This is a genomic window from Streptomyces sp. MA5143a, from assembly GCF_900290235.1.
In the GTDB taxonomy this organism is placed as follows: domain Bacteria; phylum Actinomycetota; class Actinomycetes; order Streptomycetales; family Streptomycetaceae; genus Streptomyces.
This window is the reverse complement of record NZ_OLMK01000119.1, coordinates 1-56,830: the sequence shown is the minus strand read 5'-3', so window position 1 is coordinate 56,830 and position 56,830 is coordinate 1. Positions and strand designations below refer to the sequence as shown.

52 protein-coding genes and 1 pseudogene (1 of these 53 cut by a window edge) are annotated in these 56,830 nt (G+C 70.1%); 20 read left to right on the top strand and 33 right to left on the bottom strand.

The window, feature by feature from the left end:
• Positions 1–824: the 3' portion of an ion transporter gene (locus SMA5143A_RS38270; RefSeq protein WP_107467405.1), read on the top strand. It extends 94 nt beyond the left edge of the window; the window shows 824 of its 918 coding nt (coding positions 95–918); its start codon lies beyond the left edge, outside the window; its stop codon occupies positions 822–824.
• 60 nt (positions 825–884) lie between these two features.
• Positions 885–1,040: a hypothetical protein gene (locus SMA5143A_RS43310; RefSeq protein ID WP_181362221.1), complete on the top strand. Its 156-nt coding sequence runs from the start codon at positions 885–887 to the stop codon at positions 1,038–1,040.
• A 95-nt stretch (positions 1,041–1,135) separates the two neighbouring features.
• On the opposite strand, the gene SMA5143A_RS38265 is transcribed toward SMA5143A_RS43310, so the two are convergent.
• The gene (locus SMA5143A_RS38265; RefSeq protein WP_107467404.1) at positions 1,136–1,309 is read right to left on the bottom strand and encodes a CsbD family protein; all 174 of its coding nucleotides are present in this window, start codon (positions 1,307–1,309) and stop codon (positions 1,136–1,138) included.
• 15 nt (positions 1,310–1,324) lie between these two features.
• Here SMA5143A_RS38265 and SMA5143A_RS44380 point away from each other — a divergent pair.
• Positions 1,325–1,670, top strand: a pseudogene (locus SMA5143A_RS44380) (hypothetical protein); the annotation flags it as partial.
• 699 nt (positions 1,671–2,369) lie between these two features.
• Here the strand turns inward: SMA5143A_RS44380 and SMA5143A_RS38245 are convergent.
• The 6 genes from SMA5143A_RS38245 to SMA5143A_RS38220 all read right to left on the bottom strand — a co-directional run bounded on the left by SMA5143A_RS38245 (position 2,370) and on the right by SMA5143A_RS38220 (position 7,745).
• Positions 2,370–3,056, bottom strand: coding sequence for a Clp protease N-terminal domain-containing protein (locus SMA5143A_RS38245; protein ID WP_258193983.1), 687 nt, complete (start codon positions 3,054–3,056; stop codon positions 2,370–2,372).
• Positions 3,057–3,200: 144 nt separating this feature from the next.
• On the bottom strand, positions 3,201–3,551 hold the full coding sequence (locus SMA5143A_RS38240) for a hypothetical protein (RefSeq protein ID WP_107467403.1): 351 nt from the start codon (positions 3,549–3,551) through the stop codon (positions 3,201–3,203).
• 46 nt (positions 3,552–3,597) lie between these two features.
• Positions 3,598–4,479 (bottom strand): alpha/beta fold hydrolase, encoded by an 882-nt coding sequence (locus tag SMA5143A_RS38235; protein WP_107467402.1) that lies wholly within the window; start codon positions 4,477–4,479, stop codon positions 3,598–3,600.
• Positions 4,480–5,167: 688 nt separating this feature from the next.
• Complete coding sequence (locus SMA5143A_RS38230) at positions 5,168–6,325, bottom strand: NAD(P)/FAD-dependent oxidoreductase (RefSeq protein ID WP_107467401.1); 1,158 nt, start codon at positions 6,323–6,325, stop codon at positions 5,168–5,170.
• Positions 6,322–6,519: a ferredoxin gene (locus tag SMA5143A_RS38225; RefSeq protein WP_107467400.1), complete on the bottom strand. Its 198-nt coding sequence runs from the start codon at positions 6,517–6,519 to the stop codon at positions 6,322–6,324. Before SMA5143A_RS38225 ends, SMA5143A_RS38230 begins: the two co-directional genes overlap by 4 nt.
• Before the next feature lie 41 nt (positions 6,520–6,560).
• Complete coding sequence (locus SMA5143A_RS38220; protein WP_107467399.1) at positions 6,561–7,745, bottom strand: cytochrome P450; 1,185 nt, start codon at positions 7,743–7,745, stop codon at positions 6,561–6,563.
• A gap of 68 nt (positions 7,746–7,813) precedes the next feature.
• Between SMA5143A_RS38220 and SMA5143A_RS42745 the strand changes: the two genes are divergently transcribed.
• Positions 7,814–8,029 (top strand): hypothetical protein, encoded by a 216-nt coding sequence (locus SMA5143A_RS42745; protein WP_146194021.1) that lies wholly within the window; start codon positions 7,814–7,816, stop codon positions 8,027–8,029.
• A 116-nt stretch (positions 8,030–8,145) separates the two neighbouring features.
• Here SMA5143A_RS42745 and SMA5143A_RS38215 read toward each other — a convergent pair whose 3' ends face one another.
• The 5 genes from SMA5143A_RS38215 to SMA5143A_RS38195 are packed head-to-tail and all read right to left on the bottom strand — an operon-like array spanning position 8,146 to position 14,175.
• Positions 8,146–8,499, bottom strand: coding sequence for a DoxX family protein (locus tag SMA5143A_RS38215; protein ID WP_107467398.1), 354 nt, complete (start codon positions 8,497–8,499; stop codon positions 8,146–8,148).
• Entirely contained in the window at positions 8,496–10,463 is a 1,968-nt protein-coding gene (locus SMA5143A_RS38210) for an acetoacetate--CoA ligase (RefSeq protein WP_181362216.1), read from the bottom strand. Before SMA5143A_RS38210 ends, SMA5143A_RS38215 begins: the two co-directional genes overlap by 4 nt.
• On the bottom strand, positions 10,460–12,043 hold the full coding sequence (gene mhpA / locus SMA5143A_RS38205) for a bifunctional 3-(3-hydroxy-phenyl)propionate/3-hydroxycinnamic acid hydroxylase MhpA (protein WP_107467397.1): 1,584 nt from the start codon (positions 12,041–12,043) through the stop codon (positions 10,460–10,462). Before mhpA ends, SMA5143A_RS38210 begins: the two co-directional genes overlap by 4 nt.
• A gap of 19 nt (positions 12,044–12,062) precedes the next feature.
• The gene (locus tag SMA5143A_RS38200; RefSeq protein WP_107467396.1) at positions 12,063–13,001 is read right to left on the bottom strand and encodes a fumarylacetoacetate hydrolase family protein; all 939 of its coding nucleotides are present in this window, start codon (positions 12,999–13,001) and stop codon (positions 12,063–12,065) included.
• A gap of 28 nt (positions 13,002–13,029) precedes the next feature.
• On the bottom strand, positions 13,030–14,175 hold the full coding sequence (locus SMA5143A_RS38195) for a VOC family protein (RefSeq protein WP_107467395.1): 1,146 nt from the start codon (positions 14,173–14,175) through the stop codon (positions 13,030–13,032).
• Positions 14,176–14,309: 134 nt separating this feature from the next.
• On the opposite strand from SMA5143A_RS38195, the gene SMA5143A_RS38190 reads away from it, so the two are divergent.
• A complete protein-coding gene (locus SMA5143A_RS38190; RefSeq protein ID WP_107467394.1) occupies positions 14,310–14,966 on the top strand; it encodes a TetR/AcrR family transcriptional regulator in 657 nt (218 codons plus the stop codon).
• A 365-nt stretch (positions 14,967–15,331) separates the two neighbouring features.
• Here SMA5143A_RS38190 and SMA5143A_RS38185 read toward each other — a convergent pair whose 3' ends face one another.
• The 9 genes from SMA5143A_RS38185 to SMA5143A_RS38145 are packed head-to-tail and all read right to left on the bottom strand — an operon-like array spanning position 15,332 to position 23,439.
• Positions 15,332–15,730, bottom strand: a complete 399-nt coding sequence (locus SMA5143A_RS38185) for an SRPBCC family protein (protein WP_107467393.1) — start codon at positions 15,728–15,730, stop codon at positions 15,332–15,334.
• 55 nt (positions 15,731–15,785) lie between these two features.
• On the bottom strand, positions 15,786–17,246 hold the full coding sequence (locus tag SMA5143A_RS38180; protein WP_107467392.1) for an aldehyde dehydrogenase family protein: 1,461 nt from the start codon (positions 17,244–17,246) through the stop codon (positions 15,786–15,788).
• A gap of 45 nt (positions 17,247–17,291) precedes the next feature.
• Positions 17,292–18,080, bottom strand: coding sequence for an SDR family NAD(P)-dependent oxidoreductase (locus SMA5143A_RS38175; RefSeq protein ID WP_107467391.1), 789 nt, complete (start codon positions 18,078–18,080; stop codon positions 17,292–17,294).
• Positions 18,081–18,091: 11 nt separating this feature from the next.
• Complete coding sequence (locus SMA5143A_RS38170; RefSeq protein WP_107467390.1) at positions 18,092–18,940, bottom strand: fumarylacetoacetate hydrolase family protein; 849 nt, start codon at positions 18,938–18,940, stop codon at positions 18,092–18,094.
• A complete protein-coding gene (locus tag SMA5143A_RS38165; protein WP_107467389.1) occupies positions 18,937–19,809 on the bottom strand; it encodes a fumarylacetoacetate hydrolase family protein in 873 nt (290 codons plus the stop codon). Before SMA5143A_RS38165 ends, SMA5143A_RS38170 begins: the two co-directional genes overlap by 4 nt.
• Positions 19,806–20,414: a carboxymuconolactone decarboxylase family protein gene (locus SMA5143A_RS38160; protein WP_107467388.1), complete on the bottom strand. Its 609-nt coding sequence runs from the start codon at positions 20,412–20,414 to the stop codon at positions 19,806–19,808. Before SMA5143A_RS38160 ends, SMA5143A_RS38165 begins: the two co-directional genes overlap by 4 nt.
• Before the next feature lie 40 nt (positions 20,415–20,454).
• Complete coding sequence (locus SMA5143A_RS38155; protein ID WP_258193982.1) at positions 20,455–21,210, bottom strand: SDR family NAD(P)-dependent oxidoreductase; 756 nt, start codon at positions 21,208–21,210, stop codon at positions 20,455–20,457.
• Positions 21,211–21,239: 29 nt separating this feature from the next.
• Positions 21,240–21,896: an MBL fold metallo-hydrolase gene (locus tag SMA5143A_RS38150; RefSeq protein ID WP_107467386.1), complete on the bottom strand. Its 657-nt coding sequence runs from the start codon at positions 21,894–21,896 to the stop codon at positions 21,240–21,242.
• A 7-nt stretch (positions 21,897–21,903) separates the two neighbouring features.
• Positions 21,904–23,439, bottom strand: a complete 1,536-nt coding sequence (locus tag SMA5143A_RS38145; protein WP_258193981.1) for a carotenoid oxygenase family protein — start codon at positions 23,437–23,439, stop codon at positions 21,904–21,906.
• Positions 23,440–23,614: 175 nt separating this feature from the next.
• On the opposite strand from SMA5143A_RS38145, the gene SMA5143A_RS38140 reads away from it, so the two are divergent.
• The 3 genes from SMA5143A_RS38140 to SMA5143A_RS38130 all read left to right on the top strand — a co-directional run bounded on the left by SMA5143A_RS38140 (position 23,615) and on the right by SMA5143A_RS38130 (position 27,062).
• A complete protein-coding gene (locus tag SMA5143A_RS38140; protein ID WP_107467384.1) occupies positions 23,615–24,568 on the top strand; it encodes a LysR family transcriptional regulator in 954 nt (317 codons plus the stop codon).
• 406 nt (positions 24,569–24,974) lie between these two features.
• Complete coding sequence (locus SMA5143A_RS38135; RefSeq protein ID WP_107467383.1) at positions 24,975–26,252, top strand: MFS transporter; 1,278 nt, start codon at positions 24,975–24,977, stop codon at positions 26,250–26,252.
• A 72-nt stretch (positions 26,253–26,324) separates the two neighbouring features.
• Positions 26,325–27,062 carry an EthD domain-containing protein gene (locus SMA5143A_RS38130; protein ID WP_107467382.1) on the top strand — a complete coding sequence of 246 codons (738 nt, stop codon included), beginning with the start codon at positions 26,325–26,327 and terminating at the stop codon, positions 27,060–27,062.
• A 22-nt stretch (positions 27,063–27,084) separates the two neighbouring features.
• Here SMA5143A_RS38130 and SMA5143A_RS38125 read toward each other — a convergent pair whose 3' ends face one another.
• From SMA5143A_RS38125 to SMA5143A_RS38110, 4 genes are all read right to left on the bottom strand, one after another.
• Positions 27,085–28,185 carry an NAD(P)/FAD-dependent oxidoreductase gene (locus SMA5143A_RS38125; RefSeq protein ID WP_107467381.1) on the bottom strand — a complete coding sequence of 367 codons (1,101 nt, stop codon included), beginning with the start codon at positions 28,183–28,185 and terminating at the stop codon, positions 27,085–27,087.
• Complete coding sequence (locus SMA5143A_RS38120; protein ID WP_258193980.1) at positions 28,182–28,367, bottom strand: ferredoxin; 186 nt, start codon at positions 28,365–28,367, stop codon at positions 28,182–28,184. The genes SMA5143A_RS38125 and SMA5143A_RS38120 overlap by 4 nt, the downstream gene beginning before the upstream one ends.
• Before the next feature lie 2 nt (positions 28,368–28,369).
• Complete coding sequence (locus tag SMA5143A_RS38115) at positions 28,370–29,560, bottom strand: cytochrome P450 (RefSeq protein WP_107467379.1); 1,191 nt, start codon at positions 29,558–29,560, stop codon at positions 28,370–28,372.
• 76 nt (positions 29,561–29,636) lie between these two features.
• Positions 29,637–31,118: an aldehyde dehydrogenase family protein gene (locus SMA5143A_RS38110; protein WP_107467378.1), complete on the bottom strand. Its 1,482-nt coding sequence runs from the start codon at positions 31,116–31,118 to the stop codon at positions 29,637–29,639.
• Between the two features lie 771 nt (positions 31,119–31,889).
• Here SMA5143A_RS38110 and SMA5143A_RS38105 point away from each other — a divergent pair.
• The 5 genes from SMA5143A_RS38105 to SMA5143A_RS38085 all read left to right on the top strand — a co-directional run bounded on the left by SMA5143A_RS38105 (position 31,890) and on the right by SMA5143A_RS38085 (position 38,067).
• Positions 31,890–32,966 (top strand): cytochrome P450, encoded by a 1,077-nt coding sequence (locus SMA5143A_RS38105; protein WP_258193979.1) that lies wholly within the window; start codon positions 31,890–31,892, stop codon positions 32,964–32,966.
• Positions 32,967–33,153: 187 nt separating this feature from the next.
• Positions 33,154–34,692 carry an MFS transporter gene (locus SMA5143A_RS38100; RefSeq protein WP_107467376.1) on the top strand — a complete coding sequence of 513 codons (1,539 nt, stop codon included), beginning with the start codon at positions 33,154–33,156 and terminating at the stop codon, positions 34,690–34,692.
• Between the two features lie 76 nt (positions 34,693–34,768).
• The gene (locus SMA5143A_RS38095) at positions 34,769–35,782 is read left to right on the top strand and encodes an LLM class flavin-dependent oxidoreductase (protein ID WP_181362215.1); all 1,014 of its coding nucleotides are present in this window, start codon (positions 34,769–34,771) and stop codon (positions 35,780–35,782) included.
• Between the two features lie 168 nt (positions 35,783–35,950).
• A complete protein-coding gene (locus SMA5143A_RS38090; RefSeq protein WP_107467374.1) occupies positions 35,951–36,424 on the top strand; it encodes a MarR family winged helix-turn-helix transcriptional regulator in 474 nt (157 codons plus the stop codon).
• A gap of 65 nt (positions 36,425–36,489) precedes the next feature.
• Complete coding sequence (locus tag SMA5143A_RS38085; RefSeq protein WP_107467373.1) at positions 36,490–38,067, top strand: MFS transporter; 1,578 nt, start codon at positions 36,490–36,492, stop codon at positions 38,065–38,067.
• Between the two features lie 210 nt (positions 38,068–38,277).
• Here the strand turns inward: SMA5143A_RS38085 and SMA5143A_RS43305 are convergent, their stop codons facing one another.
• Complete coding sequence (locus SMA5143A_RS43305; protein WP_181362214.1) at positions 38,278–38,427, bottom strand: hypothetical protein; 150 nt, start codon at positions 38,425–38,427, stop codon at positions 38,278–38,280.
• A 104-nt stretch (positions 38,428–38,531) separates the two neighbouring features.
• Here SMA5143A_RS43305 and SMA5143A_RS38080 point away from each other — a divergent pair, with 104 nt between their 5' ends.
• The 4 genes from SMA5143A_RS38080 to SMA5143A_RS38065 are packed head-to-tail and all read left to right on the top strand — an operon-like array spanning position 38,532 to position 43,200.
• On the top strand, positions 38,532–39,365 hold the full coding sequence (locus SMA5143A_RS38080) for an alpha/beta fold hydrolase (RefSeq protein ID WP_107467372.1): 834 nt from the start codon (positions 38,532–38,534) through the stop codon (positions 39,363–39,365).
• Positions 39,366–39,383: 18 nt separating this feature from the next.
• Positions 39,384–40,289: an alpha/beta fold hydrolase gene (locus tag SMA5143A_RS38075; RefSeq protein WP_107467371.1), complete on the top strand. Its 906-nt coding sequence runs from the start codon at positions 39,384–39,386 to the stop codon at positions 40,287–40,289.
• Positions 40,286–41,815, top strand: coding sequence for an FAD-dependent oxidoreductase (locus SMA5143A_RS38070; protein ID WP_107467370.1), 1,530 nt, complete (start codon positions 40,286–40,288; stop codon positions 41,813–41,815). Before SMA5143A_RS38075 ends, SMA5143A_RS38070 begins: the two co-directional genes overlap by 4 nt.
• Positions 41,816–41,874: 59 nt before the next feature.
• Positions 41,875–43,200 (top strand): amidohydrolase family protein, encoded by a 1,326-nt coding sequence (locus SMA5143A_RS38065; RefSeq protein ID WP_107467369.1) that lies wholly within the window; start codon positions 41,875–41,877, stop codon positions 43,198–43,200.
• Between the two features lie 118 nt (positions 43,201–43,318).
• Here SMA5143A_RS38065 and SMA5143A_RS38060 read toward each other — a convergent pair whose 3' ends face one another.
• The 6 genes from SMA5143A_RS38060 to SMA5143A_RS38035 all read right to left on the bottom strand — a co-directional run bounded on the left by SMA5143A_RS38060 (position 43,319) and on the right by SMA5143A_RS38035 (position 49,414).
• Positions 43,319–43,936 (bottom strand): TetR/AcrR family transcriptional regulator, encoded by a 618-nt coding sequence (locus SMA5143A_RS38060; protein ID WP_107467368.1) that lies wholly within the window; start codon positions 43,934–43,936, stop codon positions 43,319–43,321.
• A 212-nt stretch (positions 43,937–44,148) separates the two neighbouring features.
• A complete protein-coding gene (locus tag SMA5143A_RS38055) occupies positions 44,149–45,081 on the bottom strand; it encodes a helix-turn-helix domain-containing protein (RefSeq protein WP_107467408.1) in 933 nt (310 codons plus the stop codon).
• Between the two features lie 355 nt (positions 45,082–45,436).
• Entirely contained in the window at positions 45,437–46,603 is a 1,167-nt protein-coding gene (locus SMA5143A_RS38050) for a 2,3-butanediol dehydrogenase (protein ID WP_258193978.1), read from the bottom strand.
• Entirely contained in the window at positions 46,600–47,940 is a 1,341-nt protein-coding gene (locus tag SMA5143A_RS38045) for an MFS transporter (protein ID WP_107467367.1), read from the bottom strand. The genes SMA5143A_RS38050 and SMA5143A_RS38045 overlap by 4 nt, the downstream gene beginning before the upstream one ends.
• A gap of 31 nt (positions 47,941–47,971) precedes the next feature.
• Positions 47,972–48,505, bottom strand: a complete 534-nt coding sequence (locus tag SMA5143A_RS38040; protein ID WP_107467366.1) for a 2,4'-dihydroxyacetophenone dioxygenase family protein — start codon at positions 48,503–48,505, stop codon at positions 47,972–47,974.
• A 303-nt stretch (positions 48,506–48,808) separates the two neighbouring features.
• On the bottom strand, positions 48,809–49,414 hold the full coding sequence (locus tag SMA5143A_RS38035; protein WP_181362218.1) for a TetR/AcrR family transcriptional regulator: 606 nt from the start codon (positions 49,412–49,414) through the stop codon (positions 48,809–48,811).
• A gap of 250 nt (positions 49,415–49,664) precedes the next feature.
• Here SMA5143A_RS38035 and SMA5143A_RS38030 point away from each other — a divergent pair, with 250 nt between their 5' ends.
• Positions 49,665–50,882 carry an oxygenase MpaB family protein gene (locus tag SMA5143A_RS38030; RefSeq protein ID WP_107467364.1) on the top strand — a complete coding sequence of 406 codons (1,218 nt, stop codon included), beginning with the start codon at positions 49,665–49,667 and terminating at the stop codon, positions 50,880–50,882.
• A gap of 114 nt (positions 50,883–50,996) precedes the next feature.
• Positions 50,997–52,505 (top strand): MFS transporter, encoded by a 1,509-nt coding sequence (locus tag SMA5143A_RS38025; protein ID WP_107467363.1) that lies wholly within the window; start codon positions 50,997–50,999, stop codon positions 52,503–52,505.
• Between the two features lie 205 nt (positions 52,506–52,710).
• Here SMA5143A_RS38025 and SMA5143A_RS38020 read toward each other — a convergent pair whose 3' ends face one another.
• Entirely contained in the window at positions 52,711–54,453 is a 1,743-nt protein-coding gene (locus SMA5143A_RS38020; RefSeq protein WP_107467362.1) for a glycoside hydrolase family 6 protein, read from the bottom strand.
• An 815-nt stretch (positions 54,454–55,268) separates the two neighbouring features.
• On the opposite strand from SMA5143A_RS38020, the gene SMA5143A_RS38015 reads away from it, so the two are divergent.
• Positions 55,269–56,830, top strand: a 1,562-nt coding sequence (locus SMA5143A_RS38015) for a glycoside hydrolase family 48 protein (protein ID WP_181362212.1), incomplete at its 3' end; no start/stop codon positions are given.

Here is a 56,830-nt window from a genome sequence, read left to right as displayed (position 1 = left end):
TCACCGTCTTCTGCCTGATCCTCGCCAACGCCGCCCTGCTGGGCGCAGAAACCTACACCGGGGTGGTCACCGACTGGCACGGCTGGTTAAGCCTGGCCGAGCACGCGTGCGTGGCCGCCTTCACCGTGGAGATCCTGCTGCGCCTGGGCGCCCACGCCGACCGCCCCCATGGCTTCTTCCGCGACCCGTGGAACCTCTTCGACCTCGCCGTCGTACTGAGCACCTTCCTGCCCGTAGTCCGGGAGAACACCACCGTCCTGCGGCTGCTGCGGCTGGCCCGCGTCCTGCGCACCGCCCGGTTCCTGCCGCAACTGCGTGTCTTCCTCGTCGCCGTCGCCCGCAGCCTGCCCGGCACCCTCAGCTTCCTCCTTGTCGGCGCCCTGCTGCTGTACGTCTACGCGATGGTCGGCTGGGTCTTCTTCGCCCGCCACGACCCGCAGCACTACGGCTCCGTCGGCCGAGCCGTCCTCACCCTCTTCCTGCTCATGACCCTCGACGGCATCGGTGACGCCGTCCACGCAGGCCTCGAAATCTCCCGCTTCAGCCTCCTCTACTACGCCTCCTTCGTCCTGCTCGCTTCCTTCGTTCTCGTCAACGTCCTCATCGGTGTCGTCCTGACCTCCCTCGACGAAGCCCGCAACATGGAGCACGCGGCACCAGCCCCCCGCCCGGTATCCGACCCGGCCGCGCAGCAGACACTGCTCGACCGCATCGCCACAGCCCGCCGCGCCCTGGACGACCTCGAACGCGAGCTCACCCATGCCTCAGCGCCGCCACCCGTCGAAGCGGAACGGACTGTCCCCACCCCCAGCAGGCACATGTAACCGCAGACGAGACCTGATAAGGGGCGGACACGGAGATCTCCGGCGTCATCAGCGCGATCGTTGTCGGGCATCGGCGTCGCCGGCACCAAGGGCGTCGACTGGATCGAATGGCTCATCCAGATCGCGCTCGCCGCCTTCGGCGTCGCCGCCCTCGACCGCGCCAGAACCGCCGCTGAACACCGGCTGACCACAGGAAGTAGCTGTGCAGGTGGGTGACACCGGCAGCCGAGTGGAGCCCCGCGCCCTCGATCGGCGGGTCACGACAAAGGGTGGGCCCCCGCGCACGGGAGCCCACCGAGCTTATCCGGCTGTCACCGCCGGAAGGCGTCCTTGATCTTCTCCTTCGCCTGACGCACGTCGCCCTTCGACTTCTTGGTCTGGCCCTCGGCCGCAAGACCTTCGTCGTCCGTCGCACGGCCAACGGCTCCCTTGGCCTTGCCCGTGGCCTGCTCCATTTTGGCCTTTGCCTTCTGCTCTCGAGCCACCGCTGATCACTCCCACTCGCATCCGACGTTGGGGCTACTACGTCGAGTGACCTCCTGCGCAGGGAGCAAACAGCGAGGCGTCCTGACAGAAGAGTTGTCGCCTCCGGTGATCTCCCCCGGGCTCTCGCCCTGCGTCCGCGCTGGCTGATCTGCGACGAGATGACCGCAAGGCTGGATGCCTCCACCACTGCAGCGCTGGTGGCAGCCGTCGAGGACGACCGCCCCGCCCCCGGCGCCGGACTGCTCGCCGTCGGCCACGACCAGGTGCAACCACTGGTGCGACCGCATCGTCCACTGGCAGAAACCGACCACCGCGGGACTCGGGGAGCAAGCGGATGAGGCGGCGTGTGCGAATGAGTAGCCGCGAGGGGCTGCACCGCGTAGCGCCACCCGGTCATCGGCTCACACGCATAGGCGGCCGTCCCCTATACCTGTGATGCGGCGAGCGATTGCAGGGCACGCTTCTTCAATTGGGGACCGGCTTCTGAGGCGTTACCGGAGGCGAAGGGGGTTGGGGGTCGTATTCGACGGCGAGCTGGATCGCCTTGGCCGTGTCGTCCGCGACGACGGACGCGAGGTAAAGGGCCATGTCCACTCCCGCCGATACCCCGGCCGCGGCGCTCCATCTGCCGCCGCGTCCTCGCAGCCGATGCCGCCCACGACCATCAGCGTGTCCAGGCGCCCCACGACCGCCTCCAGGCTCCGCACGGCTGCCAGCGCAATCCCGGCCGAACTCCGGAGAGCCCGGCGGCCGAGGGTGCCCAGTTCGATCGCGTAGGGCGGCTGTGCGCAGTACCTGTTGGCGATGTCCAAGGCGCTGCTGGGACAGGCGATGTCGAGGATCTGCGCGTCGTCGTAAGCGACGATGAGCACGCGCCGCTGGTGCCTGTGCTCGTTCCTACCATGCTTCAAGCGCACACCCCCGCATCATCATGTCGCGTTGACCTGCGGTGCCCAAACCTGAGTGAGACGGGATTCGTCGGTGTGTCTCACTCAGGCCTGGGCGGAGAGCCGCGTTCTCGCAGTCCGGCGGGTTGTGCTCGCCGGAGCTGCGGTGGGCTCAGGCTTCGAGAGCGGCCGGGTCGAAGCCGGCCGTGGTCAGGACGTCGGAGGCGACTCCGCGGCCGACCTGGGCGAGGCCGATCAGCAGGTCGTCGCAGTCGATGTGGTCGGAGCCGTTCTGTTCAGAGCGTGCCTCGGCGATGGCGATGGCCTTGCGGGAATAGGGCGTCCAGGCGATGCGCTCGGCCGCCTGGGAGGCTCCCATGCTCAGCCTGGTGCCGACGGATCGGTGGACCGCTTCCGGCGAGAGCCCGGCGGCTCGCAGGAGACGGGTGGCGCTGTTGTCCTCCGTGGTCAGTCCCCAGAGCAGGTGCTCGGTGCCGATGTAGTTGTTGCGGTGGTGCACCGCTGCTTGCTTGACGTGGACCATCGCCTGTCGGAGGTCGTCGGTCAATGTGTCGGGGCTGTAGCGCTTGTGCGGCGCATGGAAACGCTGCTGGACCGCCTGCCGGGTCACACCCAGGGCGGTGCCGATGTCGGTCCATGAGGAGCCGTGCATCCGGCAGTGCTCGACGTAGTCCTCGACCAGGTCGTCTGTCAGCGCCTGCATCTGGCCTGCGAGTTGCGCGGCGACGGTGAGCAGAGCGAGCCAGTCGGGCTGTTCTTGTCCGCCGGGGCTGCGGTGTGCGGTGTCGCAGCGCCGGTCAACTTCCGCGATGAGATCGTCCAGGTCCGGGAGAGTCATGAGGCAAGGACGCCTTGACAATTTAGAATTGTCAAGGCGTCCTTGCCTCTCGGTGGTGGGGGACGGGATAATTGGTGACGCGCCGAAGGCGGGAAGGCAGCCCACCATTGCCCCAGCGCCTTCGGCATGCGGTGAGGTCGGCGGTCAGCGGCAGGAGTCGGCATGGCGGTTCTCCTCGGCGAGGTCGGTGAAGGGGATGGGGCAGCACGTGCTGGAAGCCTCCTTGACGGCGATGGCGGCGATGCCGGCAATGGCGGCGATGACGAGGGCGGCGATCGGGTCGGCCCAGGATCGGAGCGAGCATGGCCTTGCCACCGTCGTCGATCGGGCGAGGGCCGTTCCGGCCTGCCCGTCACAGGCCTGGCGGCCGACACCGATCCGTGCGCTGACTCCTTCGCCCTGGACGAGGTCGGGGGCGTTCCGCCGGCCACGCCGAGGCGTCGAGGGAGGCGTCGAGGGTGAGGACATGGTCGACCGCTTGATGACGGTGCGCACCGAACGCCTGATCCAGTGCGCACCGGACGCGCCGGAAGCTACTTGGTCAGCGGTTGGCCTGCGCGGCGGCGTCAAGGATCTGGCGCAGTCGATGCGCGAACTCGTCCGGCTTCCCCGCGTATCCGAACTCTCCGTCCAGGAACCCGCCGTGATGGCTCGGGAACACGCTCACCCGCTGTCCGAGCAGTTCAGCGGTAGCGACGGAGGTGCGTCCGGTCAGCACGTCCTTGGATTCCTCGCCCACAGCGATCACGACACGGGTCGGCGCAGCGGCGATCGCGTCGGCATCCGGCCGATAGCTGCTGACCGCCCACGACCGGTCGGACAGCAGTGGATCATCCCGTGAGCCGTCATCCTCCGTGGGGATTCCGAACGCGGCGGGATCGGCCTGTGTCTGTGCGAAGTACGCGTCGGTGAACTCTCCCTTCCACGAGGTCATGGCCACGAACGCGGCCATCCCGGCCCCTCCTCCCCGCTTCTCGTATGCCTCCGTGACCGCGGCCCGTGCCCGCACGGCCGCCGGGCCGTCCGGTGTGAGGGTGATGAGCGGCGGCTCGTGCGCAACCAGAGTGGTGATGTCTGCGGGATACCTCGCCACGACCGCGAGAGCGGTGACGGCTCCCCCGCTGCTGGCGAACATCTCAACCGGCCCGGCCCCGAGAGCCTCGATGACGGCGTGCACGTCGTCGGCCTGGGTCTGCGGCGTGTGGTCGACCCGCCCGTCCTTACGCGTGCTGCGACCGAGGCCGCGCGGGTCATAGGTGACCACGGTCCGCTCAGGGAAACGCGCGGCCAGCGCCCCGAAGCCAGAAGCGTCCATGGGCTGCCCGATCATGAACAGCGGCGGGCGTCCATCGGTGGTCGGCAGCGGCCCGCGAACGTCATGGACGAGGTCCGCGTCGGCTGTCTCGAGTGTGTGAGTCTCCATACCTGTGCAGACCGGCCCCGTCCCCGAAACTCATCGGCGCTGCGGGCATCGCTCCGCCATGGGGCCTCGCTCTCACCTCGCGGCGCGGCTCCGCCCGACGGACGGGAGGGCCACCGGGAGATCGGGGGCCGCGGCGCCAACGAACCAGGCACGTTCATCCGTACCCGGCTGAGTAGTTTCGCGCGACCGTCGACACCGCGCCCCTGTGTGCAGCTGGTGCTCAGCGCGGGGTGCGCGGGACGCCGTCGGCGCGGGGTGGTCGGCGCGCGGCCGGTGTGCATCGGTGCAGTGCGGTTAGCGGTGCTCACCGGGACTGTGGCCGGGGCCGGCCTGATGCGGTCGGTGCGCGCGCTGGTCGTCCTGGCGGTGCGCGTGGCCAGCAGCCTGGGCATCCGGTGCCCTCGCCGCCACCGACGACGCCAGCCGAGCGGCTGCTCCTGGGTGAGGAGGAGCAGCCGCTCGGCTGGCGTCGTCGGTAGTGCGCGGCCGGGCCGTGCAGGGGGCGGCCGGTGCGGCGTACGGGGGCGTAGCCGGGCTGTGAGCACGGCGCGCCGAGGCAGGCGTGGTGCTCGATCAGGTCGGGCCTGTCCACAGGGATCGGGGTGATCAGCCGGGTGCGCCACGGAAGAGCACCCCGGCGATGCCGGCGCCGCGTGGCTTCTTACGTTGCGAGGATCATTCGCCGCCGTCACGGGGACGGCGGCGAAGACGTGGCGGCCAAGGCCCGTAGTGCGGTGACCGGTTTGCGTAGTCCGTAGGCGACCGCCGTCGACGTTCCGTCGCCATGGCTCCAGGTCAGCAGTGCGCGTCCGTCGGCCACGCTGCCCTGCACCGTGGTCGGTTCGCCGAGGAGCGGCAGACGGCCGACGATCTTGACCGTGAGACCGGCGACCTCGGTCCAGAAGTAGTCGTCCTGCGCTGACTCCGGCGGAGGTAGACCAAGCGCCGAGGCCGCCGCGGTCTTGGCCTGGGCGACGGCGTTGGACCAGAAGGGCGCACGCCGGTCGGGCTGTGTGCCGTGGCCGCGAAGGTAGGTGACGTCACCGGCGGCGAACACGCCGGGCACGGTGGTGGCGCAGGCATCGTCGATGCCGACGCCGAGGCGGCCGGCGAGGCCCGTCCCCGTCAGCCAGCCGACGCACGGTACTTCTCCGGCGCAGGTGACCACCAGGTCCGCGGTGAGCTCGGTGCCGTCCGGGAGCGCCACGCCGCCCACGGGGTCGCCGGTCAGGGTGGCGAAGCCGGTGGCCTGTACGAAGCGGATGCCGTGTGCTGCGGCACGTGCGGTGATCTCGGCGGACAGGTGGTCGCCGAGGATGCGTTGCAGCGGCCGGTCGGCGTCCACGACGGTCACCGGGATGCCTCGGGCGGCGCAGGCGCCGGCCACCTCCATACCGAGGAAGCCGGCGCCGACCACGATCGCCGAACCGGCGTCCGCCAGGCGGGCCCGGAGCAGGCGGGCGTCGTCCAGGGTGCGCAGGACGAGTTCGCCCCGTTGCCCGGGGGCGGCGAGTCGGCGGGCGTCCGCGCCGGTGGCGACGATCAGCGCGTCATAGCCGATCTGGCGGCCGTCGGCGGTCGTGACGGTGCGCCGGCGGGTGTCGGCTGCGACGGCGGGCGAGCGGATGACGTCGGCGTCGAGGCCGTCGAGGGCCAGGCCCAGGGTCTGGTCCGCGGCCGGGTCCTTCAGGACCGTCTTGGACAGGGGCGGGCGGGAGTAGGGGCCGTGCTCCTCGGCACCGACAAGTGCGACCGGTCCGGCGTAGCCGAGGGTGCGCAGGTGGCGGGCGGCAGTGGTGCCGGCGAGGGATTCGCCGACGATGAGCACCGAGCGCGGTGCGGTCACGGCAGGACTCGCAGGGCGGCGACCGGGCAGGCGTTGACGGCCGCGCGGGCGGCGGGCCGGTGCTCGTCGGGGATGTCGGTGCCCTCGAAGCGGTAGGTGAGTTCGGCGTCGTCGTCCAGGCTGAAGATGTCAGGGGCCTGGTCGGCGCACAGGCCGTGGCCTTCGCAGCGGGGGTGGTCGACGGAGATCTTCATGGTGCTGTCCTCAGCTGTCCTCGATCGGTCGAGCGGCGGGTTCAGGCGGGGATGAGTTCGAGCGGCAGGCGCTCGAGGCGGTGGATGACGTTGTTCAGGGCCCACTGGGGTGGGCCGGTCACCTCGATGCGGTCGACGCGTTCGACCAGGGCGCGCAGGATCGCGGAGGTCTCCATGCGGGCCAGGCCCTGGCCGGCGCAGCCGTGGGTGCCCTGCCCGAAGCCGAGTTGGCGGGCTGCGTCGCGGCGGATGTCGAAGGTGTCCGGGTCGTCCCACTCCAGCGGGTCGCGGTTGGCGGAGCCGTAGAGGACCAGTACCCGGGAGCCCTTGGGGAGAGGTATGTCGGCGAGTTCCGTGTCGTGGGCGGCGGTCCGGGAGAAGGCCCGGATCGGGGATTCGTAACGGACGACCTCGTTGACCGCTTTCGGGACGAGGTCCGGGTTTGCCTTCAACAGGCGCCACTGTTCGGGGTGAACGGCGAACAGGTACAGGGCACTTGAGATGGCGCTGATGGTGGTGTCCAGGGAGGGCGCCAGGTAGTCGATCATCATGGTGACGCACTCCGCGGGCATGATCTGGCCCTCGTCGGCGGCGCGCAGCAGGTCATGGCCCATGCTGCCGTCCAACACGGACCGGTCGCGCACGACACCGCGCGCGTAGCGCAGCATGCCGAGGGACGCGGGAAGCGTGCGCGCCGCCTGGCGGTTGAGCGGGCCCAGTGCGTCGAAGGTGGCGCCGGCCCAGCGCAGCAGGTGCTCACGGCCCTGGCGGGGCCAGCCGACCAGGTCGGGGACGACGGACATCGGCAGCGCCGTGGCGACCTCGACGGCATCGACCGTCCGGCGGGTCACGGCGTCCTCGACAACGGCGGCGGCCTGCTGGTCGACGGTGTCCTTCATCGTGCGCAGCGCCCGGGGAGTAAGGCGGTGCGCGAGGAGGGAGCGGCGGCGAGCGTGGTCCTCGCCGTCGCTGAACAGCGTGGTGCCCTGACCCACACGGTTGGCAACTGGGTTGAGGGCGACGCCACCGGAGGAGACGAAGGTGTCGTCGTCCAGCAGTACTTGCTTGCACTCGGCGTAGCGCGGCAGTGCGTAGACCTTGTGCTTGCTCAGGTGGACCACGGGGCCGAGTTCGCGCAGCGCGGCGTAGTGCGGATAGGTGTCACGGATGGCCGAGGCCGCATACAGATCGGGGTGGTATACGGGGATCTGCGTACGCATGGGCATGAGGAGCCCTCCTGAAGGAGCTGCGAGGGAGCGGAGGCAGGGCGGTGCGTGCGGGGGGGGGCAGGTCGATGGACGGCTGGCGGGAGCGCAGCGGGGTGGTGCTCGCTCCTCGTCCGTTGCGCACGAACGGGCGGCGTCAGCGCGACGGCGCCGTAATGATGAAATACTCAAGCTTGATGGAATCAAGCGTCAAGGGTTACGTCAGAATCAGAGCGATGAAATCATCAGAACTGCCGATGTTTTCACTCCTTGCCGCCTGGCCGTCGGCGGCCGATGGCGCCTGAGCGACGCGGTGCAGTACGAGTGGCCGGCGCCGGAACGCCTTGCTCGCCGAACGGGAGACTCGTGAGCCCTCGGGCATCACCAGCCCCCGCTCGATACCGTCGCGCACTCCGGGCGGTCAGCCGGCGGCGAGGGCCGCCCCGGCGTATGCCATCGCCGTCAGGGCCAGTACGGCCGCGGGCAGGGCTCGCGCGGGCGGGTCACCGTGACGCAGGTGGACCACGGCGGCAGCCATCATGAGCAGAGTCAGCCCGGCAGCGGCAGCCACGCCGAGCGGAGCCGAGGCCAGGCCGAGCAGCAGACCGGCGGCTCCGGCGATCTCCAGTGCACCGATCACGCGGTAGAGGGTCAGTGACATGCCGAGGTGCGCGGCTGCCTGACGCATGAACGCGACGGCGGCGATCTTCGCCGTTCCGAAGGAGAGGAAGATCAGTGAGAGTGCGACGGCGAGGGTGATGTGTGCGGTGGTCATGCCGATCTGTCCTGGTGCTCGGCGCCCAGTCGGGCGTAGTAGTCGATGAGGTGGGGGGCGTCCACGGCGGCCAGGTTGACGACCTGCTCGACCGGGGCGCCTTGAAGGATGCGCTTGACGGGGACCTCGAGCTTCTTGCCGGTGCGGGTGTGCGGGATCCCGGGCACTTCGAGGATCTCGTCGGGGACGTGACGGGGTGAGGCGCCACTGCGGATGGCTGCACGGATGCGGTCGCGGAGCGTGTCGTTCAGTTCGGCTCCGGCGGCCAGCACCACGAACAGCGGCATCCAGTAGCCGCCGTCGGGTTCCTCGGCGCCGATGACGAGGGCCTCGGCGATCTCCGGAAGGCGTTCGTCGACGTCGTGGATGTCGGCGCTGCCGAGCCGGACGCCGTTGCGGTTGAGCGTGCTGTCGGAGCGGCCGTGGACGATCACCGAGCCGTGACCGGTGACCGTGATCCAGTCGCCGTGCCGCCACACGCCGGGATAGAAGGAGAAGTAGGCGTCGCGGTAGCGGGTGCCGTCGGCGTCGTTCCAGAAGTACAGCGGCATCGACGGCATCGGGCGGGTGACGACCAGTTCGCCGACCTGGCCCACCACCGGAATGCCCTCGCCGTCGTACGCGGCCAGCGCCACTCCCAGGTGCGGTGCGGACAACTCCCCGGCCCACGAGGGGGTGTTGGGCGCGCTGCCCGCGAAGGCGGAGACGACGTCCGTGCCACCGCTGATCGAGGCCAGCAGCACGTGGGCGCCGACGTGCTCACGGACCCAGGGGTAGGCGGAAGCCGGCAGGGCGGAGCCTGTGCAGCCGACCACGCGGATCGACGACAGGTCGTGCACCGAGGGGTCGATGCCGAACTTGGCCATGCCCAGCAGGTACTGGGGGCTGGTGCCGAAGACGGTCACCCGGTGGCGGGCGGCCAGCTTCCACAGGATGTCGGGCTGGGCCAGGGGCGCCGGGCTGCCGTCGTAGGTGCAGGTCGTGGCGCCGGTCAGCAGCGTGGAGGCGACCAGGTTCCACATCATCCAATGGGTGGTGGTGTACCACAGGAGCCGTTCGCCAGGACCGAGATCGGAGTGCAGGCCGAGGGTTTTGAGGTGCTCCAGCAGAACACCGCCGTGGCCGTGGACGATGCCCTTGGGCAGGCCGGTGGTGCCGGAGGAGAACACCACCCACAGCGGGTGGTCGAACGGCACCGGTGCGCAGGTGAGTTCCTCGGAGCGGGTCGAGGCGTCCTCCCAGGGGACGACCAGCGACGGGTACGTTCTCGACGGCCACGGCAGGCCCACGTGGTCGACCAGCAGGGTCGCTTTCAACGTCGGCAGCTGTCCGGCGAGTTCGAGGGTGGCGTCGCGGCGGTCGTGGGTGGTGCCGTTGAACAGGTAGCCGTCGGCGGCGATCAACACGGTGGGTTCGAGCTGTGCGAACCGGTCGGCGGCGGCCTTGGGGGCGTAGTCCTGTCCGCACACCGACCACACGGCACCCAGGCTCGCGGTGGCGAGGAACGCGACGATCGCGTGCGGGGTGTTGGGCAGGTACCCCACCACGCGGTCCCCCTCGCCGACACCCAGGTCGCGCAGGGTCGCGGCGACCGACGCGACCTGGGCACGCAGGCGGCTCGCGGTCACCTCGTAGCAGGAGCCGGTCTCGTCGAGGGCGATGATCGCCACGTCGTCGTCGGCGAGATTACGCAGGGCGTGGTGGGCGTAGTTGAGCGTGGCGCCGGGAAACCAGCGGGCGCCGGGCATCCGCTCCTCCGCCAGGACCCGCTCGTAGGCAGTGTCGGCGTCGATGTCGAAGTACTCCCACACCGCCCCCCAGAAGCCCTCCAGGTCGGTGACCGACCACCGGTGCAGGGCGGCGTAGTCGGAGCCCGCCATGCCGGCGTGGCGGGCGAAGTCCATGATGTTGCTGTCCGCGACGGCCTGCGGATCAGGCGTCGTGAAAGGGCTGGGCACGGTCATCGTGTGGCGCTCCTCAGCAGGCTTGTGCCGGCGGTCCGTCGGAGAGGGTGGGGGCTGCGGGTGGTGGACAGGAGGGGCGCCCAGGCGGCGGTGCCGGTGAAGTCGAAGCCCCCGGCGGGAACGACGTCCAGGACGACACGGTCGGGGCGCAGCAGTACGGCGTCCGCCCGGCCGGCGCGCAGCCAGGCGGCGAGGGTGCCGTCATCGTCGACATCGGCCACGGTGATCGCCCGCACGCCGAGGGCGTGGGTGAGCGCGCTCAGCGAGGGCCAGGGGTCCGCTGCGGTCAGAACGGCGAAGGAATCACCGAGCAGCTCGTCGAAACGGACGCGTCTTCCTGCGACACTCACCCACGGTTGCGGGCAGTGGGTGCCCACGAGGCCCCGGCGGGTACGGCGCCGCACCAGCGGCCCGGCGGTCAGGGGCGGACTGAGATCGCGGCCCGCCGCCGTGGTGAGCCCGGGGATGCGGCAGGCCGCGGCCAGGAGCCTGCGGCGCACCGCCGCGGCACCGTCCTGGCCGCCGGTCATGGCCCAGCCCATGGCGACCGCCAGCCGGATCACATGCCGGGCATGCGGCTTTCGCTCGCTCTCGTACGTGTCCAACAGTCTTTCGTCCGCGCCCTGTCGCAGGACGCGGGCGAGCTTCCAGGTGAGGTTGTAGGCGTCCCGTAGTCCCGTGCACAGGCCCTGCCCGATGAACGGAGGGGTGAGGTGGGCCGCATCGCCAAGGAGGAAGACCCGGCCGCTGCGCCACCGGTCGGCGATCAGTGCCCGGAAGGTGTACTGCGTGTCACGGACGACGTCGAAGTCCCCGTCGTACGACGGTGGCAACCACGGGGCGATCAGCTCGCGCACCGGCACCGCGGGGTCCCCGAGCCGGAACTCCCAGCGGTAGCGGTCCTCGCCGACGCGCATGAAGGTCGCCGGGCGGCGCGGGTCGCAGACCTGGTCGACGCCCTCCCAGCAGCGCACGTCGGCCTTGGTCCGGACGTCGATGACCCTCCAGCGTTCCTCGAAGCGCAGGTCCTCCCATACGGCGCCGACGGCCTCGCGGGTGAGGCTGCCCGCGCCGTCGCAGCCCAGCACCGCCTCAGCCCACAGCCCGTGCTCGCCGCCACCGTCGCGGTAGGTCACCCGCACGGGGCCCGTGGTGTCCGGGCCGACGCCGGTGACCTCCGCGCCGCCGCGCAGTTCGCACTCCGGGTGCCGGGCGAGGGCGTCGCGCAGCAGCCGTTCCAGTTCGGGCTGGTCGAACATGCTGGTCTGGGGGTAGCCGTGGTGCCCGTCCTCGGTACGGCGGAACTCGGCCATCACCCGGTGCCGGGCGTCCAGCAGCCGCAGCCCGTTCGCCGGGCGGGCGATCGCGGTGAACTCCTCCCCCACACCCGCCGCCTGGAGGATCCTGCGCACCTCGTCGTCGGTGGCGACGGCACGCGGGAGGGGGTAGACGTCCTGATGGCGTTCCAGGACGACGGTGCGGACTCCGCGCCTGGCCAGGAGGAGGGCGGCGGTCACGCCCACCGGTCCGGCGCCGATGATCACCACAGGCAGGTCGTACTCGTTGTGTTCGGGGGGCATGTGCGGCTCACTTCGGGTGTTAGCGGGGGTCGGCGACGGGGGTGCGCTGCTCGCCGAGGTCGATCCGGCCGTCCGGGGTGGCGATCGTCGCCGTGATCACGTCACCGGAGTGCAGATAACGCGGGTTCCTGGCCTGCGACTTGAAGAACGACTTCCACTTCAGGGCCGGCGGGAGCAGAGCGCCGATCTTCTCGACGGGTTTGGGCGGAGCCTTGAGGGCCGTGCCGCCGGGGGTGCCGGTGAGCAGCAGGTCGCCGGGGTCGAGGGTCTGGAAGCGGGCCAGCAGCGTGAGGGCCTGCGCAGGCCGGACGATCATGTCGGCGAGGGTGCGGTCCTGGCGCAGCTCGCCGTTGACGGACAGCTTCAGCCGCAGGTCGAGGAGATGGACGAAGTCCTCCGGCTCCAGCAGGGTCAGGTGGGGGCCGGTCGGCGTGAAGGTGGGGTAGGACTTGCTCTCGTAGAACTGCGTCCTGGTCAGCTGGATCTCGCGGGCGCTGACGTCGTTCGTGATCACCAGCCCGGCGACGTACGTCGGCAGGTCCCGCTCCTCGACCACGGTGCCGATGGGCAGCGGTGCCCCCATGACCAGGCCGAGTTCGATCTCGTAGTCCAGGAACCTCACATGGGAGGGGCGGACGATGGCCTCGCCCGGGCCGCTGACCGAGCCGGACGCCTTGCGGAAGAAAGCGGGCGGGATGTCCCCGGTGAAGCCCGAGTCCCGGGCGTGACTGCGGTAGTTGACCATCTGGGCCACTACCCGGCAGGGGGTGGTGACCGGCGAGAGCGCCGCCAGGTCGGCGACGGGCGTGCCCACCTCACCCGAGAGGGCCGCCTCTCGTACGGCGTCACGGTCGGCGAGCAGTTCAGCGGTGGTCACGGCCTTGGTGTCGGCCTGGACGGCCCGGTCGCCGCGGAGGACCCACCAGCCGTCGGCGGTGCGCAGGACGTTGGTGCTCATGTCAGTACCTTCGTGAGGGGGTGGAGGTTCAGGACGTGACGGCCTTGAGCAGGCCCCGCAGGCGCGCGGGGTCCATCTCGTTGTCACCGCGCAGGGCCTCGACGACGTCCCGGATCCGCTGCGGGGAGGGGCTCGCGCCGAGGAAGTCGCGGGTGGCCGGCGGGCCCCACTGGGCCAGGCCGCTGGTCGACATGGGTGCCCACCCTGGCTCGACGTCACAGGTGAACAGGTCGCCGTCGGCGAAGTGCTCCAGCATGAAGCGGTCGGGATCACGCCAGTAGTCGAACAGCTGGCTGCCCTGGATGTGCCGGCCGATGCCCCAACTGCGCTGGTAGCCCCGCTCCTTGAGGTACTCGCCGCCCGCCGCGATCGAGTCCAGGTCGGTGACCTGATAGGCGGAGTGGACGTAACCCGTTCCCGGTCCCAGGTGCATCGCCAGTGTGTGGTGGTCGGCCGGCACGCTGCCCAGATCGCAGCGTAGGAACGCCATCGTCGGACCCCGGTCGCGCTGACCGTCCAGGAACAGGAAGTCCGACACGATCATCCCGAGGGTGTCCAGGTACCAGTCCAGGGCCCGGGTGAACACCCGTGTCTCCAGCACCACATGCCCGAGCCGCTGGATCCGGGACGGCTCGCGCGGCGGGCGCTGCGTGGTGTTCGTACGACGGTGAGCGGTGCCGAAGTTGAGGAGCAGCGGCTGCTGCTCGGGCAGGGCCGGCAACCGCTCGCCGCAGTGCACCACCCGCACCGGGAAACCGGACGGGTCGAGCAGATCGACCGCCCTGCCGCCGCCGGGCACGTCCGCGTCCCGCACATCGGAGCCGGTGGCCCTCGCCAGCCGCTCCAGATCGGTGCGCTCGGCCGCCCGGAACGCCGGACCGATGAAACGGGACGTGCGACCTCGCCGGATCACCATGCAGGGCGAGCCGGCGAAGGTGCCGCGCAGCCACAGCTCCCCCTCCGTGCGAGCGGCGACCCCGAAACCGAAGTCCCGCGCGAAGACCTCGGCGCGGTCCAGGTCGGGCTTCTCGAACTCCAGCCAGGCCAGGTCCGCCACCTTGATCACCGGGTTCCGGGAACGGCCCGGGCGCTCGCCGCGCAGGGCGCCCTGTTCGCTGTGCAGGTCCTGGTGGGCGGTCTTGACATCGGCCCCGAGATGGTGGGTTTCAGACATGGTGTTCTCCGAGCGACACGCGATAATGAGGAAATCATCAACGTTGACGGGATCGTCGTCAAGGGTCTGCCCCGAGTAGATGATGAAATCATCAGAGATGCAGTCGTCATCGACCACGCGGTTAGACTCTGTGCATGCCTAGCCCCGCCCCCTCCAGCAACCGATTCGAGCGACGCCGCGCCGAGACCCGTCGCGCGCTCATCCACGCGGCCCGGCAGATACTGGCCGAGAGCGGCGACACGAGCGCCAGCATCCAGGCGATCGCCGAACGCGCGGACGTCGGCTTCGGCTCCTTCTACAACCACTTCGACTCCAAGACGGAGCTGTTCGAGGCGGCGGTGGTGGACGCATTGGAGGAGTTCGGCCAGAACTTCGACGAGCACCTGACCGGGATCGACGACCCGGCGGAACTCGTCGCGTCCGGCTTCCGGCTCAGCGCCCGCATGGCCGACTCCCAGCCGGTGCTGATGCAGGTCCTGCGCCGCCGCGGTCTCGGCCACATCCACTCGGACAACGGCCTGGCCCGCCGGGCCCTGCGCGACCTCGAGGCCGGTCTGGCCTCCGGCCGCTTCACCCCGGTCGACCCGGCGGTCGCCCTGTCCGCACTCGGCGGAACCCTGCTCTCCCTGGTGGAGCTGAGATTCGCCCGTCCCGACCTGGACGGCGACCAGGCCGCGATCGACCTTGCCGAGATGGTCCTGCGCATGCTGGGCGTACCCCCGTCCGAAGCGCACGAGGTCGCCCGGCGCCCCCTCCCTGACACCGCCGCACAGGCCGGCCCCACTCGGTGAGCGGCGAGCTCGCCCCGGGGGCAGCCGGGCGGACGGTCGGTCCGACCCCGGTCGCGTCCGGCGCGGGCGGCGTGCGACCGGGCGCGCAGGGGCAGCCCCTCAGGAGTGTTCGGCAGCGGCCGGAGGCGGCGCGCCAAGGCCGATGCCGGTGAGATCGGTGCGGTGCCGGCCGGCGCCCGGACGGCGCGGCTCCGGACTCAGGTGTCCTGCCCGTCGGCTGCTTCTGCCTCATCGCCGTCGTCGTCAGCCGGATGTTTCCCGGGGGCATACGGCATCCTCCGCGTCGCCGTGGTCCGTCTCGCGAAGTGATGCGCCGGAGCCGACGGTCCGTGCGGTCGGCTCTCGCTCCGTGCGTTCCTGCCGCCTCAGGGGTGTGCCGCGAAGTACCGGGCGATGCCCTCGATGCCCTCCCCCACGGCCCGCTCGACGATGGGTGCCAAGGACTCCGGGAGGATCTCCTGGCTGTAGATCACGCGTGAGCCTTCCGCGTCGGGGAGCACGTCGATGGTGCCCAGGTGGAAGTCGATGGGCTGGGGCATGCCCTCGACGAACCGGTACTGGAAGCGGCGCAGTTCGTCGTCCTTCGTCACCACGAGGGACTTCATCGCCATCCCCCCGGGCCCGCGCAGGTGGCGGTGCGTGCCGTCGAAGTGGGCCTCCTGCACGGCCGGGAACCACTGCGGGATCTTGCTCACGTCGGTGAGGACGGCCCAGACACGGTCGGGGTCCTGTGCGACTCGGGTGTCGAAACGGAACGTAGCCATGGGTACTCCCTGGTGGGTGATGACGGCTTCGGGCAGGCGCCGGCACGCGGCAGGATCAGAACGGAAAGCGGGAGTGCTCGGTGGAGAGGGTGACCCAGCGGGTGTTCGAGAAGGACTCGATGCCCCAGCGTCCGCCGAAGCGGCCGTAACCGGACGCCGCGAACCCGCCGAAGGGGGCCTGCGGTTCGTCCCCCACCGACTGGTCGTTCACGTGCACGATGCCGGTGCGGATACGGCGTGCCACCTTCAGACCATGGGTGCCGTTCTCGGTGAGGATGCCGCAGCTGAGGCCGTGCTCGGTGTCGTTGGCCAGGGCCACCGCCTCGTCGTCGTCCGCGAAGGCCCTGATGGTGACGACAGGCCCGAAGGCCTCGGCGTGGTGCAGTTCCGCGCTCTCGGGCAGGTCGGTCAGCACGGTCGCCGGATACAGGGCCCGCTGCGGGCTGCCACCGCCGGTCAGGACGCGCGCGCCGTTTCCGACCGCGTCCGTGACCAGGGCGGCGACGCGCCGCGCGGCGGCCTGGTCCACCAGCGGGCCGATGACGGTGCCGGGCAGGCCGGGGTCGCCACTCGGCAGATCGGCGACCTTGGCGGCGAACCGCCGGGTGAACTCACCGACGAGTGAGCTGTGCACCAGGACGCGGTCGGCGCACATGCAGATCTGGCCCGAGTTCATGAACGCGGCGAACGCGGCGGCGTCCACGGCGTGTTCGAGGTCGGCGTCCTCCAGCACGATCACGGAGTTCTTGCCGCCGAGTTCGAGTACGGCCGGCTTGAGGTGCTCGGCGGCGAGGGTGCCGATGATCCGCCCGACGCCGGTCGAGCCGGTGAAGTTGACCGCGCGGACCCGGGGATCCGCGATCAGCTCCCGCGCGATACCCGCGGCGTCCGCCTTGTCGTTGGTGATGACATTGACGACGCCGTCGGGAAGGCCCGCGTCGCGCAGCACCTCGGCGACGAACAGGCCGCACGCGATCGGTGCGTCCTCGCTCGCCTTGACCACGACGGTGTTGCCCGCCGCGAGCGGAGCGGCAACCGCTCGGGTGCCGAGGATGACCGGGGCGTTCCACGGCGCGAACGCCGCCACGACACCGAGGGGTTCGCGCACGGCCAGGCTCAGTCCGCCCGGTTTCCGGGTGGTGAGCACGTCCCCGCGCGGTGCGGTGATCGCCGCGGCGGCCTCGCGCAGCATGCCGGCGGCCACCTCGACGTTGAACAACGCCCAGCCCCGGGTCCCGCCCACCTCGCCGGCCAGCAACTCCACGACCTGCTCGCCGCGTTGCTCCATGAGGTCCGCCGCGCGCAGGAAGATGCTCCGGCGGGCGAAGGGCTCCAGTGCCGCCCACTCGGTGAAGGCGGCGTCCGCCGCGTCCACCGCGGCGCGCACGTCCTCGGGGCCGGCTGCGGCGACCCTTGCATAGGGCTCGCCGGTCCAGGGACCGATGTCGGCGGTGGTCCGCCCGGAGACGGCCGGGGTCTGCTTGCCGCCGATCAGCAGGTCACGGTCAGGTGGCACGAGGTCGTCTCCTCTTGTCGCTGGGGTCGGTGCGCATCGTGTGGGTCAGGCGCCGATCATGTTGAAGCCGCCGTCGGCGTTGAGGTAGGCCCCGGTCATGTGGGCGGCGTCGTCGGTGGCGAGGAAGAGGGCGGTGCCCGCGAGTTCGGCGGGGCCCGGGATCCGGCCCATCGGGGTCTTGGCGATCATGTCCTCGCGGCGGCCGGACTTCCAGTCCGCGCGGCTGAGGAGCATCTCGGTCTCGATGAATCCGGGGGCGAAGGTGTTGACCCGCACGGTGGGGGCGAACGCCTGGGCGTAGGACTTGGTGATGCCGAGGATGCCGTACTTCGCGGCGGCGTACTGCGGGGCGCGGGCACTGCCGCGCACGATCACGGTGGAGCCGATGTTGACGATCGCGCCGTGGCCCTGCTCCAGCATCCGGGAGCCGAACTCGTGGACGCACAGCATCGTTCCCTTGATGTCCACCGCGAGGACGTGGTCGATGGACTCTTCGGTGAGATCCCGCCAGGACATCTGGTCGCCCGCCACGTCACCGACGTTGTTGACCAGCACGTCCAGGCCGCCGAAACGGCCGAACACCTCCTCGGCCATGCGGATGACGTCCGCGTGGACGGCGATGTCGGCCTGCACCGTGAATGCCTCGCCGCCGACCTCCCGGATGCGCGCCACCGTCTTCTCCGCTCCGGCCGCGGAGCTGCGGTAATGGACGGCGACCCGGGCGGCGCCCTCCTGTGCGGCGCGGACGGCGATCTCGGCGCCGTAGCCGGTGCCGGCACCGGTGACCAGGACCGAGCGGCCCTCGAAGCGGCGGGGAATGCTCTGTTCTGCCATGGGACGTCCCTTCAGGGGTGTACAGCGGTGAAGCGCTGGCGGATCTCTCCGATGCCCTCGATACGGCTGACGAGTTCGTCGTCCGCGGTGAGGTAGCGGGGCGGGTCCATCCGGTTGCCGACTCCGGCCGGGGTTCCGGTGAAGATCAGGTCGCCCGGGAAGAGCGGCACGACGGACGACAGGCGGGCTACGAGCTCCGGCACCGGGAAGATCATGGACTTGGTGCGGTCGTGCTGGACGGGCTCCCCGTTGAGCAGTCCGGTGATCTCCAGATCGTCCGGGTCGTCGAGTTCGTCGGGGGTGACCAGAAAGGGGCCTGTGGGGCCGAAGCCCGGAAAGGACTTGCCGAGGCTGAACTGGGCGGGCCTGCCCTGGAGTTGGGTGACACGTTCGGAGAGGTCCTGGCCGACGGTCAGACCGGCGACGGCCTCCCATGCCCGGTCCTCGCTCACCCGGTACGTGTCCCGCCCGATGACGGCGACGAGTTCGACCTCCCAGTCCACCCTGCCCTGCGGAAGAGCGACGGAGGTGCTCGGGCCGGTGATGCAAGCCGGGAACTTGGTGAAGACGAGGGGTTCGTCGGGCAGGGTGAAGCCGGCTTCGGCGGCGTGTGGCGGGTAGTTGAGGGCGATCGCGAACACCTGCCGGGGGCGCGGTACCGGTGCGCCGAGTGCGGCGGGGTCGACCGGGATGTCGTAGGCCCCGTCGGGCAGTCCGGCCGCCCATTCGCGTAGCCGGGGCCACTCGGTCAGCAGAAGCATCGGGTCGATGGGCAACCGCCCTTTCGAGGCCCACCGGACGTCCGCTGCCCGGTCCCCGCGGACCACGACGGCCCGCCCGTCGAGGAGGCCGAGTCTCACCAGTCCACCTTCTTCGGTACGGGCGTGCCGTGGCCCTGCTCCCAGCTGACGATGGGGTTGCGCAGCACCCCGAGCCGTTCGACCTCGGCCTCGACGACGTCGCCGGGCTTGAGGTACAGGTCGGGATCGCCGCTGAAGCCGGCCACGCCCTGCACGGTGCCGGTGGTGATCAGGTCGCCCGCGCTGTAGCCCTGTGGGGAGTGGTAGGCGACCAGGTGCGGGATGGACACCGACATCCGATTGGTGTTCGACTTCTGCCGCACCACTCCGTTGACCCGCAGCTCCATGTCGAGGTTCTGCGCGTCGGGGACCTCGTCGGCGGTCACGATGTAGGGGCCGACGGGGCAGAAGGTGTCGATGGCCTTGCAGAAGGAGAAGACGCCGGACTCCATCTCCCGGCGCTGGATGTCGCGCGCGGTGATGTCGTTGAAGACGACGTACCCGGCGATGTGGTCGGGCGCGTCGTCCACGCCGAAGAACTTGCCGGGTTTGCCGATGACGACGGCGATCTCCAGCTCGTAGTCGAGTTCGCTCGTCAGGTGCTGCGGGTGGATCACCGGCTCGTCGGGGCCGACGATCGCGTCGACGTTCTGGAAGAAGACGATGCCCTTGTGCATGGGGTGCGACCAGTCGACGTTCTTCGACTCGTCCTCGTGCTCACGGAAGTTGCCGGAGGTGTGGAAGAACTTCTTCGGCACGATCGGCGCGCGCAGCGTCACATCGTCCAGGTCCAGGCGCTCCCCTGTCTCCGCGACCCGGCCGTCACGCTCGAAGTACTCCCGTGTACTCGCCACTTCCAGTGGAAGCACCAGCCGCTCTTCGAGTTCGAGCCTTGCTACGCGTCCGTCGTCGAACGTGATCAGTTTCATGGTGTCCCGCTTTCGGTCTGGGATGGGTCGCAGGGTTCTTCTGGTTCTTCTCCCGCGAAGACTCGCAACTGCAGGGCGAGCAGGGCGTAGTAGCCGACCAGGGCCGTGAGTTCGAACAGTCCTCGCTCTCCCCACTCGGCCACGGCGTGGTGGTACTCCCGGTCGTCGAGGACACCGGTCCGGGTCAGCGCGAGCGTCGCCCGCAGTGCGGCGCGCTCGGCGGGGTCCGAGAGGGCCGGCAATCCGCCTGCACGCAGTGCGTCCAGCTCGGAGTCGGTCAGGCCACAGGTACGGCCGACCGCCTCGTGGGCCTCTCGCTCGAAGGTGCTGTTCCAGTGGGCGGCGACGACCAGGATCGCCATCTCGCGCACCCGGTCGGTCAGGACCGACGCGTAACGCACCGCCGCCCCCACCTCCTGTACGGCCATTCCGACGGGCGGGCTGAGCAGCATCGCGTTGAAGGGGCCACGGAGGCGGCCGTCCTGGTCGGTGAGAGGGAACGCCTGCGGACCTGAGGCCCGGGCACCGCCCGTGATGGCGCGATACACCTCTGCCTGCTGCTCGTCCAGTTCACCGGGCAGGCGGCCGGCGATGCGTGCGGGCATCCGCACTCCCTTCCGGGGATCAGCCGAGGAGGACAGGGGGTCACACGAGCGTGCGGCCACCGTCCACGTAGAGCACCTGCCCGGTGACGTACGAGGCGCGGGCGGAGGCGAGGAACAGCGCGGCTCCGACCACGTCCTGCGGCTGTCCCAGGCGCCCGGCGGGGACCAGGCCGGTCAGTTCCTCCCGCATACCGGGCTTGGCCAGGTAGGCGCGGGTCAGCTCGGTCTCCGTGTAGCCCGGGGCAACGGCGTTGACGGTGATGCCGTCGGCGGCCCATTCACGCGCCATGACCTTCACCAGCTGGTCAAGGCCGCCCTTCGAGGCGGCGTACGGGCCGTGGTGGCGGTGGGCGAGCAGCGAGGACACGGAGGAGAAGAACACCATGCTGCCGCGTCCGGCCTCGCGCATCAGTCGGCCCGCGGCGCGTCCCGTCCAGAACGCGGTGGACAGGTTGAGGGTCAGAATGCGGTCCCACACCTCGTCGGGCGTGTCCACCACGGGACGCCGGTCGTTCGTGCCCACGGCGTGCACCAGCACATCCAGGCCGCCGAGTTCGCGGGCCGCCGTGGCGACCGCCCGCTCGCACGCCTCGGACGAGGTCAGGTCCATGGACAGGGTCCGTACGACCGCGGCCGCGCAGGCCGGATCGTCGCGCAGGGCCTTGAGGCGGGCCTCGTCGGCGTCGACGACCGTCAGCCGGGCACCGGCCTCCGCCAGGCCCCGGACACAGGCGGTGCCCAGTCCGCCGGCTCCGACGACGAGCGCGCCGCGCCCCTCAAGGCCCAGCCACCCCACGGGCTGACTCTGTGCCTGTGTCGACGCGGTCATCGGGTGAGCTCGATTCCGGCCGCGGCCGCCACCCGCTGGTAGTCGGCCCCGACGTCCTGAAGGCACACCTGCAGCATGTGGTCCGCCAGCGCGTTCCCGCTCTCGCTGAGACCGCCGTCGTGGATCGACACAGCACTGCGGGGTTTGATCTCACGGGCGTAGTCGATGACTTCGCCCGTCTTGGACCACGGGCCGTGCACGGGCAGCAGGAGAGTGTCCACGGGGCGGGTGGGCACGGTGAAGGCGTCGCCCGGGTGGAAGACGGTGGTGTCACCGTCCCCCACGAGGAAACCGACGTTGGTGACTTGCGGCAGGTCGGGATGGACCACGGCGTGCAGTTCTCCGTGCACCTCGACGCCCACGCCGTCGATGTCGAAGGCGTCCCCGTCGCCGACCACCGTGACCCGGCCGCCGCCGAGCCCGGTGAGCTGGTCCGCCACGGCTCGGTCGGCCCAGATCCGCAGGCCGGGGTCGGCTTCCGCTGCCGCGCGCAGGAGCGGCTCGGCGAAGTGGTCCACGTGCTCGTGGGTCACGAGCACCGCGTGGGCACCGTCGAGGGCGCGCGGGTCGGAGTAACTGCCGGGGTCGACGACGATGACGACGCCGTCCTGCTCCAGCCGGACGCAGGCGTGGCCGCACCTGGTGATGCGCATGGCGTGCTCACTTTCCCAGTTCGTCGGCGGGCACCCAGGTGCCGTGGAAGCCGTACCGGAGCCGGAAGGGGATCTTCACGGTGGCGATCGGGCCGGCGGCGATGTCGAGGGCGTCCAGGACGACCAGGTCGTGCCGCATCTGGTCGCGCCGGCCGACCAGCGCCAGCAGATAGCCCTCGCCCTCGGCGGCGTCCGCGGACTTGGGAATGAACACCGGCTCCTCGGGCGCGGAGTGCTCGCCGGGGGTCCAGAAGTCCGTCGCGCCGGTGGTGTCGTCGCGGTGGATGAGGGAGTTGAACGGCGGGCCCATGGGTCCGATCGGGGCCATCGGCACATCGGGGTGCATGCCGCCGACCCAGGAGTGCCGGTTCTTCTCCATCAGCACGCGGGGGTCGACCCGGGGCATGTCACCGGGTGAGGAAAGGAGCTTCTCGCTGCGGTAGGTGTCGGTGGCGTCGTCCCAGTGGGAGGCGCCCTGGGTGAGGTCGAACGTCCAGCGGTGCAGGAACGGCGGCTGTTCGGGCAGGAAGCCGACAGTCGTCTTCGGGAACTGGGAGAACCAGCCGGACTTGGTGGTGAAGTGGTCGCCGACGAGAGTGTCGCCGTCCGTCCAGGCGTTCAGGGTGTGGGTCTCCAGGAGCCGCTCGCTGCGGAACCACTTGATGCCGCTCACGCCCTCGTCGCGGGGGATGATCGCGACGTAGGTCTCCCGGTTGGGATCCCAGACGAAGTACTGCTCCTCCCGCTTCAGCTGTTCCGGGTCGGCGACCATGGGCGAGATCGTGAAGACCAGGTGTTCCCGGGTGACCAGCCAGTCGTGCACCATCGACGAGTACGGCACCTCGAAGGTCTCGGTACGGGTGACCTTGCCGTCCGCGGAGATCTGGTAGATGTGAATCTGCTTGTCCGGCAGACCGCTGGCGTTGTAGGCGAAGGCCATCAGTTCGCCGGTGCGCGGATCGTGCTTGGGGTGCACGGTGAAGGTACGGCCCGGGATCTGTCCGGAGAAGTCGTAGACGCCCTTGGTCTCCAGCGTGGCCGGGTCCAGCTCGTACGGGAGGGCCGCCTCCTTGAGTGCGAGGAGCTTGCCCGCGTGCCAGATGATCGCGGTGTTGGCGTTGCTGTCGTCGATGCCGGCGACGGACGGGTCGTCGGTGTAGGGGTTGCGGTACGCACCGAACAGGGCCTGGCGCGCCTGGCGTTCCAGCTGGAAGCGCTGGGTGCGGACGTAGCGGGTCTTCAGATCCGCGTGGCCGTTGTCGAACCGCACCATGTGGATCATGCCGTCGCCGTTGATGTACACGTCGTTCGCGAACCGCGGCGGGTACTGGGTGTCCGCGGCGGCGCGGTAGAAGGCGCCGTTCAGCTCCGGGGGTATACGGCCCTCGACCTCCAGGTCGTATACGTCCGCCTCGATCCGCGACGGGGCGAAGAACCCCTGGAAGTGCCGCGTGTCCGGGAACTGCATGGTTTCCGGAGGCGGCTGGGTGCCCACGGGCTGCTGCCCGGGTGTCCCGTCGGGCTGCGTCATTGCAGTGGCCATGACTCTCTCCCTTGCGGCAAGGTCGGATCAAGCGAAGAATGTGATTGATTTCCTCTGGATGACCGCACAGAGGATTCCGGTGAAGGCGATGCGACGAGCTTGTGCTGCCCATCATGTCGACGCGACGTCTGCGGCGTCCAACACTGAAACACGCACGAAATGATCGGAGAATGCGATGGATCTGCGGCAGATGGAGTACGCGGTGGCCATCGCCGACGAGCTCAACTTCACCCGGGCCGCGGCGCGCTGCCGCATCGGGCAGTCCGGGCTCAGCCACCAGATCACCCAGCTCGAACGGGAGGTCGGAACCCGGCTCTTCGAGCGGACGAGCCGCAGCGTCCGCGTGACCCAGGCCGGGCAGGTCTTCGTCGCCTGCGCCCGGCGGGTGCTGAGGGCGGTCCAGGAGATGCACGCCGAGATCTCCTCGCTCGACGGGCCCGTGCGGGGGCGGCTGCGGATCGGCTCGGTGACGCTCACGGCAGGGAACATCGACCAGCTCGGTCTGCTGCGGGAGTTCCAGGAGGCCTATCCCGCGGTCGAGGTCACTCTCTTCGACTCCGACGGTGTGCAGGCCACCTCCCAGCTCCTCACCGGTGAGCTGGAGGTCGCCGTCGTCGCCCTGCACGAGCACCAGTTGCCGCCGGGCATCGCGTACCACCTGCTGAGCGTGGTGCCGCTGGTGGCCGTTGTGGGCCGTCGGCACCGGCTGCGCGGGGTCGGCGTCACCGGCCTGGGCGAGCTGGCCGACGAACGCTTCCTCGAATGTGTTCCCGACACGGGCCTGCGCGCACAGGTGGACGCCGCGTTCGAGCGGGCGCGGGCCCGTCGCCGGGGTGTCTGCGCGTTGCGCAGCGCGGGCGACCTCGCCTCGCTGGCGTTCGAGGACATCGGGGTGACCGTCGTACCCCGCCCGGCGGCGGACGCGATCGTCCCGGCCGATCACGCCGACTGCATCCTGCGCCTCGACGACCCACAGGCCCTCCAGCCCCTGGCCCTGGCCCATCGCGACCCTGCTCCGGCCTCTCCCGCCGCGCAGGCGTTCCTGCGTCTCGCGCTCACCCGCCTGCCCGGGCCGGGAGCACCGGGGTTGGAGGAGGTGCCGGCTCCGACCGGATCCGGCGAGCGGTAGCGAACCGCTGTCCGGGCCTCGCGTGGTCGACATCCGGACACCGCCGGGCCCGGCCCGGCGGCGGCGCGGCGGACCCGTCTCAGGGGTCGGCCGCCTGACGAGACATTTCGGAAAGGTGAACGTCCGCGTACCGACATCCAGGAACCGGATGATCCACATGACCGATCTCGATCGGACGAGGGCTAGGCAGGCCCTCCTCGGTGCCTGATAGTCGTCTCAACCCGACGCCCGAGCCGCAGCGTCAGCCGCTGCCGGGACCGCGCCGGGCGTCACGGCGAGCCGGCCCGCCGTGGCATCGGGCCGTCATCGGCGCCGCTCTCGCGAGCCTGCTCGTGGGTATCCGGCGGCCGGGCCACCACGGCCGAACCATCCCGTCCCCTCCCGACACGCCATGTGGAGATCACGCATGCCCGCACCCGTGCCACCGCTCCCGCCCCCGCCGTCCACGGCGGACGCGGACACTCCGTCCGAGCAGGTCGTGTCCGGCCCCGGACACCGGCTGCGCCTCCTGCTGCTGATGGCAGGCGCCTGTCTGCCCATCCTGGGGGCCGTGCTCATCGCCCCCGTGCTGCCGCAGATGCACGATCACTTCGCCGACGTCCCGGGTGTCGACGTGCTCGTCCCCATGGCACTGACGGTCCCCGCCCTGTCGCTGGCCCTGCTGGCCCCCTTCGCCGGCGTCCTCGTGGACCGGCTCGGCCGCAAAGGCCTCCTCGTCACCGCCACCGTGGTGTATGCCGTCCTCGGCACCGCTCCCCTGTGGCTGGACTCCCTCGGCGCCATCGTCGCCAGCCGCGCCCTCGTCGGCGTCGCCGAAGCCGCCATCATGACCTGCTGCACCACACTGCTCGGCGACTACTACTCCGGTCGGCAGCGCGACCGCTACCTCGCGATGCAGACGATGTGCGCCGCGATCTCCGCCACGGTCTTCTTCGTACTCGGCGGTGCGGCCGGATCGGCCGGCTGGCGCATGCCGTTCTGGGCCTACGCCGTGAGCCTGCTGCTCGCCCCCGCCATGGCCGCCTTCCTTCCCCGGCCCCGGCCCCACCAGGCCGACGCTCACCACACCCTCCCGGAGCCCGACGCAGGCCGGTCCTTCCCCTGGCGCCCGCTGTCAGGCGTCTGCGCGCTGACCGTCTTCGGCGCCGTCCTCTTCTACACCCTCCAGGTGGAAATGGCTTTCCTCCTGGACGACATGGGCGTGAGCAACTCCGGTGTGATCGGGCTCGCCACCGCCATCACCAGTGCCGCGATCGTGGTCGGCTCGGCCCTCTTCGCCAAGGTCGGCCGCAACCCGCAGGCCTGGCTGCCCACCGCATTCGGCCTGTGCGCGCTGGGCTTCGCGGTGGTCTGGCTCGCCCCGGGCCCCGTCGTGCTGACCCTCGGTGCCGTCATCACCTGCCTCGGTGGCGGCATCATGCTGCCGAGCCTGCTCACTCTCGCCATGTCCAAGCTCGACTACGCCGACCGCGGCCGCGGCACCGGCTTGTGGACAGGGACGTTCTTCCTCGGCCAGTTCCTGTCCCCGCTCGTGGCCCTCGCCCTCACTTCTGCCGTCGGCACACTGACGAACGCCATGGGGGTGCTCGCCCTCGCCGCGGCCGCCGCCACCGCCGCACTCGGCCTCGCCGCCCGCCGCCGGACGGCGGCCGTCCCGGAGCCGGTACAGCAGATGGCCGGCTGAGCCGCCCGTCCAGGTCGGTACCGCGGGCCTCCCCGCCCGCGGTACCGACTGCCCCTTACCGAACGGAGAACGATGCTGACCCTGATCGCCGCCATCCGCCGCAAGCCGGGCATGACACACCGGGCGTTCCTGCGACACCTGCACCATGTGCACGGGCCGCTGGCCGCCGCGAACCCCCTCCGGATCAGCGGCTATGTACAAAACCATGTGTTCGACGCGTCCTTCGGAGCGGAGGGGGACCCGGCCTACCTGACCGCATTCGGTCGGGACTCCGTCACCGAACTCCGATTCGACGACATGGACGCGCTGGCAACCACGATGTCCGACCCCTACTCACGTGACGTCATCGGCCCCGACGGCGCCCGGTTCAACGACCTGCCCAGCGCCCTGGCCCTGCTGACCCGATCCGAGGTCCTGGTGCCGCCACCGGTGTCCGACACCGGCACGGCCCCCGTGAAGGTGCTCCACTTCGTTCGCCCAGCACCCCAGCTGCGACAGGACGACGTCGTCGACCGGTGGCAGAGCGCTCATGAGCAAGTCATCGCCGAAGAGGGCCCGCAGGCCAAGACGGTGCGCGGATGGGTTCAGCACCGTCAGGTACCGGGAGCCGAGGGAGCGTTGCGCCATTTCGGCGGGACTGAGACCGTCTACGCGGGAGTCTCCGCTCTCTACTACGACTCCGAGGACGAGGCGCTGGCCCACTTCCCCTCGTACGAGCGCTCGCTGCGGGAGCGGTCCGACGAAACCGGCGGCTTCTGGGACCCCTCCCGCTCGTTCGCCCTCTACAGCCGCGAGGTGACCATCTTCTGAACCGTCCTGTGCCTCCGCCCCGTCACGGGGCGGAGGCGAGCTGCCGGAGTTTACGGACCGGCACTGTGTGGTTCACGGTCGCCGCCGCGCCGGCCGACCAGCGCAGGAGCATGGAGCCGCCGTCGACGTCGACCAGATCCGGTTCGCCGAGTCCGGCCGGCTCCCCGGCGACCTTCACCTCGACGCCGAACTGATGGGTCCAGAAGTACGAGGGCAGCGACGCTCCGGCCGCGTCCTCCCCCAGCAGTGCGTCCGCCGCGACGCGCGCCTGCTCCACCGCGTTGGTCCAGTGCGGACGGCGACAAGCCCCACGGACCACCGCCGCGTCCCCCGCCGCGACGATCCCGTCCGCGACGCGGCCGCGGGAGTCGGTGACCACGCCACGGTCGAGCGTCAGGCCGGAACCGGTGAGCCAGTCGACAGCGGGTACGTCCCCGACCGCCGACACGACCACGTCGGCGGTGAGAAGGTCACCGTCGGCGTCGACGCCCTCCAGCGTGTGGGATCCGACCAGCCGGACGCCACCGGGCACCGTCCGGAGCGACACTCCGTGCTCACGCGCGGCATCCGTGACCACCTCGGCCAGCACCGGCCCGAGCACCCGGCGCAGGGGCGGGTCCCGGTCGACCACGGTGACCTGGAGGCCGAGGGTGCGGCACGTGGATGCGATCTCCATGCCCAGCAGTCCCCCGCCGACGACCAGCACGCTGCGTGCGCGGGTCAGGTCCTCGCGCAGCGCCACGCAGTCGGCGAGCGTGCGCAGCACCCGTTCTCCCGACATGCCGGGAGGGCTCAGCCGCCGGGCCCGCCCTCCGGTGGCGATCACCAGGCCGTCGTAGGGCACCGGGTCGCCGTTGTCGACGATCACCCGGCGCGCCCGGATGTCCAGTGAGACTGCCCGGGTCCCGAGCCGCAGGACGACGCTGTCGTCGAGGGGCGGCAGCGCGGTGGAGGCGTCCGTCGCCTCACCTGACAGCACTGTCTTGGACAGGGGAACGCGGGTGTAGGGCTGTTCCGTCTCGGCGCTCAGGAGGGTGACCGTCCCGTCGAACCCCCGCACGCGCAGCCAGCTCGCGGCGGTCACCGCCGCGATCGAGCCGCCCACGACGACGACGCGCTTCACGACGTGGCCCGCAGGGCCGCGACCGGGCAGGAACGCGCCGCCGCGAGGGCCGTCGCGGCGTCGTGGTCGCCGCCGGGGACCAGTTGCACCATGCCGTCGTCGTCCACACGGAACACCTCCGGTGCGATGGCCTCGCACACCGCGTGTCCCTCACAACGGCCGGGAATGAGTTCGATGCTCACGGTCACACCCTTCTGGTGGTCACGGTGACCGGCAGGCTCTCCAGCCCGCGGATCACATTGTTCAGATGCCGGCACGGCGGGCCGGCGAGTTCGATGGAGTCGACGCGGTCGAGCAGGGCGGAGAAGACCGCCTGCGCCTCGATACGTGCCAGTCCCTGGCCGGCGCAGCCGTGGACGCCGTATCCGAAGCCGACGTGGCCCATCGGCGCCCGGTCGACCTGGAAGCGGTCGGGATCGGTCCACTCGCGGGGATCCCGGTTCGCCGATCCGAACAGCAGGCCTACCTGTGACTGCTCCAGGATCACCACGTCCTCGTACCTGACGGGGCGGGTGGTCCTGCGGAAGAACAGCTGCACGGGCGATTCGTAACGCAGGATCTCCTCGAACACCGAGGGCACGAGACTGCGGTCCTCTCGCAGCGCCCGCCATGCCTCGGGTCTCTCCGCGAGGAGCCACAGACCGCTGCCGATCGCGTTGATGGTGGTGTCCATGCTCGCGACGAGGTAGGCCCGCAGCAGCGGTACGACCTGATGCCCATCGATCACGCCTCGGTCGGCTGCGCGGTGAACCGCCTGGCCCCAGCCGCCCGGTTCGAGGTTGTCCCGGCTCATCATGGCGGTGAGTTCGTCGAACAGCGTCTCGGCGACCGGCAGGGATCGTCTGGTGCGGTCGTTGAGCGGGCCGAAGGTGTTGAAGAAGGCGTCGGCGAACCGCAGGACCTCCTCCCGTGCCGCCAGGGGCATCCCGATCAGGTCGGCGACGACGCTCACGGGGAACACTCGGGCCAAGTCCCTCACGACGTCGAAGGTCTGGCGCTCCACGAGCGGGGCGACGAGCTCTTCGGCCCGGCGGCCGATGTCCGTCCGCAGTGTGGCGAGGGCGCGCGGCGCAAGGCTCTCCGACAGGACACCGCGCAGCACGTCGTGTTCGGGTGGGTCGGAGGCGAGGACCCCGCCGCGGCGCCGCTCGTTCAGAGCCGGGTCGAGGCCGACGCTGTCGACCGAGGAGAACCGTCCGTGATCGCCCAACGCCGCGCGCACCTGCTCATACCGCGGCAACACCCAGCAGCCGTGGCGTGACAGGTAGACCGCGGGCCCGAGATCGCGCAGCTCTTCGTACACGGGGTACGGGTCGTTGAGCACCTCGTCCTCGAAGAGGTCCACATCGGAGACGGGTGGGGTGGTAGAGATCATCCTTGCTTCCTGTCCGCTGTGTGATCAGCGCGCCGGCGGAGGGCCGGCCCCACGGGGCCGGCCCTCCGCCGAACCCTCAGAAGGGGTAGGAGGCGTGCTGGGTGGCCAGAGTGATCCACCGCGTGTTGCTGAAGGCCTCGATGCCCCAGCGGCCTCCGAAGCGGCCGTAGCCGGAGGACCTGACACCGCCGAACGGCGCCTGGGGATCGTCGGCGACGGACTGGTCGTTGATGTGGACCATGCCCGTCCGCAGCCTTCGGGCCACGCGCAGGCCGTGCGTGCCGTTCTCGGTGATGATGCCGGCGGTCAGCCCCCGGTCGGTGTCGTTGGCCATCGTGACGGCCTCGTCGTCGGTGGCGAACGTGTCGACGACGCAGAGCGGGCCGAACGTCTCCGCGCCGTACAGGTCGGCGTGGGCGGGGACCGCGCTGAGGACGGTCGCCGAGTGAGACGCGTCCTGGATCTCGCCGCCGACGAGTACGGTGGCGCCCTTGGCGACCGCGTCCTCGACCAGGGCGGCGATACGGCGTGCCGCGAAGAGCCCGCACCGCTGTTCGGGGTCCGTGTTGACCAGCGGGCCGATCACCGTGGCCGGGTCGGTGGGATCACCGAACGGCAGTGCGGCGACCTTGGCCGTGAACTTGGCGATGAACTCCTCGGCGAGCGACTCGTGTACGAGGATCCGGTCGGCGGACATGCAGATCTGTCCGGAGTTCATGAACGCCGCGAAGGCGGCGGCGTCCACCGCGTAGTCCACATCGGCGTCGTCCAGGACGATGACCGCGTTCTTGCCGCCCAGTTCCAGGAGCGCGGGCTTGAGATGGCGCGCGGCATGGGCACCGATGATCCGGCCGACCTGCGTCGAGCCGGTGAAGTTCACCGCGCGTACCGCGGTGTCGGCGATGAGGGCTTCGGCGGTTTCCGCGGCGTCGGCGGGGTCGTTCGTGATGACGTTGAGGACCCCGTCGGGCAGGCCGGCCTCACGCAGCAGGTCCCCGATGAGAAGTCCGGCGGACAGAGGAGCCACTTCGCTCGGCTTCAACACGACTGTGTTACCGGCGGCGAGAGCGGCGGCAACCGCGCGGGTCCCGAGAATGACGGGGGCGTTCCACGGGGAGAACGCGGCTACCACGCCCAGGGGTTCACGCACCGCGAGGCTGAGGGCGCCGTCGTGCTGGGTGGTGAGCACGTCGCCCTGCGGGGCGGTGATCAGAGCGGCTGTCTCGCGCAGCAGCGCGGCGGCCAGTGTCACGTTGAACGAGGCCCACACCCGGGTCGCGCCCACCTCACCGGCCATCAGGTCCACGATGTGCTCGCGCCGCTGCTCCATCAGGTCGGCGGCCTTGGCGAAGATCGCCCGACGAGTGAACGGGTCCAGCCTCGCCCAGTCCTCGAACGCGCCTTGGGCGGCGTCGACGGCGCTGCTGACGTCCTCGACGCCGGCCGCGGCCACCGTGGCGTACATCTGTCCGATGGCGGGGTTGATGACGGGCGTGGTGCGCCCGGATCGCGCACCCTTCTCTTTGCCGTCGATCAGCAGTTCACGGGTGATGACCATGAGGGCGACTCCATTGTCGGGAAGGTCGGTGCGCGGGCACGGTCCACGCCGGTGGGCCGGGTGCGGGTGCGGGTGATGTGACCATCCGCAAGGCGGCCTCGGGCGACTCGGACCGTTTGTGTGGATGCCCTTGTCGTGGATGGCGGGAGACTGCGGGTGGGGGCCACCGGAGTGGTCGATGCCCCTCGTCTGCCTTCGAGCGTGAGCGGTACTCGAAATCCATGCGGAACGAGGCGAAGTACCGCTCTCCACAGATCTCGCGGGCCGCCTGTCCGTTGTTGCTGTCCCTCGCTGATGATGCTGCTCAGCGGGCCCCGGAGTCCAACACGGATGCTGGCACACAGCCATCGGAGATGACGATTGACCCATGTGAATCGAAACCTTCGATCAGTACATGCGCAATTCGTTGTTGGACCCCGGCCCGTGCCGATGGGCATGATCGATGGAACAGCGAGCGCCGTGTGAAGCGGCCCGTGTGAAGCGGCTCTTGTGCAGCGGCCGGCGTTCTCGTGCCGCACACCCGTGGGAGAAGCCGGTGTGAGGACCGGCTGGTGGGCCGCCGGGCCGCTGATGACGCGGACTTCTGGACAAGAGCACGGCGCTCGCAGCGAACGCACACCGTGACAGCCGCGCCGGCTGACACGGCGGCCGTCGACCTCGGAGCCAATGATGCCTTCAACGACCCTGCCCTCAAGCGATGTCGACCTTTTCGCCACGGACACGCTTCTCGATCCCTATCCGGTGTATTCGCGTCTTCGGGATGCGGGACCGGTGGTCCGGCTCAGCCGGTTCGACGCGTGGGCGTTGCCGCGGTACGAGCAGGTCGGTACCGCGTTGCGTGATCACGAGACGTTCAGCTCCGCGTCCGGCGTGGGCTTCGCGACCGGGATGAACGAGCTCATGGCCGGCGGCGTGCTCGCCTCCGACCCCCCTCACCACACCACCCTGCGCGTCATCCTCTCCCGCATGCTGATGCCCCGGGCGCTGCGGGACCTGGGTCCCTCGGTGACCGCCGCAGCGGAGGACATCGTCGACCGCTTGGCGACCGGTGCGGAGTTCGACGCGGTGTCCGACCTCGCGGAGGCGTTCACCCCGCGGTTCGTCGCCGATCTCATCGGTCTCCCCGAGGAAGGCCGCGACCAGCTGCTCGAGTTCGGTGCCTCCACCTTCGAGGGTCTGGGCCCCGTGGGAGAGCGGACACCCGCCGCGATGCGACAGCAGCAGGACCTGCTGCGGTACGTCACCACCACCGCCGCCAAGGACCGGCTCGTCGAGGGCGGTCTCGGGGCGCGCGTCTGGGAGGCGGTCGACGCGGGCGAGATCGACGAGGCCGCCGCGATCACCCTCATGATGGCGTTCCTCGCCACGGGCATGGACACCACGATCCTCTCCCTGGCGGCCGCCGTCCGGCTGTTCGCCCAGCACCCCGACCAGTGGGACGCGCTGCGGGCCGACCCGTCGCTGGTGCCCGCCGCCTACCTCGAGGTTCTGCGCATCGCGTCTCCGGTCACCGTTTTCAGCAGGGTGACCACCAGGGCTTGGGAGTGCGACGGCGTCACCATCCCCGCGGGCGAACGCGTCGCCGTCATGTACGCCTCCGCCAACCGCGACGAGCGCAAGTGGGGCGACCCGGAGCGCTTCGACATCACGCGGAAGCCCTCCGATCACCTGACCTTCGGCGTCGGCATCCACGCCTGCGTCGGCCAGAACCTGGCCAAGCTGGAGGCGCACGCCCTCCTCACAGCACTACTGGCACGGGTGCGCCGGTTCGAGATCGGCAAGCCGGAGTTCATCGTGAACAACACCCTGCACGGGCTGAGCAGTCTTCCGTGCCGGATCGTCACCTGAGCGAGCCGCGCGGCCGAACGCCCCGGGTGGAGGCCGGCACGAGCCGGCCTCATCCGGATGACGTCGATCACGCCTCCGGACGGTGCGGTGACAGACGAGGTTGACCAAGACGAGATCAGACTTGATACTTTCGTCAATATTTCCCTGCGGTCAGTCCCCAGTCGCCCCCAGCACTCACCGAGGCTCCATGATCACCACCCCCCACCAGGACGATGCGGCGCCTGTCGCCACCGGACGCGCCGGCACCCGCGGCGTGCTGAGTTCGATGTGCCTGTCACTCGTCCTGGTCGTCGCGTCCGTCTCCGCCCTCAACCTGGCCCTGCCCGACCTGGCCATCGACCTGTCGGCCTCCAACGGCGCACTGACCTGGATCGCCGACGCGTACACCGTGGCCCTGGCCGCCTTCGTGCTGCCGCTCGGCGCGATCGGCGACCGCCTGGGCCGCCGTAACGTGCTCGTCGTCGGCACGGTCGTGTTCGGCGCCGCTTCCCTGGCCGCCTCCTTCACCGACTCCACGAGCACACTGATCGCCTGGCGAGCGGTCATGGGTCTCGGCGCCGCGATGATCATGCCGGGAACTTTGTCGACGATCACCGCGGCCTTCCCGCCCGAGCAGCGCGCCAAGGGGGTGGCCACCTGGTCCGGCTTCGCGGCCGCGGGCGCGATCATCGGCATGCTCGTCGCCGGAGCCCTGCTGGAGCAGTTCTCCTGGCGGTCGATCTTCGTCGTCAGTGCCGCCACCGCCCTGGCCGCCGGACTGGCCGCCGCCCTGCTGGCCCCCAACACCAGGGACACCCACCCCCACCGCCCCGATGTGGCCGGAGCGATCACCACCGCCGTGGCCATCGGCACCCTGGTCTACGCCATCATCGAAGGCAATGAGCGGGGCTGGACCGAACCCGTGGTGGTCGGCGCCTTCGTCGTCACGATCGTGTCCTTCGCCGCCTACGCCTTCCTCGGCCTGCGCACCGAACATCCCCTGCTCGACCCCGCCCTTTTCGGCATCCGGGGCTTCCGGGCCGGCGCCGTCACCGTCCTGGTGCAGTTCATGGCCGTCTTCGGCTTCTTCTTCGTCGGCCTCCAGTACCTGCAACTCATCCTGGACTACAGCCCGTTGAAGGCCGCCCTCGCCCTGGTCCCGGTGGCACTGGCGGTGCTTCCCACCTCCCAGCTCACCCCGCGCCTGGTGAACCGGGTCGGCATGAAGGCGGTCATGTCCGCCGGCCTCTTCCTGCTCGCCATCGGCCTGTACGTCATCTCCTTCCTCGGCGTCGACTCCGGCTACCTGCCCTTCCTCGGCGGCCTGGTCCTGGCGGGCTTCGGCATCGGCCTGAGTGGGGCCGTCGGCACGGCGGCCATCACCGGCTCCCTCGGCCGGGGGCAGCAGGGCGTCGCCTCCGCCATGAACGACACGACCCGCGAGGTCGGTTCGGCGATCGGCATCGCCCTCATGGGCTCGATCTACGGAAGCCACTACCGCTCCTCCCTGCCCGACTCCGTCGACCGGCTCCCCGCCGACGCGGCCGAATCGGTACGCCACTCGGCGGCCGCCGGACTCCAGGTCGCCGACCATCTCGGCGCCCGGGGCGCGGGCCTCGCCGACGGCGTCAAGAGCGCCTTCATGGACGGCCTGTCCGCCTCCCTGATCGCCGTGAGTGTCGTCGTCGCCGCCGCGGCGATCGGCGCCCTGCTGCGCGCACCTAAGACACCGCCGACGGCCGACTGACCCCTACGACGAGGTCAGCGAGGTGCAGGCACGCGCCCACGCCCTCGCTGACCTCTGTGCAATACAGGAGACTTCGGTGATCAAGCCATGGCTGTTCGAGTTCTTCCACGCCCTACACGACTCGGCCGTTCGCGACGATCCCGCTGCGGTGAACGCACACATCCGCCGGTATCTCGATCTCTGGGTCGACGACGAGGCGCTTGGTTTCGAGGGCATCTTCTTCAGCGAGCACCATTTCGGGCCGGGCTACAGCCCGTCACCGAACCTGCTGATCGCGCACCTCGCGGCCCGCACCACCACCCTGCGCCTGGGCGTGCTCGGCTCGGTGTCGGCCTACACCACTCCATGGCGGGTGGCCGAGGAGTTCGCCATGCTGGACCACCTCACCGGGGGACGGCTGGAGATGGGGGTCGTCAGCGGCATTCCGTTCGAGCTCGCCGTCGTCGGCATCGACCGTGAGCAGGCGACCGAGGTGCACGGCGAGATAGTGGACGTGCTGCTGGACGCCGTCACCAAGCCGGGTGTCACGCACCGGGGCAAGCACTTCTCGTTCGAGGACGTACGGCTCACGCCGCACTTTCTGCGGTCCGCACCACCTGTCTGGACCGCCGCGACGAGCGAGGCGTCGGCCCGCCGTGCCGGGGAACGCGGGCTGAAGGTGTGCTGTGGCTTCGCCGACGTCGAGAAGCTGACGCCGGTGTTCGCGGCCTATCAGGAGGGTGCCCGCTCGGCGGGGCGGCCGACGGGGCCGGACCGGGTCGCCGTCCGCCGCAAGGTCGTACTCGTGGAGGACGCGGCGGACCGGGACCGGGCCGCACAGCTCGGCCGGGAGGCCGTCGACGAGCTTCACCGCTTCCGTGTCGAGGTCATGAAGACGCCCGACGCGCCGAGAACGCAGGTCGACCGCGACGAGCTCATCCACGGCACTCCCCCACAGGTGGCCGACGAGATCATCCGCCAGTGCCGGGCCCTTGGCGTCGGCAACTTCCTGGCCGGCTTCCATGTCTTCGAGCCGGAGGCGCTGCGCAGGACCCACGAGTTGTTCGGCCGCGAAGTCGTTCCCCGACTGCGTGAGGCAGAGATCGACTGACCCTGGTGACGAGTGAGTCCGACCCGCTGCTCTGCGAACGCCTGCCGCTCGTAAGGCCACGGCCTCCGGCGCGACCGTCGACGAGCTCGCCGCACGTACGGGTGCCCGCCCCGGCCCCTCGATTAAATCCTTTGACATAGGTATCTCTGCATACCTATATTGGACGGCATGCCTCAGCACAGCGCGCCCGCGCAGGACATCGACCATGTGTCCGCCGCGCTCGCGGCATGCCTGCCCGCGCTGCACCGGGCGCTCGACCGGCAGGTCGGACAGGACTTCCCGCATCCCAAGCCCCCCGAGGCCCAGCTCGCGCTGCTGCGCCATGTCGAGGCCCATGACGGGGTCACCGTGCGCGCGGCCGCCGATGCGCTGCACATGAAGCCGAACAACGTCAGCGCGCTGGTCAGCCAGCTGACCGAGCAGGGACTGCTGGAACGCCGGCAGGACCCCGCCGACAAGCGCATCGCGCACCTGCACCTCACTCGCACCGCCCAGCAGCGGCTCGCCGAGGTCATGGACCTGATGGGGGCCCATCTCGGGCACGCACTGCGCTCCCTCACCGACGGCGAACTGGAAGCCCTGGGCGCCGCGTTGGGCGCGCTCCGGTCACTCACCGAGCAGCTGCGCCGCCCCGCGCGCTGAGTGGCGCGCCCTCAAGTCGCCTCTGCGGCATCCAGGACTTCTCCAACGAAGACAGGCACCGTCATATGCCCTCCCTCACCACCACCAGTCTGTCCACTCCTCCCCCAACCACCGGCCGGCCGCGCGGGCGGCGGGACAACCCCTGGCTGACGCTGATCGCCGTCGCGTTCGGCCTGTTCATGGTCGGTCTCGACGGCTCGGTCGTCTCGATCGCCAATCCCGAGATCGGCCGGGACCTCAACGCCTCGACGGCCGATCTCCAGTGGGTGACCAACTCCTACCTGCTGGCCCTCGCCGCCACGCTGATCCTCGGCGGCAAGCTCGGCGACCGGTTCGGCCGCCGCACCTTCTACCTGGTCGGCGTCGCGGGCTTCACCATCGCGTCCGTCGCCATCGGGCTGGTCGGGTCCATCGAGGGCGTCATCGCCTTTCGGGCCGTGCAGGGCTTCTTCGGAGCCCTGTTGATGCCCAACACGCTGGGAATGCTGCGGGCCGTGTTCCCGCCGCGGAAGTTCGGCATGGCGGTCGGTATCTGGGCGATGGTCTCCTCGGTCTCCACCGCCCTCGGCCCCATCGTCGGCGGACTGCTCGTCCAGCACGTGAACTGGGAGTCCGTCTTCTACATCAACGCCCCCATCGGAGTCCTCGCGCTCGTCTTCAGCGCCGTCGTCCTGCCGCAGAGCAAGAACGCCGCCGCCGACGACGAGAGTTTCGACGTCGTCGGCGTCGTCCTGCTTGCGCTGGGGCTGCTCGCCGTCGTGTTCGGCGTCGTCAAGGGCGAGACGTGGGGCTGGATTTCGAGCGGCACGCTGGGCTCGATGGCGGCGGGTGTGGTGATCCTGCTGCTCTTCGGTCTCCACGAGACCCGGACCGCCGCGCCTTTGCTGCCCATGCGTCTGTTCCGCAACCCGGCTCTGACCATCGGCACCGTCATCACCGCGCTGAACTTCTTCGTGCTGCTCGGTGTGATCTTCTTCGTCATGCTCTACCTCCAGAACGTACGCGGTTTCTCCCCCGTCGAGGCCGGTGTGCGCACCCTGCCGCTGAGCCTCACCTCGGTTGTGGCGTCCCCGCTGGGCGCGGCTCTCACAGCGCGGTTCGGGCCGCGTCTGACCATGCCGCTCGGCATGGCGCTCCAGGCCGTCGCCTGCTTCGCGATGCTGGGGTGGAGCGCGGAGTCGTCGTACACCGCCATGTGGCCGCCGTTCATCGCGCTCGGTCTGGGTGTCGGCATGGTGATGGCGTCCTCATCCGACGCCGTCGTCGGCAACGCGCCGGTGCAGGACGGCGGGGTGGCGGGCGGCCTCCAGTCGACCGCGCTCCAGATCGGTGGCGCGCTCGGTACCTCGGTGCTGGTGTCGCTCATCGGCAGCAGGGTCGGCTCGACCCTCGCTGGCGAACTGACCGGGGCGGGAGTACCGGCACAGGCCGCGCGGGGGCTGAGTGAGGCGAAGGACGCCGTGGCGATGGGAGTCGCGCCGGTCTCGGGTGAGATGCCGGCTCAGCTGAAGGCCGCCGTGGCCGAGGGGAGCCACCAGGCGTTCATGAACGGTGTGCACACGTCGGTGCTGGTCGCCGGTGTGCTGTGCGTCGTGGGCGCGGTGGTGGCGGCCGTGGGCGTGACCGGGCGGCAGCCGGCCTAGGGCCTGTCGTTTGGATCACCCCTGGGCCGCGGGGCTCACCGGCAGCCATTGGTGCCCGTAGCCCGAAGTCTGCATGATCCGAACGACAGACCCTAGAAGGCGTGTGAAGGTCTCGAGGTCTTGGCCTCGCCGCGCGAGTGGCGGGGCCAGACGTGTTGCGTGGTGATGGAGGGAATGCGCACGGGCCCGGACCGACCTGCGTCTCGCGGACTACAGGTCGCGGGCCGACCAGTCGTTGCAGATCGGGAGCGCGTCGAGTCCGCCGCCGGAGCGGGTCAGCTCCATGAGCGAGCGCGCCCCGGGGACGGGATGGCAGGCGGTCCTCCGCGACGACGGTCCCGCGCTGGTGACGACAGTCATAGGCGACGAAACGCATGCACGGCGCCAGGCTCCCGAGGTGTTGGACAGCCACCGCAACACATCCGCACTTGACACGACCACTTATCGGTAACAGTGTAGCCATTATGAGTTCCTGGTCTGAGCCACAGCCCGACTCCCGGTTCGTCGCGGTGGACGGTCTGCGCATCCACTACAAACGCTCTGGGCAGGGCCCGGCACTCGTGCTGCTGCACGGCAGCGGTTCGTCGCTCCAGCACTTCGACCGTGCGACGGGCCTGCTGTCCGAGTCGTTCGACTTGATCCGCCCCGACCTGCCCGGGTTCGGCCTCACCGGCCCCCGCGGGGACCGCGACTACCGCATTCCCACGTACGCCGCGACGGTGGCGGCCTTCGTGGCGGCGCTGGGGGTGGAGCACTACGCGGTGGCGGGCAATTCGCTGGGCGGCAACATCGCCTGGAACCTCGCCCTGGACCACCCCGAGCGGCTGACCGGCCTGGTGCTGGTCAATGCCACCGGATACCCGGAGAAGCAGATGCCCGCGGGCATGCGCCTGACCCGCCATCCGCTGTTGCGGCCCGTTCTGCGTCGTGTGATGCCGCGCGGCGCCATCGAGCGCAACCTGCGCGCGACCGTGGGCCCCCATTCGACGATCGTGGACGACGCCATGGTGGACCGGGCCTACGAGCTCATGAGCCGGCCCGGGAACCGCTCGGCCTTCGTCGACTTGTGCAACACCGACCAGCCCGACCGCAGCGCGCAGATCCCCCGCATCGGCGTGCCCACGCTCGCGCTGCGCAGCGCGGGCGTCGACGGCCAGCACTTCGCCCGCGACATCCCCGGCGCGCGGGAGCTGGTGCATCCCCACGGCGGCCACCTGCTGCCGGAGGAGGAACCGCAGTGGGTCGCCGACGCGATCACGAAGTTCCTCGCCCCCCTCACCGACACCCCCACACACTGAGGCCTGGAGGCCGTTCCCATGAAGTACTTCGTCGCAGCGGGCGAGGACCGCCGGCTCACCGCCGACGCACGGCAGGAGCTGCCCGGCAGTTTCATCGAGCTGTCCGACGGCGTCACCCACTACGAACTGAGGGGCCCCGAAGAGGGCGACCTGGTCGTGATGGCGGGCGGACTGACCATCCCGTTGTTCTACTGGGACAGTCTCGCCACCGAACTCAACGCCCGCGGACTGCGGACCCTGACCTGCAGCGCGTACGGCCGCGGCTACTCGGACCGGGTACGGGCGCGCTACGACGAGACACTGTTCGCGCGGCAACTGGTCGAGCTGACGGAAGGGCTCGGTCTGACGGGACGGCCCCTGCACCTCGTCGGTACGTCCATGGGCGCGCTGGTCGCCATGACCTACGCCGCCCAGTATCCCGCGACGGTGTCCACCCTCACCATCGTCGGGCCTGCCGGTCTCGCGGAACCCCGGCTGACATCACCTCACCGGCTGCTGCGCAGCGACCTGCTGGCCGGCTTCGTCGCCCGGCGGCGTGGCCGTCAGATCCTCCAGGGGCACCTCGGACACAACGTCCGCGACCCCGAACTGGGCGCGGAACTCACCGAGATGGTCCTCGACGCGTTCCGCTTCGAGGGCTCGCTGTACGCGGTCTTCGACACGTTGCAGCACCTGCCGGTCGCCGGCCGGGACGACCTCTTCCGGCAGACGGGGGATCTGGGCATCCCGACGCTGCTGCTGTGGGGTGACCAGGACGAGGTCACGCCCACGGCCCACCTCGACACGGCACGCGCGTTGCTGAAGCCCGGGCGCCATCACGTGATTCCCGAATGCGGCCACATGGCGCCCTTCGAACGGCCCCGAGAATGCGCCGACCAGATCGTCCCGTTCGTGGCCGCTCGCAGCGAAAGGCTCGACTCATGAACGGCCCGCAGCCCATCGACGTCCTCGTGATCGGCGCGGGCCCCTCGGGCTCCGCGCTGGCGATCGACCTCGTGCGCCGGGGACTGGCCGTACGCATCGTCGACAGGTCTCCCGATGCCTTCGACGGCTCACGTGCCAAGGGCATCCAGCCCCGCAGTCTCGAAGTCCTGGAAGACCTCGGTGTCCTGAAGGACGTACTGGCCGGCGGGAGCGTCTACCCCAAGCTCGGGCTGCACGCGGGACCGCTCGCCGTGCCGTGGAAGATGTTCCCCCACAAGGAGGCGACAGCGGATGTCCCCTACCCGAACACCTGGCTGATCCCTCAGTTCCGCACGGACCGCGCCCTGCACGCCCGGCTCGGCGAACTCGGTCTCAAGGTCGAGTTCGGCCGTGAGCTCACCGAGCTGACGCAGGGCGACGACACGGTGTCCGCCCGGGTGTCGAGCGCGGACGGTACGGAGGAGATCGTCGCCCGCTATGCCGTCGGCGCCGACGGTGGTTCCAGTGCGGTGCGCAAGCAGCTCGGCATCGGTTTCGTCGGGACGACGCACGAGAGCGACCGGATGCTCATCGTCGACGCCTCGGTGACGGGGCTGGCCCGGAACCGCTGGCACATGTGGCCCGGCCTGGGCGGCAGGTTCATCGGCGCCTGCCCGCTGCCCGACAGCGACCTGTTCCAGTGGATGATCCGGCTCGCGCCGGACGAGGAACCGCCGTCGGAGAAGGAGGACGTCCTGCGGCGGATCCACGACCACACCCGCGACCGGCGCATCCACCTGCACGACATCCGCTGGACCTCGGTGTTCCGGCCCAACATCCGCCTGGCGGAGAGCTACGGCCGGGGACGTGTCTTCCTCGCCGGTGACGCCGCGCACGTCCACACCCCGGCCGGCGCGCAGGGCCTGAACACCGGCATGCAGGACGGGTACAACCTCGGCTGGAAGCTCGGCCAGGTCCTCGCCGGAGCGGACCCGGCACTGCTCACCACCTACGAGGCCGAGCGGCAGCCGATCGCCGCCGGGGTCCTGGGCCTGTCCACGGAGAAGTGGGGAGGCATCGCCAAGCTCGATCCGTCGAGCATGAAACGAGGCAAGGACGAGCAGCAGCTCGCCCTGACCTACTACGGCGGCCCGCTCGCCCCGGCCGACGGCATGCGCACCGAGACCCTGCGCGTGGGCGACCGCGCCCCGGACGCCGAACTGCGCGACTCCGGCGGAGCCGGAGTCCGGCTCTTCGACGTCCTCCGCGGGCCGCACTTCACCGCGCTCGCCTACGGCCCCCGCGCCGCCCGGGACCTCGAACGGATCGACTGGCCGAGGGCGGGCGCCCCATTGAAGCGGCTGGCCGTCGGACCGGCTGCCGCGGACGGCTCCGCTTTCTCCGACGCCAGGAGCACGCTGAAGCGGTCGTACGGCCTGACTGGCGACACCCTGCTGCTGATCCGCCCCGACGGCTACCTCGGGCACATCGCCACTTCGGACTTCCTCACCACCACACAAACCGCTGCACGCGCCATGACGCCCTAGGCAAGGAGTCGCACCATGTTTCAGCCGAGCCACCTCATCCCCGCTCGGGGGGCCTCCGCGTGAGCCGCGTACTGCTGCACGGAGCGCGGGTCGTCACGATGGTGCCGAATCGACCCGACGCCGAACATGTCGACATCCTCGTCGACGGCGACCGCATCGCGGCCGTCGGCGAGAGCGTCGACGCACCCGACGCCGAAGTCGTCGACCTCTCGGGCCGCATCGTCATCCCCGGCCTGGTCAACGCCCATCTGCACACCTGGCAGACGGCGCTGCGCTCCGCGGGCGCCGACTGGACGTTGGTGCAGTACCTCACCCACCTCCACGGCGAGTGCGTCGGGCACTACGCCCCTGACGACATGCGCATCAGCAATCTCGTCGGCGCGCTGAACCAGATCAACTGCGGTACGACCACCGTCGGCGACTGGTGTCACAACGTGCTGTCGCCCGAGCACGCCGACGCGGCCGTCGAAGGCCTGGCCCAGGCCGGTATCCGGGCCGTCTTCCTGCACGGCACGCCCTACCGGTCGCCGGACGTCCCGCACCCCCTCGCCGAGATCGACCGGTTGCTCGACGGACCTGTGCGCGATCACGCCCTTCTCACCCTGGGTATGGCACTGCAAGGGCCTCAGTACTCCTCGCCCGGCACCGCCGTCGCCGATTTCCGAGCCGGCGCGGAACGCGGTCTCGTCGTCTCGATGCACCAGAGCGGCGGAGAACCCTCATCCGGCTGGGAGGCCGTGCGCGACGCCGGGCTTTTCAGCCCCCTGACCAACGTCGCACACGGGATCGACCTGCCCGACGACTGGGTCAAGAAGCTCGTCGAGGCAGGCGTCACCTTCACCACCACCCCCGAGAACGAACTGGGCCAGGGACACGGCACCCCCATCACCGGCGCCCTGCTGCGCCACGGCGCGGCCCCCTCCCTCGGCACGGACATCGACACGGCCGTGCCCGGCAGTCTCCTCACCGCCGCCCGCATCGCCCTGGCCCATCAGCGGGCCCTGGACCACGCCCAGTACCGGCAGACGACCGGCACGCACGCCGGCACCGCTTCGATCACCGCCAAGCAGGCACTGGCCTGGGCCACGGTCGAAGGGGCCAGGGCACTGGGCCTGGCCGACCGGGTGGGCCGCATCGAGGCGGGCATGCAGGCCGATCTGGTCGCCGTCGACGCCCGGGCACTCAACCTGTGGCCGGCGCACGACCCCATCGCCACGGCTCTGCACGCCGACATCGCCAACATCGAGGCCGTCATGGTTGGCGGGACCTGGCGCAAGCGCGAACATGCCCTGCTCGCACCCGGCCTGGACGACCTCAAACACCAACTCCTCGCGTCCGGCGAACGCCTGCTGCGCCATGTCCGACCCGCGGCCTCCTCAGCCTGACACGCAGCGACAGCACCGGAGCAGGACCTGACAGCAGAGGGTGACGTGCGCAGTCCCCATGTCGGCTACCGCTGCGACACCTGGTCGGCCCCTCGCCCTGCAGAACCGACGATGCGCATCAGACCTCGCGCCTGCGGGCGAGCCCGCTGAGGAGGAGTTCGAGGCCGAAGGAGAACTCCTCCTCGATCGGAACGGGCATCTCGGAGGCGACGGTGAGGGTTGCCGGGAACAGGTCCGGATCCAGGCTCCGGAAGGTGGCCGCCGCCTGTGCGTCCTCGGTCCGGTCCGCTCCCTCGTGCCGGTTGGCCTGTACGGCGAACCCGAGAACATAGCGGGCCAGAGTCGCGTACGCCTGCGCGGCTGTTCGCGGCGGGAAACCGCTGTCGAGCAGCACGGCGACACAACGCTCCCGCAGCGCCATGGCGTTCGGCCCCAGGGGAACCTGCTCGACCAGCAGGCGAGCCGCGTTCCGGTGGCGGGCCAGGGCGTCGAACATGGCATGCGCACCCGTGCGCAGCGCCTCCTGCCAGTCCGTCGACGACGGTTCGTCGACGTCGAACGCCACGAAGCCGAACATACGGTCCACGACATGAGCGACCAAAGCCGCCCGGTTGTCGAAGTGCCGGTACAGCGTGGCCGTGCCCGAACCCAGGCGCTGGGCCAGCGTCCGCATCGAGAGGGCGTCGGCGCCCTCCTCGTCCACGATCTGCAGCGCGGTCGCGACGATGCGCTCCAACGGAACGGGCGGCCGTCCCGGAGAACGCCGAGCCGTTGCCGCACCCGCTGTGGCACGACCAGGTTCTGCCACGGAACGTCTCACCTTCTCCACTCGGCCTGCACCATGACAGCACCACCGTAGCCCGTACGGGGCCCGCCGATCGGAGGAGGCGCGTGATCACCTTGCTCGCCCACGGCGTGCCGAGGCGGCACCCCGACGCGGCCGAAGTTCTAGAGGATGAACGGACGCGTCTCCCCCGGGGTGCGGCCGAAACGGTCCCGGAAGACGCGGGTGAAGTGAGCTTGGCTGGCGAAACCCCAACGGTGGGCGACCTCGGCGATCGTCAGATGGCGGGAGCCCGGATCGGCGAGCACCTGCCGGGCTCTGCCGAGCCGCTGTTCGAGTATGTACCGGGAGGGGCTCACCCCGGTGGGCTGGAAGATACGGCTGAGGTGCCGGGCGGACACGCCGATCGCCTCGGCGACCCGCCCCGCGCTCAGGCCGGGATCGGCAAGGTGCCGGGCCATGTAGTCCTTGGCCACCTCCAGTTGGGAGACCATGGCGGGCGACGCGGAGCCGCCCAGCCGTGCCGTCGCCAGCGTACGGACGAGGTCCAGCACGGTGGCCTGGGTGGTGACCGAGTTCGCGCCGCGCTGCCCCGTGACGCATTCGGCCAGCACGGCCTCCAGGGCGGAAGCCTGCGCTCCTTCGGCGGCCGACCCCCTGCCGAGCAGTATCGGCGCGGACACCTCGTCGGCGGTGCATTGCGCGGCGAACACCTCTCGGGGGATGTCCACCAGCAGCTGACGCATGGGGGACGGGAACCCGAAAAGATACGGTCGTCGCGTGTCGTAGAGGATCAGGTCGCCCGGCTGGAGACTGACGCAGCCGTCCTCATGGAAGAAGACCCCACAGCCCGCCGTCAGCAGGGTGACGAAGATCGAGTCCTTCGGCAGGGTCCGACAGGTGCGTGGGCTGCGTTCGATGATGTGCTCGTTGCCGGCGATCTCGGCCAGCCGCAGGTCCCCCAGCTCCAGGTTCGTCTCGGTGGCCACCAGACCGTGTCGCGAGTACGTCGAACAGGTCAGACCCACGAGAGCCTGTCGGTTGTGTTCCTCCCAGAAGTCGATGCGATCCGCCGGATCGACCGACTGCGTGGACACGCGGGAGACGATAGGCGCGTTCACCTGAATCTCCTTTCCAGCCCGGGCATCCGTGATCACGCTGGGGCAGGACCGCTCCGCCATGGGGGGGCAGGTGCTGTCTCGGGGCGAGGCTACCCGCCGGTGCGGTGCTGCGTCACGGGTAGGACACCGAGGCCGAACCGCCCGGCCGAACCGGTCCCGTCCGGGCACAGCCCGCGCGGGCAGGCCCACGGCAGGGAGCGCGGCGGCCGTGTCACGTGCCGCCCCGCTCCCGCGACCGCCGTTGATCTGCGCCCGGCCGCTGACCGCTCAGCCGGGAAGCACCGTCCGCTCGGGCGGCCGGTGGCCGGCCTCGCGGCTCACTCCTGGGCGGTCATTCGCTGGTCTCAGGCTCTCCTCCCCCGGGCTGAGGTCGTACCCGTCGCGTCCCGGCCGATGCCTCGGGGGAGCCGAGTCGGTCACTGCGCGCGGCGAGGTCGACAAGGATCTTGATCTGGTCTCCCGGGCCGTCCAGCAGCGCCTCGAAGCCGTCGGGGACCAGGGTGTCGAGGGCGATGGTCGAGGTGACGAGCGGTGTCAGGTCGAGCCCACGTTCCGCGACGAGCCGGATGAGTTCCGGATAGGTGTCGCGGTAGCCGACACTGGCGATGATCGACTGCTCGTTGTTGACGAGCGCGAAGGAGTCCAGGGACATCTCCTGGGCCAGGCCGACCAGGACGACCCGCCCGCCCCGCCGAGTCGCGTCCAGACACGTACGCAGGGTGCTCTCGGACCCGACCACCTCGAAGGCGACATCGACGCCCTCGCCGCCGGTCAGTTCACGGATCCGCTCCCCCACACCCTCTCCCAGGCGTGCGTCGATCAGATCGGTCGCGCCCAGTGCGGAGGCGCGGTGCAGCCGCGCCGGGGACACGTCGACGGCGACGATGCGCGGCACCTCGCGTTCCGCGGCGAGCCGCACCGTGAGCAGGCCGACCGGGCCGAGGCCCACCACCATCACGGTCCCGGGTGTGGTCCCGGCGCGCCGCAGCGCGTGCAGGGCGACCGACGCCGGTTCGAAGAGCGCGGCCTGCTCCAGCGACACGTTCTCCGGCAGGCGGTGCGCCATGTAGGCCGGCACGGCGGCGTACTCGGCCATGCCGCCGTTCCCCATCAGCCCCGCGAATCCGAAGTGCCGGCAGATGTTGTACTCACCCGCCCGGCACCGCGGGCACCGCCCGCATCGGTAGTTCGGTTCCACCGCCACGCGGTCACCGCGCGTCAGGCCGGTCACCGACGGGCCGAGCTCCACCACCGTCCCGCAGAACTCGTGGCCGAGGACCAGCGGAGCTCTGGCGCCCGAGGCCGGATGCGGCTCGGCGACGGGAATGGCGTGCGGCCCGTCGGCGTACTCGTGCAGATCGCTGCCGCAGATGCCGCTGAAGGCGACCTCGATGAGCACCTCGCCGCGCCCGGCTGCGGGTATGTCCATCTCGGCTATGCGGACGTCCTTGGCTCCGTACCAGACAGCGGCGCGCATACGCTGCGTGCCGGCGCTCATTCGGCCGCTCCCGCGACCACCGGGCCCGGTCCGAGCGCGGCTGCGGCCCGCTCGGCCCGCCGACGCAGCACCCGCGGCGCGGTCTCCCGCAGCCCCAGGGACAGCAGGGCGACCACGATGGCGCCGCCGGCGGAGATGAACATGGCCGTCTGCAGCCCCCAGGCGTCCGACGCGCGCCCTGCGATCACCGGGGCGAGGAAGCCGCCGGCCAGTTCGCCGACTCCCATGACCAGACCGAGCGCGGTGGCCAGCGCGCCGCGGGGCACCGTCTCGGCGGGGATGGTGGCCATGAACAGGGTGAAGCAGCCGAGCCCGGTGTAGGTGAGCACGACGGCCAGGCCCAGCAGCACCGGATCGGTGAGGTAGACCATCGCGAGGGGGCACAGGGCCGCTGTGACGGAGAAGGCGATCATGGTCGGCTTGCGGCCGACGCGGTCGGAGACAGCCGGGGTGAGGAAACCCCACAGCACCCATCCCACGCCCAGACAGGTCATGACTCCGCTCATGGTGCTCGGGGAGAAACCCTTGACGGTCAGCAGGTACGAGGGGGTGAAGGTGACGATGACGATGAACCAGGTGAGGAAGCAGCAGGCGATCGCCATGCACAGGACGATGTTGCGATGCCCGAGAACCTCCCGAACCGACGGCTTGGGGCCGGCTGGCGTGTCGGGCACGCCCGCGGCGGTGGTCCGGACACGGCCGCCGGGCGGTACTTCCCTGACCGCCTTGGCGATCCACACGGCGATGAGCACACCCGGCACGATCGTCACGAGCAGGGCCGTTCGCCAGCCGTGGGCCTCGGCGATCCACACCACGGCCAGCGGGGCGAGTATCCCGCCCATCAGGCCTGCCGAGGAGCCTTGCAGCAGCCCCATGTTGAGACCGCGACGGCTCTCCCGGGAAGCCTCCACCATCAGTGACTGGGCCAGCGGCAGCACGGCTCCCTCCGCCACGCCCATCAGGGCTCGGGCGAAGAGCAGTCCGAGGAAGCCGGTCATCAGGCCGCCCGCGGCGGAGAAGCAGGAGAAGAGGACGACGGCGGCGATCAGAATGGGTTTGCGTCTGCCGAGCTTGTCCGACAGCCGGCCGGCGACCAGGCCGGACAGGGCCCATGTGAGGGCCAGCACGCCTGACAGTGTGCCCAGTTGGGTGTTGGAGAGGTGGAAATCCTTGCCGATGTACGGGGCGAGGAAGGGCAACGCCTGGCGGTCGAAGAAGACGAATCCGAAGGCCAGGAAGAGGATCAGCAACAGGCGGTTCTCATAGCGGTGTGCTGGTCCGTCGAGGACGGTGGGTGTTTCTGCGTCGGGCCGGACCCGGGTACGGATACGTGGCATCGGAACCTCGTTCGAGCGGTGGGACCCGGGGTCACCGGAAGAGAGAGTTGACGTAGTCGGCACCGATGCCGACCTTCTCGTAGTGGTTCCGGCACAACTCGATGTAGTCGTGGACGTCGAAGTAGCCGACCGTTCCGCCGTCCTCGTCCAGCCAGATCAGCGGCCCCTTGACGATGAAGAACGCCTTCATCGGCTCGTCGCTCTCGTAGGCCACCAGGGTGTGTCCCTCTCCCGGCGCCTCGTAGACGAAGTCACCGGCCTGTGCGGTCCAGGGTCGCTCCAGGTAACCCCACTTGCCGGAGATCGTGTACGCGAACACCTCATGCGGGTGGTAATGCCGGTTGACGAGTCCGGCCTGCCTGGCGCAGAGGATGTCTGCCCAGGAGTTGTCCTTGACGTTGATCCACAGCGGGCGCGATCCGACGGTCTCGCTGAGCGGCGCGTAGTACCGGTCGTCGTCGGTGGCCACCTGGGACAGATACACCTCCGGCTGGGCGTCGGGCTTCACCGAGTCGACGATCGGCTTGAGGCCCTTCCAGAATTCCGACCTGGCTTCCTCGGGCATGTTGCGGCTCCTTTTCGTGAAGGTGGCCGACAGTGAACCCCCAGAGCCGGGTCCAGGTCTTTCCCGAAGGAGACATGGCGGATTGCCTGTTTGGGACATCCCCCTCGCCACACGCGTAGACCGCCCGAAGTGGTGCGGCCGGGTCTGCCGCAGAAAACCAGCGAGCGCCGGGCGCACCGGCTGGTGGGCCGCGGTCGCACAGGCAACCGGCGACGCCGCCCATGAGCGCGGTGTCGATTCCGGTGCCGAGCGGACCGACACCGCAGGCGACTGGGCCGTCCGCGGTGTCGACAGCGCACGAGCTCATCGGCTCCTTGGCGCACCCGTCGCGAGCAGCCCGTTGACCACGAGCGTCGCCAGCGCCTCCGCCGTGCCCGTCAGCTGCTGGGACGAGGCGGGCTCGGGCCTGCCCAAGCGCCGCGCCAGAGGGCCGTCCACCATTCCCGCGACGGGCGGAACGACGGCGAAGAACAGCACGTCCATCGGGACGGGCGCCATGCGTCCGGAGGCGACGAGCCGTTCGATGCTGGGCGCCATGAGCTGCAGAGTCGGAACGATGTGCCGCTCGTACAGGTAGTCCAACCGTTCGGTGTCCCGGGACGACTCGTCGACGAGGATGCGTCCGATCAACGGAGTGTCCGCCGCGGCACGATAGAAGCCGGCGATGATCTGCCGCAGCCGATCAGCGTCGTCGACCTCGGCATCCTCCTGCGGCAGGCCCACCGTTCGCGGCCCCAGCGCGTGGTCCATCACCGCACGCCAGAAGGCTGCCTTCGAGCCGTACCGGTCGTTGATGAAGTTGTGGCTGACGCCCAGACGGCGGGCCAGCTCACGTGCGGAGGCGCGGTCGTAGCCGAGCTCCGCGAAGGCCTCGAGGCCCCGCTGGAGGATGCTCTCCCGCCCGGGCACCGCCGGAGTGCCGGCACCGGGGCGCCCGGGCCGCCTGACGGACTCGGACTCAGTTCGTACTCCCATCACTGCCTCCATGACTCTCGAAGCGCCTTCTCACGAGAACACCTTACTTGACACCTGTCAGATTGGAGCTAATCTGACAGGTGTCAGAGAACGTCTGTGGCAGACCTCCCCACCTTCCCGACCGGCTCGGAGAGCCGCGTGCGCCCGACGCTCCGGGTCGCGCCTTCTCGGAAATGAGAGTCACATGACCGCGCACCACACCCCCCACACCGCCTCCGAACACGTGAGCACTCTGGAAGCGGTGGGCCACCGGCCCTCCCTGAAGGCGGAGCGCATGGCGTCGCTGCTCACCGCCGGGGACCCGCTCGCCGACGCCGTCATCGCCGAACTGGACGCCTACGGCCACAGGGCACGGCAGGCGCTCAATGCCGGCCTGAGGAAGGGGCTGGCAGGTCTCGACGAGCAGCCCCCGGAAGCCGTTGCCGCACTGCTGAAGCAGGTGGAGACGCCCCCTTCCTGGGCCGACCCCCTGATGCTCCACCGCGGCGATGTCGTGAGCCTGTCCGTCCCGCCCATGTGGTTCGGGCTCTGCGCGATCACCAGCGCGCTCGTCCACACGTACGCCTCGCCGGCCGCCGCACGGCTGCTGATGCGAACCGACAGGCCGACTCAGACCGCTCCGCGCCGGCTCGTGGAGGCCGGGGTGTGGGCACGGCAGACCATCCGGCCGGGTGGGCTGCTGCGCGGTGGGCCCGGGTACGTGGCCACCCTGGAAGCCCGGCTGCGCCATGCCCGCCTGCGGGCCACAGCCCTCACGGACTGGGACATGGGCATCCCGGGCCTGCCGATCGGCCAGCTCGACATGGCGCGCACCTGGCTCGGCCACACCTTCGTCGCCCACCAGGCCCTGGCCGCCGTCGGCATCGACGTCACCGGCGAGGAGGAGCGCCGGCTCTACCGGTACTGGGCGTACGTCGCCCATCTCCTGGGGGTGGACGAGAGCCTGTACGAAACCGTCGCCGACCACGCCGGCGCCCGCCGCCTACAGGACTTGCTGGACACCATGGCTCCCTCCCCCGACGACACTTCACGCACCGCTGCGGCTGCCGTGATCGGCGCGCAGGCCCACGCGACGGCCCAGGCACCCGGCGCCGTCCTGTCCGAGGAGCAACTGCGCGATCTCATCCATTGCGTGCTTCGACGCTCCCTCGGAGACACGGCGGCGGATCAGCTGCGCATCCCCGACGTCCCGGCCGTGATCGACCTCATGCCGTTGATCAGCATGCTGAACCGTCAAGCCCGGCAATGGCAGACCTTCTCCCCCGCCTCGGCCCAGGCAGCTCGCCGGCAGGCCGCCGAAGAGGCCGGGCCCGGAACGGAACCGATCACGGCCGTCCTTGCCCTCGGTGTCGCCTTCCGGCGTCGCGCAGAAGTCCGTCATTCGGGTACGCCGGCGGCCTGACAGCCGGCCGATCACTGACCGCATCACGTGACGAGCTCCGACGAAGCAGCCGTCCGCGTCGCACCACCGCACCTTCCTGCCCCCTTGGACACTTCGTCTGGAGATTCCTCGTTCATGTCTCGAACATCCCTCGACGCACCAGGCACGGCCACCGTGTCCCCGCTGCCGTCCGCCTCCGCGTCACCTCGCCATCGCTGGTCGATCCTCGCCGTCATCGGCGTGGCCCAGCTCATGGTGGTCCTCGACGCGACGATCGTGAACATCGCGCTCCCCTCGGCCCAGCAGGGCCTGGGCTTCTCCGACGGCGACCGGCAGTGGGTCGTCACCGCCTACGCCCTCGCCTTCGGCAGCCTGCTGCTGCTCGGCGGACGCATAGCCGATCTCTTCGGCCGCAAGATGACCTTCCTGGTCGGGCTGGTCGGTTTCGCCGGGGCTTCCGCCCTGGGCGGCGCCGCCGCGAACTTCGAGATGCTGGTGACCGCACGCGCCGGCCAGGGACTGTTCGGCGCCCTGCTCGCCCCGGCCGCGATGTCGCTGCTCACCACGACCTTCACCGACCCCAAGGAACGCGCCAAAGCCTTCGGCGTCTACGGCGCCATCGCCGGTGCCGGAGGTGCCATCGGCCTACTGCTCGGCGGTGTGCTCACCGAGCACCTCGACTGGCGCTGGACCCTCTACGTCAACCTTGTGTTCGCCGGAGTCGCCTTCATCGGCGGCGCCCTCCTGCTGCACGGTACCCCCCGCGACAAAACCGCCCGTCTCGACATCCCCGGCGCCATCCTCGTCGGCGGCGGCCTGTTCAGCCTGGTCTACGGCTTCGCCAATGCCGAGACCCACGACTGGGACTCCTCCCAGACCTGGGGCTGGCTGACCGCGGGAGCCGTCCTGCTCGCCGCGTTCACCGTGTGGCAGACCAGGTCCTCCCACCCCCTGCTGCCCCTGCGCGTCCTGCTCGACCGCAACCGCAGCGCTTCGTTCATCGCCGTGCTGATCAGCGGCGCCGGCATGTTCGGCGTGTTCCTCTTCCTCACCTACTACCTCCAGCAGAGCCTCGGCTACACCCCCCTCGAGACCGGGCTCGCCTTCCTGCCCATGACCGGCGCACTCATGGTCACCTCCGCCCTCGCCACCAGCGTGCTGCTTCCCCGCATCGGCCCCAAGCCGGTCGTCCCGCTCGGCATGGGCCTGGCCGCCGTCGGCATGGCCTGGATGACCACCTTCGACCTGAACAGCTCCTACGTCACGGACATCCTGCCGACCCTGATCGTGACCGGTTTCGGCCTCGGCCTGGTGATGCCGCCGGCCATGGCCCTGGCCACCGCGGGTGTGGACGCCGAGCACTCGGGGGTCGCCTCGGCCACCGTGAACGCCATGCAGCAGGTAGGCGGCTCGATCGGCACCGCCCTGCTCAACACGCTCGCCACCGGCGCCGCCACCGACTACCTGGCCGGCGAGGACCCCAGGGATCCCGCCGTGCGGGCCCAGGCGGGTCTGGAGGCCTACTCCACCGCCTACTGGTGGTCGGCCGTCTTCTTCACCGTCGGCCTGGCCATCAGCGTCATCCTCTACCGCCGCGGTGTACCGGAGCAGGACCCCGACGTGGCACCCGTCGTCCACATGTGACGCCCGAGCGACGGCTGTTCGGGCGGTGAGGTGTCCGTCCGGCCCCGGGCGGTCACGTCGAAGACGACCCTGCGCTGTCCGGTGACCAGCGCCGGTCCCGGGGGCTCGATGGCAGCGCCGCATGCTCGCTCTGGAGCAACTCGACTCGCCGGGGCCACAGTCGAGATCCGGCTGGGGCCCCGGCGGAGTCGCCCTCCTCAGCGGATCACGACAGCGGCGGGTAGGCGTTCTGCATCAACTGCTGAAACTGGGCGGGGAACCAGTGTCCGGCGAGCGGTGCGTTCGGCAGTGCGCCGGTCGGGTTGTTGCCGTTGCGCGCGTTGCCGCCGTAGGTCGGATCGCACATACGGTCGAAGCCCTTGCCCTCGTCGTTCGGGATGGCGGCGCTGTTGCCGTCGGACTCACCCGGCGGCTTGACCCATACGTAGGCATCGACTCCGGTGGCGGGGGCGGCGGTGGGTCGCTGACCGATTCCGGCACCGCTCTGGTTGCACCAGTTGCCGGCGTGGATGCGCCGGTCGATGCGGCCGCCGTTGACGTAGGCGTCCACGGAGGTCAGCGGACCGGGGCCGGCGGGCCGGGCGGATCCGCCCCAGCCGTTGCGCGAGGTGTCGATCAGCATGCCGAGACCGGAGTCGAACCCGGCCGCCACCAGCTTGTCCCGCAGCCCGAGCGCGAACGACTGCTCATCCACATACTGGTTCCAGTCCACCCACTTCGCCTGCCGTATCGTCTGCCCGTTCACCATGTCGGTGACCTTGAAATTGGGCTCCTTGACGGGGCTGTAGTTGGCGGTGTTGACGATGAACCCGGCCACATCGCCCACGCTCGCCCCGTTGGTCGTGGCGACCTTGTAGAACTCCTGCACCGACGGGCCCAGGTTGCTGTCCCAACCCAGCCACCCGTGGTGACCGGCGTCGATGTAGTTGTAGACGTTCGCGAGGGCGCCGAGCTTGTCGAGCGCGTAGGAGACGCCCTTCTCGTAATTGCCGTTGCTCTTCATGGTCACGCACGCGTCGGTGGTGGTGTTCGTGCCACCGGCGTTGGTGATCAGGTTGGGCAGCGAGTCGGGCTCGATGACGGTGGCGATCCGCAGCCCCGCGTACTTCGACTCGGAAAGGATCGAGGTGATCGGGTCGATGTACTGGCTCTTGTACTTGTCGAGGTCGTTCGGCCCCAGTTCGCCGTTGGAGGCGAGGGCGGCGCAGTCACGGCCCGGCAGGTCGTAGATGACCAGCTGGACGACGAGTTCACCGCTGCCCTTCTGCTTCAGCGCCTCGTCCAGGTGGGCGCGCAGGCCCATGCCGCCGTTCACGCCGTTGATGGCGGCGATCCGGTCCAGCCACACGGCGGTGGGCTGGTTGGAGATGCGGCTGCCGCCCGGTTCGGCGGCCGCCTTCGCGGACCACTCCGGGTTCACGTAGACCTTTGCGCCGACATAGGGGTTGGCTGCCTTCGGCCCACCCGGACCGGGATCCGTCGGCCCCGGGTCCGTCGGTCCGGGGTCCGTCGGCCCCGGGTCGGTCGGCCCACCGTCCACGTTGCAGGTGACTCCGTCGAGCGTGAACGTGGCCGGAATCGCGTTGGTCCCGCTGTAGGACGCCTGGAAACCGAAGCCGACCGAACCCCCGGTGGGAAGCGAGCCGTTGTAGCTCTCGTTGGCGGCCGTCACGGACGAACCGCTCTGGCTGACCTTCGCGTTCCAGCCATTGCTGATCTTCTGGTTTCCGGCATACGACCACTTCAGCGACCAACTCGACTTGGCCGGGCCGTTGTTGGTGATGGTGACGGCGGTGGTGAAGCCGGTGTCCCACTGGTTCACCTTGTAGTCCACGGTGCAGGGCGCGGCCGCGGCGACGGCGCCGGCCGGTGCCGCGACGAGTGCGGCCGCCGAGGTCCCGCTGAGCAGCGCGAGCGCTGCGAGCAATGAGGTTTTGCTGCGACTCATGATGACGGGGTTCCTTCCGGTTGGAGGATTTCTCCGCTGATGGAGCACGCGCAGGTGATCGCGCGCCTTGATCCGTACTGGGTCGGCGTGGCGTCCCGACCGATGGGCAGGGACGGTCTGGAGCAGCGGTTCACCCACGACCGGCACTCCGGATACGGGACAGGACGGGGACTCGGTTCTGGGAGCGCTCCCGATGCGGCGGTCAACGGGTGGGTCTGCCGCCGCCCCCGCGTTCGAGCATCGTCCGAGGAGTGAAGGCATCCACTCAGAGACAGGGAAGCCTGAGCCGACCTTCGCGTCGGTCGACTCGTCCTGTTCTCATTCGGTGCGCAACCATCGGCGACAACCGGCGGCGAGCCACCGAATGCCGGGCGTGAGCTGGGAACTTCTCATCGAAGCGGATGCTTTGAGCCGTGGTCCCACTGCCCGGCGACGGCGCTTTCCGCACTGCGGCGGCGCGTTGCTCCCTGAGGCCGGATCATGGGAACCACCGCTTGGGCGACGAGTGTCTCGGCGCGTGCGGTGACGAGGAGAAATGAAGGTGGGGGGTGTCGCATGAGCGACTCCTCGCAGTGTGGCGCACCGTGTCCGGCGCGTCGACTGATGGGAACCGCTCCCACTGGTGCGAAGGAAGGTAGCGCCAAGTGGCGCGGTTGCCCAGAGGTACGGCTGAACTTCCTTTGAACTCAACCCTTTCGCGTGTACGACTCTTCAAGCTCCTTGACCGCTGCCGCCCTCATCCCCATCATGGGAGCGCTCCCACTGGCCAAGACTTGTGCTTCCCCGTGCTCTGACCCGCTTGGAGGAACCAGTTCATGGATCCCGGACGCAAACGCAGAACCCTTCGGCGGGCGTTGACCGCCACGGCAACCGCTTTGGCCCTGCCCCTGTCGATGCTGGCCACGAGTGCGACGACCGCTCGTGCAGCGGGCGTTCAGTGCAGCGTGGACTACAAGACGAACGACTGGGGCTCCGGCTTCACCACGGACGTGACCGTCACCAACCGCGGTACGGACACCATCGACGGCTGGACGCTGACGTACGCCTACTCCGGCAACCAGAAGCTGATGAACGGCTGGAACGGCAGCTGGTCCCAGTCCGGCCGGAACATCACCGTCAAGGACGCCGGCTACAACGGCAAGATCGCCGCGGGCGCCGCCGTCTCCGCCGGCGCGCAGTTCACCTACAGCGGCACCAACGCGGCGCCCACGTCCTTCTCCGTCAACGGCACTGCCTGCAACGGGGCCCACCAGCCGCCGATCACCGTGCTGACCAGCCCGGCCGCCGGCGCGGTCTACACCCAGGGCGAGGCGGTCCCGCTCGCGGCCACCGCCGCGGCCGCGGACGGCGCGACCATCAGCAAGGTGGAGTTCTACGACGACACCAAACTGCTGGGCACCGACACGACAGCTCCGTACGCGCTGTCCGCCTCAAGCTTGACCGTGGGCAGTCATTCGCTGCTGGCCAAGGCCTACGACAGCCTGGGCGCCTCCGCGGAGTCCACGCCCGTGGGCATCACGGTCGCCTCCGGCCCCTCGGTGGTCGCCACACCTGCGCAACTGGGCGTCCAGCAGGGCAAGTCGGGCGCGTACGAGGTGAAACTCTCGAAGCAGCCGAGCGCGAACGTCACGGTGACGACAACGCGCGCGAGCGGTAACTCGGGCCTGTCGGTGACCGGTGGCGCCTCTCTCACCTTCACGCCCTCGAACTGGAACACCGCCCAGAAGGTGACCGTCACCGCCGACTCCTCCGGCACCGGCGCGGCGACCTTCGAGTCGACGGCCCCCGGCCAAGCCAAGGCATCGGTCACCGTGACCCAGTTGGGAGCGACGAAAGCGTACGACGCCCGTTTCCTGGAGCTGTACGGCAAGATCACCAACCCGGCGAACGGCTACTTCTCCCCCGAGGGCATCCCGTACCACTCGGTGGAGACGCTGATCGTCGAGGCGCCGGACCACGGTCACGAGACCACGTCGGAGGCGTACGGCTACCTCCTGTGGCTCCAGGCCATGTACGGCAAGGTCACGGGCGACTGGTCCAAGTTCAACGGCGCCTGGGAGATCATGGAGAAGTACATGATCCCCACACACGCCGACCAGCCGACCAACTCCTTCTACAACGCCTCCAAGCCGGCCACCTACGCACCCGAGCTGGACACCCCCGAGGAGTACCCGGCGAAACTCGACTCGTCGGTCGCTTCCGGTTCGGACCCGATCGCCGGTGAGCTGAAGTCGGCGTACGGCACGGACGACATCTACGGCATGCACTGGCTCGAGGATGTCGACAACGTCTACGGCTTCGGCAACGCGCCGGGCAAGTGCGAGGCCGGACCCGCGGACACCGGGCCGTCGTACATCAACACGTTCCAGCGCGGTGT

Coding starts and splice junctions, on each gene's coding strand:
- SMA5143A_RS38245 (WP_258193983.1), bottom strand. CDS start 3,056: ATGACTCTCCCGGACCTGGACGATCTCATCGCGGAAGTTGACCGGCGC.
- SMA5143A_RS38235 (WP_107467402.1), bottom strand. CDS start 4,479: ATGGAGACTCACACACTCGAGACAGCCGACGCGGACCTCGTCCATGAC.
- SMA5143A_RS38225 (WP_107467400.1), bottom strand. CDS start 6,519: ATGAAGATCTCCGTCGACCACCCCCGCTGCGAAGGCCACGGCCTGTGC.
- SMA5143A_RS38220 (WP_107467399.1), bottom strand. CDS start 7,745: ATGCCCATGCGTACGCAGATCCCCGTATACCACCCCGATCTGTATGCG.
- SMA5143A_RS42745 (WP_146194021.1), top strand. CDS start 7,814: ATGGACGGCTGGCGGGAGCGCAGCGGGGTGGTGCTCGCTCCTCGTCCG.
- SMA5143A_RS38215 (WP_107467398.1), bottom strand. CDS start 8,499: ATGACCACCGCACACATCACCCTCGCCGTCGCACTCTCACTGATCTTC.
- SMA5143A_RS38210 (WP_181362216.1), bottom strand. CDS start 10,463: ATGACCGTGCCCAGCCCTTTCACGACGCCTGATCCGCAGGCCGTCGCG.
- mhpA (WP_107467397.1), bottom strand. CDS start 12,043: ATGCCCCCCGAACACAACGAGTACGACCTGCCTGTGGTGATCATCGGC.
- SMA5143A_RS38200 (WP_107467396.1), bottom strand. CDS start 13,001: ATGAGCACCAACGTCCTGCGCACCGCCGACGGCTGGTGGGTCCTCCGC.
- SMA5143A_RS38195 (WP_107467395.1), bottom strand. CDS start 14,175: ATGTCTGAAACCCACCATCTCGGGGCCGATGTCAAGACCGCCCACCAG.
- SMA5143A_RS38190 (WP_107467394.1), top strand. CDS start 14,310: ATGCCTAGCCCCGCCCCCTCCAGCAACCGATTCGAGCGACGCCGCGCC.
- SMA5143A_RS38185 (WP_107467393.1), bottom strand. CDS start 15,730: ATGGCTACGTTCCGTTTCGACACCCGAGTCGCACAGGACCCCGACCGT.
- SMA5143A_RS38175 (WP_107467391.1), bottom strand. CDS start 18,080: ATGGCAGAACAGAGCATTCCCCGCCGCTTCGAGGGCCGCTCGGTCCTG.
- SMA5143A_RS38165 (WP_107467389.1), bottom strand. CDS start 19,809: ATGAAACTGATCACGTTCGACGACGGACGCGTAGCAAGGCTCGAACTC.
- SMA5143A_RS38160 (WP_107467388.1), bottom strand. CDS start 20,414: ATGCCCGCACGCATCGCCGGCCGCCTGCCCGGTGAACTGGACGAGCAG.
- SMA5143A_RS38150 (WP_107467386.1), bottom strand. CDS start 21,896: ATGCGCATCACCAGGTGCGGCCACGCCTGCGTCCGGCTGGAGCAGGAC.
- SMA5143A_RS38145 (WP_258193981.1), bottom strand. CDS start 23,439: ATGGCCACTGCAATGACGCAGCCCGACGGGACACCCGGGCAGCAGCCC.
- SMA5143A_RS38140 (WP_107467384.1), top strand. CDS start 23,615: ATGGATCTGCGGCAGATGGAGTACGCGGTGGCCATCGCCGACGAGCTC.
- SMA5143A_RS38135 (WP_107467383.1), top strand. CDS start 24,975: ATGCCCGCACCCGTGCCACCGCTCCCGCCCCCGCCGTCCACGGCGGAC.
- SMA5143A_RS38130 (WP_107467382.1), top strand. CDS start 26,325: ATGCTGACCCTGATCGCCGCCATCCGCCGCAAGCCGGGCATGACACAC.
- SMA5143A_RS38115 (WP_107467379.1), bottom strand. CDS start 29,560: ATGATCTCTACCACCCCACCCGTCTCCGATGTGGACCTCTTCGAGGAC.
- SMA5143A_RS38110 (WP_107467378.1), bottom strand. CDS start 31,118: ATGGTCATCACCCGTGAACTGCTGATCGACGGCAAAGAGAAGGGTGCG.
- SMA5143A_RS38100 (WP_107467376.1), top strand. CDS start 33,154: ATGATCACCACCCCCCACCAGGACGATGCGGCGCCTGTCGCCACCGGA.
- SMA5143A_RS38090 (WP_107467374.1), top strand. CDS start 35,951: ATGCCTCAGCACAGCGCGCCCGCGCAGGACATCGACCATGTGTCCGCC.
- SMA5143A_RS38085 (WP_107467373.1), top strand. CDS start 36,490: ATGCCCTCCCTCACCACCACCAGTCTGTCCACTCCTCCCCCAACCACC.
- SMA5143A_RS43305 (WP_181362214.1), bottom strand. CDS start 38,427: ATGACTGTCGTCACCAGCGCGGGACCGTCGTCGCGGAGGACCGCCTGC.
- SMA5143A_RS38080 (WP_107467372.1), top strand. CDS start 38,532: ATGAGTTCCTGGTCTGAGCCACAGCCCGACTCCCGGTTCGTCGCGGTG.
- SMA5143A_RS38075 (WP_107467371.1), top strand. CDS start 39,384: ATGAAGTACTTCGTCGCAGCGGGCGAGGACCGCCGGCTCACCGCCGAC.
- SMA5143A_RS38070 (WP_107467370.1), top strand. CDS start 40,286: ATGAACGGCCCGCAGCCCATCGACGTCCTCGTGATCGGCGCGGGCCCC.
- SMA5143A_RS38050 (WP_258193978.1), bottom strand. CDS start 46,603: ATGAGCGCCGGCACGCAGCGTATGCGCGCCGCTGTCTGGTACGGAGCC.
- SMA5143A_RS38045 (WP_107467367.1), bottom strand. CDS start 47,940: ATGCCACGTATCCGTACCCGGGTCCGGCCCGACGCAGAAACACCCACC.
- SMA5143A_RS38040 (WP_107467366.1), bottom strand. CDS start 48,505: ATGCCCGAGGAAGCCAGGTCGGAATTCTGGAAGGGCCTCAAGCCGATC.
- SMA5143A_RS38030 (WP_107467364.1), top strand. CDS start 49,665: ATGACCGCGCACCACACCCCCCACACCGCCTCCGAACACGTGAGCACT.
- SMA5143A_RS38025 (WP_107467363.1), top strand. CDS start 50,997: ATGTCTCGAACATCCCTCGACGCACCAGGCACGGCCACCGTGTCCCCG.
- SMA5143A_RS38020 (WP_107467362.1), bottom strand. CDS start 54,453: ATGAGTCGCAGCAAAACCTCATTGCTCGCAGCGCTCGCGCTGCTCAGC.